We start from the raw sequence: 54,487 nt of genomic DNA on the forward strand, positions 1-54,487 counted from the left end.
GCGTTGCGCTTCTAGCCCAGACGCCCGGTCTGGGCGTCGTCGCGCGCCTTGATTGGCGCCGTTTTAACCCCATTCGCATTTGCATAAATAGCGTTAACAGGCCCTAACTTTCATTTCAGGATGAAATCCATGCAGCTCCACAAAACCGACCGCGCCCGCGCCGAGCTCAAGCCCGGCGTGAGAACGCTTGGCCAGCGCGAGCGCACCCTGCTGCTGATGGCCGACGGCAGCAAGTCCGCGCAGGATTTCCGCCCACTGTTTGACGGCGACGGCGAAGCCATTGCGCTGCGCCTTTTGCGCGAGGGCTTCCTGGAAGCGCATCCGGGCAAGGTGCCCGCCGCGGCGCCCGCCCCGACGCCAACGCCGGCCCAGTTGCAGAATTTCCCCAGCCCCGAGACCACCCAGGCCATCCAGGTCGCAGCCGACCAGTTCGAAGGCAAGCGCTCGCTCGCCACAACGCGCATGTTCCTGTTTGACATCTGCGAGCGCATGTTCGCCCGGCGCGACCCGGTCATGGCCGAACGCTTTCGCGAAGCGCTGCGCAATGCCAAGGACCGCGAGAGCATGCTCACGGCCTCGCGCGAGATGATTGAAGAGATCGAAAAAATCGCGGGCCACGAGCGCGCCGACTCCATCAGCGAGCGCATCGCCATGCTGCTGCCGCAGCACCAGGCAGCCTGATCCACCAGGCCGGCCCGGCAGCCGCTTCCGTTACACTTGCCGGGTCAGGAGAGAGTTTTCCCGAGAAAACCGCCGAAGGCGCACGTACACCCCCTTTTTTGGTGCACTGAACGCTCAGGCAAAAGGACTGGCAACCGCCCTGCGGCGCACCACGCGGCAAGGCGTTCCCTACTGGAGAGAGGCCGTCGCCAGGACGGCCCACCGAAGGAGCAAACCCGCATCGCCGGGCGAATCTCTCAGGTAAAGTGGACAGCAGGGGCAACCGATGGATTTAGAACCTGTTTGCCCCCCCGGAGAATGCCTTGTCCGATTCGTCCACCTCTTCCGCCGCTCCCGAAACCCTGCTGAAGACGCCGCTGCATGCGCTGCACCTGGAGCTGGGCGCGCGCATGGTGCCTTTCGCGGGCTATTCCATGCCGGTGCAGTACCCCGCGGGCCTGATGGCCGAGCACCTGCACACACGCCAGGCCGCCGGCCTCTTTGACGTTTCCCACATGGGCCAGTTGCGCCTGGTGGGGGCGGATGCGGCGGCGGCGCTTGAATCGCTGATTCCGGTCGATGTGATCGACCTGCCCGCCGGCAAGCAGCGCTACGGCCTGCTGCTCAATGATGAGGGCGGCATCATCGACGACCTGATGTTTTTCAACCGCGACTATGCCAACGGCGGCGACCTCTTCGTCATCGTCAACGGCGCCTGCAAGGTGGGCGACATCGCGCACATCCAGGCCAAGATCGGCTCGCGCTGCGAGGTCATCCCCATGCCCGAGATGGCGCTGCTGGCGCTGCAAGGTCCGCAGGCTGTCACGGCGCTGCAGCGCCTGGCGCCCGGCATCGAAAAGCTGGTGTTCATGACCGGTGGGCGCTTCACGGTGGCGGGCTGCGACTGCTTCCTGACGCGCAGCGGCTACACGGGCGAAGACGGGTTTGAAATTTCGGTGCACGCCTCGCAGGCCGATGCGCTGGCGCGCGCGCTGCTCGCCCAACCCGAGGTCAAACCCATAGGCCTGGGCGCGCGCAACTCGCTGCGGCTGGAAGCGGGCCTGTGCCTCTACGGCAACGACATCGACACCACCACGACGCCGGTGGAAGCCAGCCTCAACTGGGCCATGCAAAAAGTGCGGCGCACCGGCGGTGCGCGCGCGGGCGGTTTCCCGGGTGCCGACAAAATCCTGGCGCAACTGGCCGACCCCGCCCTGCTTGCCCGCAAGCGCGTGGGCCTGGTGGCGCTGGAGCGCGTTCCCGTGCGCGACCATACCGAACTGCAAAGCACCGACGGTGCAAAGATCGGCGAGGTCACCAGCGGCCTGCTGGGCCCGACCATCAACCAGCCGGTCGCCATGGGCTATGTGAAACCCGAATTTGCCGCCCTGGGCACACGCGTGAACGCCATCGTGCGCGGCAAGGCCGTGCCCATGGAAGTCGCCGCCATGCCTTTTGTCGCTACCCGTTACTACCGCGGCTGAACCCTGCTGTCCCACCCCTCAACCCCCTGGAGATTCTCATGACCGTCAAATACACCGAAGACCACGAATGGCTCAAGATTGAAGGCGACGTCGCCACCGTCGGCATCACCGTGCATGCGCAGGACGCGCTGGGCGACGTGGTGTTTGTGGACCTGCCCGCCGTGGGCACCACCTTCGCGCAAAAGGAAACCGCCGGCGTCGTCGAGTCGGTCAAGGCCGCCGCCGACGTCTACATGCCCGTGAGCGGCGAAGTGACCGCCATCAACGAAGCGCTGAAGGACGACCCGTCCCTGGCCAACAGCGACCCCATGGGCGCCGGCTGGTTCTTCAAGATCAAGCTGTCCGACCCATCGCAGCTGGACGCGCTGATGGACGAGACCCGCTACACCGCGTTCGCGGCTTAACTCCCGTTCGGGCTGAGCCTGTCGAAGCCCTGCTCTCCCCGTTCCGCCTGCCCTTCGACAAGCTCAGGGCGAACGATTTTTCCGGAAACCCGACATGTTGATGCAAACCGCCAAGCCCCTGGGCGACCTTGAAAACCCTTCCGAGTTCATCGCCCGCCATATCGGCATCGACGAGACCGACGAGGTCCACATGCTCAACGTTGTGGGCTCGGTCTCGCGCCGCGAACTGGTCGAAGGCATTGTTCCGCGCTCCATCGCGCGCCGGATGCCCATGGCCATTCCGGCCCCGGTCACGGAAGCCGCCGCGCTCAAGCAGCTCAAGGCCATCGCGGCCAAGAACCAGGTGTTCAAGAACTTCATCGGCCAGGGCTACTACGGCACCTACACGCCGGGCGTGATCCTGCGCAACATCCTGGAGAACCCCGCCTGGTACACCGCCTACACGCCTTACCAGGCCGAGATCTCGCAGGGCCGCATGGAGGCGCTGATCAACTTCCAGACCATGGTCTGCGACCTGACCGGCATGCCGATTGCCAACGCCTCCATGCTCGACGAGGCCACCGCCGCCGCCGAAGCCATGACCCTGGCCAAGCGCAGCGTCAAGAGCAAAAGCAATGTCTTCATCGTGGCGGGCGACTGCCATCCGCAGACGATCGAGGTGATACAGACCCGCGCCAAGCCGCTGGGCATCGAGATCAAGGTCAGCACGGCGGCGGTCACGGTGCCGCAGCTCATGGCTGAAGGCGACTACTTCGGCGTGCTGGTGCAATACCCCGCCACCACCGGCAGCATCCATGACCTGCGCCCGCTTGCGGGCCAGGCCCACGTCGACGGCGCGGCGCTGTGCGTCGCGGCCGACCTGCTGGCGCTCACCTTGCTGGCCCCGCCCGGCGAATGGGACGCCGACATCGTGCTGGGCAACACCCAGCGCTTCGGCATGCCCATGGGCAACGGCGGGCCGCACGCGGCCTACCTCGCCTGCCGCGACGAGTTCAAGCGCTCGCTGCCGGGCCGCCTGGTCGGCGTCAGCGTCGACAGCCACGGCAACCCGACCTACCGCCTCGCGCTGCAGACGCGCGAGCAGCACATACGCCGCGAGAAAGCCACCTCCAACATCTGCACCGCGCAGGTGCTGCCGGCCGTCATCGCCAGCATGTACGCCGTCTACCACGGCCCGCAGGGCCTCAAGCGCATCGCCGAGCGCGTGGCGGCCTACACCGCCGTCTTTGTGCGCGGCCTGCAGGAGCTGGGCTACGAAATCACGAACACCGGCGCGTTCGATTCCGTGACCATCAAAACCGGCGACGCGACCCATGCGATTGCCGAGCGCGCGCGCCAGGCCGGCGCCAACCTGCGCTATCGCCTGAACAACCACCTGGGCGTGTCGCTGGACGAAACCACCAGCCGCAAGGACATCGAGCTGCTCTGGTCCTTCTTTGCCAAACCCGGCCAGACCCTGCCCGTGGTCAGCGCCTTCGAAAAAGGCGTGGAATCGCTGATCCCCGCCGAGCTGCGCCGCACCACGCCTTTCCTTGCGCACCCGGTGTTCAACACCCACCACTCCGAAACCGGCATGCTGCGCTACATCCGCATGCTCAGCGACAAGGACCTGGCGCTGGACCGCAGCATGATCCCGCTGGGCAGCTGCACCATGAAGCTCAACGCGACCAGCGAGATGATTCCCATCACCTGGCCCGAGTTCGCCAACATCCATCCCTTCGCGCCGGCCGACCAGCTGCAAGGTTATGCCGAGCTCGACAAGCAGTTGCGCGACTGGCTGTGCCAGGCCACCGGCTATGCCGGCATCAGTCTGCAGCCCAACGCCGGCTCGCAGGGCGAGTACGCGGGCCTGCTGGCCATCAAGGCCTTCCTTGAAGCCAAGGGCCAGGGCCACCGCAACATCTGCCTGATTCCGTCCTCGGCCCACGGCACCAACCCGGCCAGCGCGCAGATGGTGGGCATGAGCGTGGTCGTGACCGCCTGCGACGCCCGCGGCAACGTCGACATGGCCGACCTGAAGGCCAAATGCGAACAGCACAGCGACAAGCTGGCCTGCGTGATGATCACCTACCCCAGCACGCATGGCGTGTTTGAGACCCAGGTGAAGGAACTCTGCGCCATGGTGCACAGCCACGGCGGCCGCGTCTACGTGGACGGCGCCAACATGAACGCGCTGGTCGGCGTGGCCGCGCCGGGCGAATTCGGCGGCGACGTGAGCCACCTGAACCTGCACAAAACCTTCTGCATCCCGCACGGCGGCGGCGGCCCGGGCGTGGGCCCGGTCTGCGTGGTGGCCGACCTGGTGCCTTACCTGCCCGGCCATGCGACGGCGGGCATTCCCGGCAACGGCGTGGGCGCCGTATCGGCGGCGCCTTTGGGCAATGCCGCGGTGCTGCCCATCAGCTGGATGTACTGCCGCATGATGGGCCCCGAGGGCCTGACGCAGGCCACCGAGGTCGCCATCCTGAGCGCCAACTACATCAGCTCGCGCCTGAAAGACCACTACCCGACCCTCTACGCCAGCGAAAACGGCCACGTGGCCCACGAATGCATCCTGGACCTGCGCCCACTGAAGGACACCAGCGGCGTCAGCGCCGAGGACGTGGCCAAGCGCCTGATGGACTACGGCTTTCACGCGCCCACACTGAGCTTTCCCGTGCCCGGCACGCTGATGGTGGAGCCCACCGAAAGTGAAACCCTGGCCGAGCTGGACCGCTTCATCGACGCGATGATCGCCATCCGCGACGAGATCCGAAAGATCGAAGCCGGCCAGTGGCCGCAGGACAACAACCCGCTCAAGCACGCACCGCACACCGCGGCCAGCCTGCTGGGCGCCGACTGGGACAGGCCCTACTCGCGCGAAACCGGCGGCTTCCCGCTGGCCTCGCTCAAGCAGGGCAAATACTGGCCGCCCGTGGGCCGGGTCGACAACGTCTACGGCGACCGCAACCTGTTCTGCAGCTGCGTGCCCGTGAGCGACTACGCCTGAGGATCTGTCAACCCTGTGGCAGGTCTTGACGCTCACATCATCCTGATCATCGCGGGCGCGGCGGCGGCGGGCTTTGTCCAGGGCCTGTCGGGCTTTGGCTTCAGCCTGGTCGCCATGTCTTTCTGGGCCTGGGCCATAGACCCGAAGCTGGCGGCGGTGATGGCGGTGTTCGGCGGGCTGACGGGGCAGGTCATGGCGGCCTTCACGGTCAGCCGCAATACCGACTGGAAGCGCCTGCTGCCATTTCTGGCCGGCGGCCTGCTGGGGCTGCCGCTGGGTTTGCTGCTGTTGCCGCGACTTGACGTCCAGCTGTTCAAGCTGTTTCTGGGCGTACTGCTGGCGCTATGGTGCCCGGCCATGCTTTTTTCGGGCAAGCTTCCGCGCATCCACCATGGAGGCCGCATCGCCGACGCCACGGCAGGCATGGCCGGCGGCTTCATGGGTGCCTTGGGCGGTTTCAGCGGCGTCATTCCGACGCTGTGGTGCACCCTGCGGGGCTACGAGAAAGCGGACCAGCGCGCCGTCATCCAGAACTTCAATCTGGCGGTACTGACCGTCACCATGGCCAGCTACGCCGCCGCAGGCCTGGTCACCCGCGAAACGCTGCCCATGCTGGCCATCGTGGCGCCCGCGGCGCTTGTTCCCGCCTGGCTGGGCGGACGGCTTTACGCGGGCATCAGCGACCTGGCCTTTCGCAGGCTGGTGCTGAGCCTGCTGACTTGCTCCGGGGTGGCCATGCTGGTTTCATCGGTACCGGAGTTGTTGCGACGCATGGGCTAGTTTCCAGAAGAACGGGAGCCGGCCCGCAGTTCCTCGATGGCCCGTATCATGGCGGGCGCCAGCACATTCCACTGCAGGGCACGCAGCGACCGGCGGTAACGCAGCCCGCTGCCCCCCACGGATGGCGACACCAGTTCCAGTGGATCACTCACCACGCACAGAAGCCGCTTGATCATCGGGTCCTGGTCGCTGGGCTTGCCGCCGAGGAAGGCGTCGTTCTTGCCGTCCCACAGAAGCTGGGCATGGATGTGGATGCCCCAGCCGCATTCCCAGCCGTTCGCTTTCAGCTGTTCGCGGGCGGCGGCCACGTATTCCGCATCGAAGATAAACGTGTCGGTGCGCACCCAACCGCCCAGCCAGAACTCCGCCAGCGGTCGCGCCGCCGGCGTGGCTCCCGGAATCAGGCCGCGCAGCATCTCGCCGCGCATCTCCATGTAGCGTATTCGCGCCGGAATGCCGGCGGAGCGCATCAGTGCGATCAGCAAGGTCACCTTGTCGTCGCCGTCGCCCCCCCGCGCCTCGAGCACGTCGCGGGCCGTCGGGTATTGCAGCTTGATTCGCTTGGTATAAGGCAGGCGCTTGACGAAGCGATAGATGGCCAGCGCCTTGTCCCGCTCGGTGCGGCACAGCTGGACCAGCGCGCGAGCCTTCAGGCGCAGCTTGGGGTCGTCCAGGTCCAGCAGCGGCGTCGTGCCGAGCCAGTCCTGCGGCCGGTCGCTGACCTTTTTGCTCAGCCGGCGGGGCGAGTCGAATTGTGCGGCAAGTGCCACCATGGAACCACCCACGAAGTGAATAGTTCACGCATGGTAACCCCGCAGGACAGATTGCGCCGCATTTGTTTACAAGGCGGCCGGCCGGCGCCGCTGGGCAAGACAGGGGGCGGGCGATAATCCGGGCCAGCTCTTTCGATTACCCACCCGCCATGAAAGCATGACCTCATGAAGACACTGACCGCCGTGATCGCCTCCTTTGCCTCCCTCGCTGTCTCCACCGCAGCCCTTGCAGCAGCCCCGGCCGAAACCCTGCCCAACGGCGTCAAGATCGTGCACACCGCCGACGGCACCGGCCCGCAGCCCAAGGCGACCGACACCGTCAAGGTGCACTACCGCGGCACCCTGGCCGACGGCAAGGAATTCGACAGCTCCTACAAGCGCGGCGCGCCTGCGACCTTTCCGCTGAACCGCGTCGTGCCCTGCTGGACCGAAGGCGTGCAAAAAATCAAGGTCGGCGGCAAGGCCACGCTCACCTGCCCGCCCGCCACGGCCTATGGCGACCGCGGCGCCGGCGGCGTGGTGCCGCCCAATGCCACCTTGACCTTCGACATCGAGCTGCTCGCGATCGAGAAATAAGCGCTAGATATCTGTTTCGAGGGCGGCAAGCAGCGCCTCATCAAACGCGCCGGCCCGCTCAAACTGCAGCCAGTGGCCGGCGCCCTCCACCAGTTTCAGGCCCCTGAAATCCATGGCGCGCGTCAACGCCGCCTGCAGCGCATCGAGCTTGCCGCGGTAGAGCGCATCCTCCCGCCCATAAATCGCCCACACAGGGCATTGCACACGGCCCAGCGACTGCGCCAGCGCATCGGTGCGCGCCAGGCTCCGGCCCTTCATGCGGTCGCGCAGCACATTGGCGATATGCAGGCGCAGCGCCAGCTCATCAATCGCCTCTTCGCGATACAGCATCAAGGCCGCGAGGTTGTGCCGGTGTATCGCGTCGCGCTCGGCCGCATCGGCAAGGTGGCGCCAGGCGCGCAGGCGTATGGCTTTTTCAGGTGCCACACCGAGGCCGGGCGCGCCCACCAGCACAACGCGCGCGGCCCGGGCGGGAAAGCGTTCCGCCAGGAAGCCGGCCACCATGCCGCCGAAAGAAAATCCCACCAGGTCGCAGGCCGCGTCGCCCACCAGCACGGCCAGTCCCTGTTCGACCGGTTCAGGCAGCGCATCGGCGTCGGTGCCGCGCAAGGGCGCCGCCGAATCACCAAAGCCGGGCAAGTCCGGGACCAGGACCCAGCGCCCTGACGCGGCCAGCGCGGGGATATTGCGCAGCCAGTGCATCCAGCTGCCGCTGCCGCCATGCAAAAGCACCAAGGGCGCAAGTTCCGGCCGGCGCGCGGCCTGCCCCCAGGTGTGCCAGACCATGGCGCCGTCGCCACAAGGGGTTTCAAAACGGCTGGCTGTGCGCAGCAATGCGAGTGCCTCGGGCGGTAATTGAATGCTCACTGAATCCGTCATGGGGGATTTATACCCTGCCCCCCGCGCGGCCATCGGGAAGCTCCTAAACTGGCCCGTCGCCCCCACAGCACGCCCATGCATCCAAGCTCAGCACCCACCCTTTACTCCCTCTCCCCTGGGAGAGGCTTGGCCTGTCCTGAGCTTGTCGAAGGAGGGTGAGGGCCTACGGCCTCCCAACACGCATGGCGCAACATCAAACACCGCAAGCCCCCATCCCTACCCCCCCTCATCGGGGGAGGGAGCCAAACCATGATTCCCTTCTCAGTCCTCGATCTCTCCCCCATCGTCAAAGGCGCAACAGCCGCCGACGCCTTTCACAACACCCTGGCCCTGGCCCGGCATGCCGAGCAACTGGGCTTCAAGCGTTTCTGGCTGGCCGAGCACCACAACAACCCCGGCATCGCGAGCGCGGCCACCGCAGTGGTCATCGGCCATGTGGCCGGCGGCACACGCACCATTCGTGTGGGATCGGGCGGCGTGATGCTGCCCAACCATTCGCCCTTGGTGATTGCCGAGCAGTTCGGCACGTTGGCATCGCTCTACCCGGGACGCATCGACCTGGGCCTGGGCCGCGCGCCCGGCACCGACCAGCTGACCGCCCGCGCGCTGCGCCGCGACCACCAGAACAATGCCGACACTTTTCCGCAGGACGTGCAGGAGCTGCGCTACTACTTTGAAGACGTCGAGCCCGGCCAGCGAATCCGCGCCGTGCCGGGTGCGGGCCTCAAGGTGCCGCTGTGGATACTGGGCTCCAGCCTCTTCGGCGCGCAGCTGGCCGCGGCGCTGGGCCTGCCCTTTGCCTTTGCCTCGCACTTCGCGCCCGACATGCTGATGCAGGCCCTCGAAACCTACCGCGACCGGTTCGAGCCTTCCGCGCAGCTCGACAAGCCTTACGCCATGGTTGCCGCCAACGTGGTGGCAGCCGACACCGATGAAGCGGCGCGCTACCAGCAGACCTCCATCCAGCAGGCCATGACCAACCTGCTGCGCGGAACGCCGGGGCCGATGCCGCCGCCGATTGACGACATCGAAAGCTACTGGTCGCCTGCCGAGCGCGTGGGTGCGCAGCGCATGCTGCGTTACGCGGTGGCCGGCGCGCCCGCGACCGTGCGGGAAGGCCTGCGGGCTTTCATCGCCGAGACGCAAGCCGACGAACTGATGGTGACCACGCATATTTTTGACCCGGCCATTGCGCGCAGGTCGCTGGAAATCACCGCCGGTGTGCGAGACAGCCTGGCGGCTTCGGGCTGAGGCTGGACTGGCGGCCGGGAATCAAACCGCGCCCACACTCCCCGTCACCGGCAGCACAATCCCGGTGATGTAGCTCGAACACACCGGCGATGCGAGGAACACATACGCCGGAGACAGCTCCTCGGGCTGCGCCGGCCGCTTCATGTCGGTCTTCTTGCCGAAGTCCTGCACCATGTCGGCCGGGGAGTCTGCCGGGTTCAGCGGCGTCCACACCGGGCCGGGCGCCACGGCGTTCACGCGTATGCCCTTGTCGACGAGGTTGCTGGCCAGCGCCTTGGTGAAGGCGTGGATCGCGCCCTTGGTGGCCGAGTAGTCGAGCAGCTTGGCGCTGCCCTCCAGCCCGGTCACGGAACCGGTGTTGATGATGCTGGAGCCTTTCTTCAGATGCGGCAGCGCAGCCTTGGCCATGTGGAAGTAGCCGTACACATTGGTGCGCAGGGTTTCGTCAAAGCGCTCCTCGGTCAGGTCTTCGAGCGACTCGGCATGCTCCTGGAAGGCGGCGTTGTTGACGAGGATATCGAGCTTGCCGAGCGACTTCACGGTTTTTTTGACCGCGTCGCGGCAGAACTGCGGGTCTTTCACATCCCCCGCGATCAGCACACAGCGCCGGCCTTCGGCTTCGATGCAGCGCCTGGTTTCTTTGGCATCCTGGTCCGAGCTCAGGTAGGCCACGGCCACGTCGGCGCCCTCGCGCGCGAACAGCACGGCAACCGCGCGGCCAATGCCCGAGTCGGCGCCGGTGACCAGCGCGGTCAGGCCTTCGAGCTTGCCGCTGCCTTTGTAGTCGGGCGCCATGAACTGCGGCTTGAGCTCCATCTCGGCCTCCAGTCCGGGCTTGCGCAGGTGTTGCCTGGGCAGCGGCGGCTCGGGATAGTCCCGCAAACCGGCTTGCACGGCTTTCTTTTCCTTGCCGGCGGAGGCTTCGCGTTCGGCCCGCTTGGCGTTGTCCTTGCTGTCCTGCTCGCGCTGGATTTTCTGCTGCTTGGCAGTGACGGCCTCACCGCGCGCCGCGGGGCGCGCGGAGGACGTCCGGCCGGAAGAGGTTTTGGTGGTGTTGGTGGTTTTGGGCATGGCGCTTCCTCGAAAAGGGTTGGGGGGAGTGGATGGAAGTGATGGGCGAAAAGCTTTATTTAGAGCGCCCGGCACCGGCCGCGGTGTAGGAAAGATTCGCGCCTTCACCCCAGCCGGGCAGCTTTGGGCCGAATCTTGCACAATCACACAAGCTTCACATCGCCGCCCTCATTGCCGCCGCCATTGCCGCCCCCATTGCCGCCCGTGCGGCGTTTCATGCAAACCCGACACTTCCTCCAGCTCATCGCGATGTCCGCCCTCTGGGGCGCATCATTTCCCCTTCTTCGCATTGCCAGCCCGGCCCTGGGCCCGTGGGTGGTGGCGGCCACCCGCTGCACTCTGGCGGCCATTGTGCTCAGCCTGCTGATGAGCACGCTGCGCGACCGCTGGCCGCCGCGCAGTGCCTGGCCGCAGCTGACGCTGGTGGGCCTGTTGTCGGTGGTGATTCCGTTTGTGCTGTTCAACTGGGCGGCGCTGATCATTCCTTMGGGTTACTCGGCGGTGCTCAATGCCACGGCGCCGCTTTTCGGCGTAATGGCGGCTGCGCTGGCTGGGGAAGAGAAGCTCACGCGGGTGCGCCTCCTGGGTTGCGCGGTCGGTTTTGCGGGCGTGGCGCTGCTGGTGCAGCTGGGGCCTGTGGCGGTAACACCCACGGTGATTCTGGCGGCGCTGGCTTGTGTGGTGGCTTCGGCCAGCTACGGTTTTGGCGCCATCCAGATGAAACGCGTGACCATGGCCTATTCGCCGCTGCCTTCGTCGGCGGTGGTACACATCACCGGGGCGCTGATCCTGATCGTGCCGGGCGGCATCGCCGCGCCTGCGGCCGTCCTGACGCCGGGCGCGGTGGCGGCCGTGACGGTGCTGGGTACGCTGACCTCGGGATTTATGTACTGGATCAGCATGCGGCTGATGCGCGAGATCCCGGCCAGCGCCACCACCTCGGCGGCCTTCATGATCCCGCTGTTCGGAGTGACCTGGGGCGGTTTGTTTCTCGGCGAGCCGGTCACGGCCAGCATGCTGCCCGGCTGCATTCTGGTGCTGTCGGCCACCGCGCTGATCACGGGGTTTAACCCGTTTCGGGCGGCACCGCCTGAGCCTTGAAGGCGAAAACAGGCATCAACACGAAGCCGTGAAGAAATCGTAGCGAGCGGTCCGAGGTCGCGTGGAGGACCGGAGCCGTACACCCGTACGGTGAGGACCGCAGATGCGAGATCGGGCCGCGCAGTAGATTTATTTGCGGCTTCGCATGATGTCGGGTGTATTCACCACGACATCCGCGTTCTGAGCCCGCTGGCGCAGTGCATGCTCCATCACCACCAGCGCCAGCAGCGCTTCGGCAATCGGTGTGGCGCGTATGCCCACGCAGGGGTCGTGGCGGCCCTTGGTCACCACTTCGGCCGGGTTGCCGGCCGTGTCTATGGACTGGCGCGGCGTGATGATGGAACTGGTCGGCTTGATCGCGATCGAGACTTCCAGGTCCTGGCCGGTGCTAATGCCGCCCAACACACCGCCGGCGTTGTTGGACAAAAAGCCTTCAGGCGTCAGCGAGTCGCCGTGCGTGGTGCCGCGCTGCGTCACGCTCGCAAACCCCGCGCCGATTTCCACCCCCTTGACCGCATTGATGCCCATCATGGCAAAGGCGATGTCGGCGTCCAGCTTGTCATACAGCGGCTCACCCAGGCCCACCGGCACACCCGAGGCCGTCACGCGTATGCGCGCACCACACGAGTCGCCCGCCTTGCGCAAGGCGTCCATATAGTTTTCCAGCTTGGACACATCGGCCACCGGCGCGAAAAAGGGGTTGTTGGGCACATGCTCCCAGGACTCGAAGGGAATGACCTCATCGCCGACCTGCGTCATGCAACCGCGAAACACCGTACCGTATTTTTCAGCCAGCCATTTTTTAGCCACGGCACCCGCCGCCACCGTAGGCGCAGTCAAGCGCGCCGAAGACCGGCCGCCGCCGCGCGGATCGCGCAGGCCGTATTTGTGAAGGTAGCTGTAGTCGGCATGGCCGGGACGGAAGCTCTCCAGGATGTTGCTGTAATCCTTGCTGCGCTGGTCGGTGTTGCGGATCAGCAGGCAGATCGGCGTGCCGGTGGTCTTGCCCTGGTAGACACCCGAGAGGATCTCGACGGCATCGGGCTCGTTGCGCTGCGTCACATGGCGGCTGGTGCCGGGGCGGCGGCGGTCCAGGTCAGCCTGGATGTCGGCCTCGCTCAAATCCATGCCCGGCGGGCAGCCGTCAATCACGCAGCCAATGGCCGGGCCGTGGGATTCACCGAAATTGGTGACTGCGAATAGGGTTCCTAGGGTATTTCCGCTCATGGGGGGATTATCCCAGAGGGGCCCTTGGGGTTGCCAATAGATTAAACCGGGCTCATGGCTGAACAATGTCTGGCAAATCCGGGGATAGGAATACAGGGTTTTCTAATGGTTGACGGACGGGACGTGTTGCGGCGGGCCGAGAGACGCACTCCCAATGGAGGGCTACGTGTCGCCGCCTTCATCTGAAATCACTTGACAAGCGGAAGTCCTTCTTTGAAATGACAGTGTCGCACCACGCATGGACTCTCGTGCCGCTCACGGTATGGCGCAGAACACCGGCTTCGGGATAACTAACGTCATGGGTGAATCCAGGGTACCTCTGGGGTTGATGACCACGATCATTGAGTAGGCTGTTCAGAATCCACTCTCCCGGCCACTCTGAATAGCGAGCCACCAGAGATCGCAATGCCTCATGCGCGCGCTCTTGGGAGATGCGATACGCCGGAACATGACTGTGGAAGACGTCATGAAATAGGCCTTCCTTGTACTCTCGGACGCAGAAGCAAACTTGTCGAACTGAAAGGTCAGGACAGAGGTGGAACTCGGTGTACAGCTGCGATGCGGCAGGTGGCCTGGACATAGAGATCATCGACTAGGACATGAATTTCTCGACGACTAATGTCGAAAATGACCAGCGGGTAGTGCGCGGGCAAAGCCCGCCGATAGAAAGTCCGTGTTGATTGATCTGTTCGCCCTCAACACCACCCTCTTTGCCAGTTGGTCTATTGTGCTCACGGCGCGTCATTCCTTGATTCAACTTCTCGCCGCGAGGACGAGATTGGAAGCAAGCCCATCTGAGGGATGGAGTTTAGGTGCTGATAAGAGAGCCACAACTGGTCGCGGACAGCTGGCGGCGTGTCCTTTGGTAGCCGCTTGATCCGATCCAATATCTCGTCCGAGGCCATTCGATTCATATCCAGGCGTCTCTCGACATCGAGACCTCTCGATAGTCGATATGCCAGCACTCCACCGCTTACACCAAGACCTGCCAGCAGAAATTCGAGTGCGAGAAGCGAGACAGGAAGGACGAAGCTGAGGGCGTACGCAGCCGTTAAACCCAGAAAACCACCAAAAACACCAAACAAGGTCGATGTATTTGCGTCGGAGAGGCGAGTCGCGGCCCTTTGCAGTTCCGCCAGAGCCTTTCTCACCTCTCTTGATGAAGCAGACAGAGCTCGAAGCGAATTCTCTGAGAAGCTCATGAGTTGCTCTCAAGATTCTCAAAGCGCTCAGCATCCCACAACGCACTTTGGTGCTGTTGCCGTATACCCTCGACACTCCCGACAAGACCGCGAAAGTCTGCGATCGTCATCAGGAGGCGATAGCTGACGAACAAAAGAATGAGAAGAATACCCGGAAGGAGAGCGGCGAGGTCGCCAAGTGGCTCTCGACCCCACCCAAGTGAAATCGAAGCAATCACGAGAGTTGCCAGCGTCGCGCAGCCTAGGAGTGCTAAGAGGAGGAGATGCAGTGTTCCTCTAGTGGCGTGAACCTCCGAGGAGAGCCGCGACTGAAGGACTCTTGCTTCGGCGAGTAGATCGGCTCGGTCAAATTCTGTGTTCATTGCTTTCCTTTGATCAAATGCGAGGTCTTCGTTAGGGCTAACGTAATGTATGCCGCAAAACCTATGGTGTAACTTGGCAATCTAATCTGGCCACCAAAAACTTCTGTAAGCCAGCTGCGCGCTGAGTTTCAAGACAAAGAGCTGCAAATTCATACAGGTATAAGCCCCACCATTTTGCAGCCCTCTTGGCCGTTTGAGCCGGGCGGCGGGGTAATTTAGCGCCAAGCCATCATCTGCAATGCATACCTTTTCAACCTGGGACTCCACGCAACTAGACCCGGTCTGGAACACTTCATGCTTGCTGCACCGCACCAATCCCGAGTTGGATGTCTTGATGGAACAGGAGTACCCCATGCTGGACCGCACCGCAACCAAGTTTTCCCACGTCAAGCCCGGCGACACGCAGTTTGTCTCAGGTGGTTTGCGCGACTTTTTCCTGTATCGCGATCTCGGCATTGCCGACGCCACCAACGGCCAGGTGATCGCGCACCTTGTCAAGGCGAACATGGCACCGGAAACGGGCACGGGCTGGCACCGCCATGAGGCGGATTTCCAGATCGTCATCATGGTCAAGGGCTGGGCCCGCTTTATGTACGAAGACAAGGAAACCCTGGTCGAGGCCGGCGACGTGGTGCACCAGCGGCCGGGCATCAAGCATTTTTTGTTCGACTACTCCCCCGACATGGAATACCTGGAAATCGTCGGGCCTGCGGATTTCAAGTCGATTGACGTCGACCCTGTCTGCGAGATCCCGCCACCAACCCCCTGGAAGTAATCCCTGGTCGCTTGAGCCGCCCCCTTTCCCGTTCGGGCTGAGCCTGTCGAAGCCCTTCGACAGGCTCAGGGCGAACGGGGGAAGCTTCAGGGTATGGGGGGGTTCCTCCGTTCGGGCTGAGGTATCGAAGCCGGTTTTACGCCAGGATTTCTAACAACATCGACACGCGAACAACCAGGGGCTTCGATACCTCAGCCCGAACGGAGGAGGGCTTGCAAAAGCGCCTCTGTGACAAGGAAGAGTCCGACTGCTGCGGGCTCAAAACTCGGCATCCAGTTCATCAATATCGTCCGGCTCCTTCTTCGCCTCAGCCACCCACTCCTTCATCGCCGGCAACTCCATGATCCGCTTGCAATAAGCCGTACAAGCCTTGTCCAGCGCCACGTCGTAAGTCAGGAACCGTGTAACGACCGGTGCGTACATGGCGTCGGCCACCGACAGCTGTTTGCCGAACAGATAGGGGCCGCCGTAGGCGCCCAGGCATTCCTTCCAGATCTCCAGAACCCGGTCTATGTCGGCCTGTGCGCGCGACCAGACCTTGAAGTTCGGGAAATGGGCCTTGAGGTTCATGGGCAGCGCGGCGCGCAGCGAGGCAAAGCCCGAATGCATTTCGCCGCAGACCGCCCGGCAGTGCGCGCGCAGCTTGACGTCCGCCGGCAGCAGCTGCGCCTTGGGCTTGATTTCGTTGAGGTATTCGGCAATCGCCAGCGTGTCCCAGACCTTGACGCCGTTGTGCTGCAGCGAGGGCACCAGCATGCTGGACGAGAGCAGCAGCATTTCGGCCTTCATGGCCGGGTCGTCAGGCGGGATCACTTTTTCGGTGAACTCCAGCCCGGCAAACTTCGCCAGCAGCCAGCCGCGCAGCGCCCAGGCGCCGTAGTTTTTGCTGCTGATCGTCAGGACTGCCTTGGCCATGAGATTGCTCCTTGAACCGCAAAGTTGATCCCCACTGCCCCGGGGCCGGCAACACTCCGCAAGGCCTGTGCCAGCGCGCGGGCCGGCGGCGGCGACTGGCCCGTAACTTGCCTGCATGCCGGCTACCTGGGCCACAAGCCCGAACCCCGCCAGGAAAACCATGCTTTACCAGGCCTACCAGCTCCAGTCCGATCTGCTGTCACCGCTTCGCCTGCTGGCGCAAGGCGGCAGCGCGGCCCTCTGGCTGGGCAAAACCGAAGGCAGCCTGCTGCGCAAGCTGTCGGCGTCCATGGAAGTGTTTTCGCGCCTGCGCCTGACGCATTCACGCCCGGCTTACGGCATCAGCTCGGTGAAGGTCGGTGAGCACGAACTTGCCGTCACCGAGGAGGCCGTGCTCAGCATGCCTTTCGGCACCTTGCTGCGCTTTAAGAAAGAGCTGCCGGCCGATCTGCCTTACCAGCCGCCGGTGCTGCTGGTGGCCCCGCTGTCGGGCCACTTCGCAACGCTGCTGCGCGAGACCGTGCGCACGCTGCTGCAGGACCACGACGTCTACATCACCGACTGGCACAACGCGCGCGACGTCGCCCTGCGCCACGGCCCCTTCGCGCTGGACGACTACATAGACCACATGATCCGCTTCACCCAGGCCATAGGCCCCGGCACGCATGTGGTGGCGGTGTGCCAGCCCTGCGTGGCGGCACTGGCGGCCACGGCGGTCATGGCCGAGGACGAAGACCCGGCCCAGCCGCGCAGCCTGACCCTGATGGCCGGGCCGGTGGACTGCCGCGTGAACCCGACCGGCGTGAACACCCTGGCCACCAGCAAGCCGATTGAGTGGTTCGAGAAAAATCTGATCAGCCACGTGCCGCTGCCGCATGCGGGTTATATGCGGCGCGTCTACCCGGGCTTTGTGCAGCTCAGCGCCTTTCTGAGCATGAACCTGGAACGCCACAAAAAATCCTTCCAGGACATGTACCAGCACCTGCTGGATGGCGACGTGGAAAAGGCCAACATCATCCGCGTGTTCTACGACGAGTACCTGGCCGTCAACGACCTGCCCGCCGAGTTCTACCTGGAGACCGTCGAAAAAGTCTTCCAGACCTACGACCTGCCGCTGGGCAAGCTCAGCTACCGCGGCCGCCTCGTGAAACCCGCCGCGATCCGGCGCACCGCGCTGATGACGGTGGAAGGCGAGCGCGACGACATCTGCTCAGTCGGGCAGACGGTGGCCGCGCAAGACCTTTGCACCGGCATACGGCCTTACATGAAGACCCACCATGTGCAGACCGGTGTGGGGCACTACGGGGTGTTCAGCGGGCGCAAGTGGAATCAGCAGATTTATCCGCGGGTGCGGGAGATGATTCATTCGAGCATGGGGTAAGGGGGTGGGGCCGGGTCTTGCTCCGGCCTTGCGCGCTCTTCCTCTTCCCCTTCCTTTTACTTCCGACTTCCTGCTTTCTCTGCTGAGTTCTGTTGGCCGGGGGTAGCCCGGCGGCAACTCACTTTTCTTTTGCTTCGCCAAAAGCAAAGTAAGCAAAAGAAAAGGCGACCCTGGTGTCTGCGTCCCTCCGCTTCGCTACGGGCAGCCTGCGGTGCTCGGTCCAGACGGGGTCAAAAACAACTCGCTTCGCTCAAACACGWTTTTGCCCTTATCCGTCTGGCCCTGCGCTCCTCGGCGCATACACAAGGGGTGGAGAAGGAATACCAATACCTGAAGAAACAAGGACTCGCCGTGGCGAGTCCTTGTTTGTATTGATTTTTCTTTGGTATTTGTCTTCTGTCCCCGCTCCCGATTGCCCCGTCCTGGCTGGGCCGAGGAGCGCAGAGACAAGCGGATCAGGGCAAAAACGTGTCTGAGCCGCAGGCGAGTTGTTTTTGACCCCGCTTGGCTCGAGCACCGCAGGTTGCCCGTAGCGAAGCGCAGGGACCCAGACTGCGGGTCGCCTTTTCTTTGCTTACGTTCTTTTGGCGAAGCAAAAGAAAGTAAGTCGCCCGCCGGGGCGAGACCCGGCCAGCTGAACTAAGAAGAGGAAAGAGGAGGATGAGGAGGAAGAGCGCGCCCAGCCGGAGCAAGACCCGGCCTCAAGCCGGCCGCTTGRCCAGCAAGGCCCACACACCGGCCGCAGACAGCAGCGAGCCCCCCGCAAAATTAAACCGCCGCTGCGCGCGCGGCGAAGCCAGCAAGCTGCGCGCAGAAGCGGCAAACACCGCATACAGCGTGGCATTGAGGCCGGCCATCACCACAAAGGTGGTGGCCAATATCCAGAGCTGGCGCGTCAGGTCGGCGCCTGGGTTGATGAACTGGGGCAAAAAGGCCACAAAAAACACAATGCCCTTGGGGTTGAGTGCGGTGACCAGGTAGGTGTTGCCGAACAGCTTCCACAAGGAGCCGGGCGCCTCAGGTGCTGCCGTCTGCATGGGCGAGATGCCGGCGCGCAACAGTTTGATGCCCAGGTAGAGCAGATACAGGCCGCCTGCCAATTTGACGGCCGTGAACCAGAACGCCGAGGCGGCGAGCAAGGCGCCCAGGCCGAACAGCGAGACCACCAATGCGGTTGAATCACCCAACGCCACTGCAGCAACCAACGGAACATTGGCCCGCTTGCCGTGCGCCATCGAATAGCTGATGACGGTCAATATGGTGGGACCGGGAATGATGAGCAGGACGGCGGTTGCGGCAACGAATGCGAGCCAGAGCTGGAGGGACATGACGGGTGTTTCCGAAGTGGCGGGTCAATGAAGGGATTGGATTTCATGATACCGCCGGCTACCCATCTCTGCCTAAAATCGCCCATGCCTTCCGCCACCCCACCCAAGCCCTCCCCGGCTGCCGCATCGCCCGCCGCGGGCCTTTTCACCGACGACAGCCGCACCACGCGCTGCGCCTGGTGCCAGGCCACGCCGCTCTACCGCAACTACCACGACAGCGAATGGGGTTTCCCGGTGGACGACGAGCGCCGCCTGTTTGAAAAAATCTGTCTCGAAGGCTTTCAGGCCGGCCTGAGCTGGCTGACAATTTTGAACAAGCGCGAAGCCTTTCGTAGCGCGTTTGCGAATTTTGATGCCGAGCAGGTGGCACGCTTCGGCGCACGTGACATCAAGCGCCTGGTGGGCGATGCCGGCATAGTCCGCCACGCGGGCAAGATCGCCTCGACCATCAACAATGCCCAGCGCGTGATCGAATTGCGAAAAGAGTTCGGCTCGCTGGGCGCTTTTGTCTGGCGGCTGGAGCCAGAAGCCAAAAGCCGGCCCGCGCGCATCACGCATGAGGCCGTCAAGGCCATGCCGACCTCGCCGGCTTCCACCGCCCTGTCCAAGGACCTCAAAAAACGCGGATGGACTTTTGTGGGGCCGACCACCATGTACGCCTTTATGCAGGCCATGGGACTGGTCAACGATCACCTGGAGGGATGCGCCAGCCGCAAGGCCGCGCTGGCGGCGCGCAAGGCTTTTACACCACCCAGCGTGCCATAAGCCCTACAGCCATTTGGCGCGCCTGAAGCGCCAATACAGCAGCGAACACGCCACCACAATCATGCTGAGGGCCATGATGTAACCGTACCGCCATTTGAGTTCGGGCATGGCTTCGAAATTCATGCCCCAGATGCCGGCAAAGGCCGTGCAGACCGCAAAGATACTGGCCCAGGCCGCGAGCTTCTTGGTCACCTCGCTCTCCTCGATGGTGACCATGGCCAGGTTCACCTGGATGGCGGTGCCAATCGTGTCGCGCATGTTTTCGATCAGCGAATTGATGCGCGACAGATGGTCGACGACGTCGCGGAAGTAATCCTGCACACCGCTGCAGATCTGCGGCACCCGGCCGCCGTGGAGCTTGCTGGCACCTTCGAGCAGCGGCGCGACTGCGTGCTTGAGAATCATCACGCTGCCCTTGAGTTCGTAGAGCCGCTCGATGTTCTTGCGCGCGGCACCGGGCGTGAAGATTTCTTTCTCGATCAACTCCAGCTCGGTCTCGAGGTCGTCGAGGATGGGGAAGTAGCGGTCGACCACCGCATCCATCAAGGCATACAGCACAAAACCCGAGCCGTGGCGCAGCAGCTCGGGCTCGCGCTCGCAGCGTTCGCGCACGCCGAGGAAACCCTTGTTGCTGCGGTTGCGCACCGAGAGCACGTAGTTTTTGCCGGTGAACACGTCGACCTCGCCAACGTGAAGCTCGCCCGGCTTGTCGGTGGATTGCTCGATCAAGTGCAGCACTGAAAACAGCGAAGCACCGTACTCTTCTATCTTGGGACGCTGGTGGCCGTGCCTGGCATCTTCGACCGCCAGTTCATGCAGGCCGAACTCGTGCCGCATTTCCTCGAGTTCTTCGGGCGTGGCGTCCTGCAGCGCCACCCAGACAAAGGCGTCGGGCCGGCAGATATAGTCGCTGATCTCGCTGACCGGGATATCGGCGAGCTTGGTGCCGTTCTGGTAAACCACGCAGTTGATGAGCATCTTGTATGTCCCGCAATTTGGCCTTTTTTGGGGCCCTTTGCGTGGATTCTGGCACACCGAACGGCGGAAACAAGCCCCCGGCTCAAGCAGTCTTGCGCGGCACCACCAGCTTGTAGGTTGACTGCTGCAGCACGTCGCCGTGCTGGTTGCGCGTTTCGCTGCGCACCACCACCATGCCGCGATCCGGCCGCGAGCGCGAGGGCGTGACGCTGACGACTTCGCTCTCCACATGCAACACGTCGCCGGGCCGTGTCGGCTTGGGCCAGCTAATTTCACCGCCAGCCCCTATGATGCCGCCGGCCAGCGGCAGGCCCTGGCCTACCAGCAGGCGCATGGTGATGGCCGCCGTGTGCCAGCCGCTGGCAGCCAGGCCACCGAACAGCGTGGCCTTGGCCGCTTCATGGTCCAGGTGGAAAGGCTGGGGATCGAACTGCGCGGCAAAGGCAGTGATCTGTGCCGCATCGAGCGGGTACTCGCCGCTCATAAAACGGTCGCCGGGCTGCAGGTCGTCGAGGTAACGCGGCGCGGCGGCGCCGGTTTCAGGCCTTGTGCTCATCTTTTTGCTTTCCTGGGTTCAAAAACCACTGGCTCAGGCGGCGGCCTTGGCGGTGCCGGCCCGCGGCGGCAGCAAGGCCTCGCGTATCGGCAGGTTCACCAGCGCGGCGCCCGCGGCCAGCACGATGTCCATGTACCAGACCCAATCGTAGCTGCCTGTGGCCTGGAACACATAACCTCCCAGGTAAGCCCCCAGGAATCCGCCCACCTGGTGCGACAGCATGACCACGCCGAACAGCATGGCCATATTGGTGGTGCCGAACATCTTGGCGACCAGGCCCACCGTGGGCGGCACCGTCGAGAGAAAGGTCACGCCCATCACGGCCGCGAATATCAGCATCACGGCCGGCGTCTTGGGCGCCAGCAAAAATACCAGCACCGCGAGGCCGCGCGTTGCATACAGCAGGGCCAGCAGCGACTTCATGCGCCAGCGGCCCACGGCCCAGCCCATGCCCAGGCTGCCGACGATGTTGAAAAGGCCGATCATCGCAAGCGACCAGCCGCCGACTTCCGGCGGCAAGCCGCAAGCTGCCACCACACCGGGCAGGTGCGTGGCCAGGAAGGCGACGTGAAAACCGCAGACCAGGAAACCCGCGGCCAGGTAGCGGTAGCTGGGTGTGGCCAGCGCCTCGCTGATGGCCTGGCGCGCGCTCAGCGCTTTCACGCCCGATGACGCCGCGGCTTGAGCTGCCAGCGCGTTCGAATTGCCTTTGAGAACCAGCACCGCCGGCACCGCCAGCAACACCAGCGCGCCCAGCCACTGCATCGCACTCGCCCAGCCGACAGCGGCGGTGAGGCCGATGGCAATCGGCGCCATCGCGAACTGGCCGAAAGAGCCGCCTGCATTCACGATACCGGTCGCCAGGCCTCGCTTTTCCGGCGGCACCAGCCGCGTGCTGGCAGCCATCAGCACCGAGGGGCCGGCCATGCCGGCGCCGCCGGCCGCAAGCACGCCTATGGCAAAGATCAGCCCGGCCGTGCTGGTCATCAGCGGCGTGATGATGGTGCCAATCGCCACCAACACCACACCCAGAAAGATCACGCGGCCCGTGCCAATACGGTCGGCTACCGCGCCGGCAAAGGGCTGCGTCAGCCCCCACCAGAGCTGGCCGAAGGCAAAGGCCAGGCTGATGCTGCCTATGCCGAGTGACGTGGAAGTGTTGAGCGCCGAGAGGAACAGGCCCATGGTCTGGCGCACGCCCATGGTGAGAGCAAAGGTGCCGCCTGCAGCCAGCAGCACCAGCCACATCGCGATACGGCGGGCCGGCTGTGCGGTGGAAGAGGCGGCGGGATGGGAAGGCTCGGGATTACTCATCATCAGCTCCGGATTCAATGGGGGACAAAAGTTCCAGGGACTCATTGACCAGTGTGTGCAGGGCCAGCACGCGTTCGACGCCCAGCAGCGCATTGAGCTGCACCTGCGCGGCTTTCCAGTGCACGCGTGCCTCATCGCGCTTGGCGCGGCCCGCGGCGGTCAGCACCACGGTGCGGCTACGAGCATCGGTGCCCGCGGTGAGCTCAATCCATCCGGCGTCTATCAGCGGTTTGAGGTTGCGCGTCAGCGTGGAAGCACTCATCTTCATGTCGCGCGCCAGTTCACCGGGCCGCATGGGCCCCTTGAGCGCATAGCTCAGCAGTGAATACTGCGTGGTCTTGAGCCCTGCCTTGGCCATTTCAAGGTCATAGTGGTGCGCAACGCGGCGCATCAGCTGGCGCAGCTTGAGGTTGGTGCAGCCCTGCACCTTGAGCTCGGCCTGGGTTGACAGGCGGGTTTTCTCGTTCATAATTTGATTGTAGCTACAACTATTGCGTATGCAACAATTATGAACAACAAAACCCCACAAGACACATTGACTCAGTGGATGGAGCAAAGCGCCGCGGTGCGCGCTCGCATGGAAAGCGGCGGCGGCAGGCCAGGCCTGGCACGGCCCGAAGACGTGGCCGGCAAAACCGGCATGGAAGTCATGACCGCCATGCTGGCCGGCAAACTGCCCTACCCCCACATCGCCGACACGCTGGACTTCGCGCTGATCGAGGTCGAACCCGGCAAGGCCGTGTTCCAGGGCACGCCGCAGCTCAAGCACTACAACCCGCTGGGCACGGTGCACGGCGGCTGGTACGCCACGATGCTGGACTCCGCCGTGGGCTGCGCCGTGCACACCATGATGCCGGCGGGCCGGGCTTACACCACGGCGGAACTGAGCATCAACATCGTGCGCGCCGCTTCACACAAGACCGGGCCGCTGCGCGCCATAGGCACGGTGATCCACTGCGGCCGCCAGCTGGCCACCGCCGAAGGCCGCATCGTGGGACCGGACGGCAAGCTGTATGCGCATGCGACCACGACCTGCCTGGTGTTTGAGGTGGCACCGAAATAGCATCGACTCAATACGCGCCAGGCCAGGCGGATTGAATGAAGGGGTGATATCCGGTGCGTTTTCAGTCACGGCCCGGCCTCAGGCAGGCAATGGCCGCGCATGACAGAAGAAGTGCGCAGACACCGTAGATCCATTCAGCCGGCGCGACCGGCAACAGCAGGCCGGCGAGCACAGGACCCATGCCCGCGCCCATGTCCCGCCAGACCGAACGCGTGGCGAGGGCTTGTATGCGTCCGGGTCCCGGTGTACGAAGAGCCACCAGGGCCGGCAACAGCGGCAGCAGCAAGGCACGCAAAATCACGATAACCAGTGCACACGTCCACAGCCAGCCGAAGCCAAAACCCACAAGGGCCGCGGAGGTCAGCACGGAAAGCGCCACCAGCAGAACCTCGATGCCGTATTTCTCGGCCATGCGGCCGCCGGCAGAACCCAGCAGAATTTCCGCCAGGTAGCGCACCGACAGCAGAAGGCYTGCCACGATGACCGGATTGCCCGGCAACAAATCACGGCCCAGATAAGACAAACCGATGATGAACAGGCCGTCCAGCACCAGGCCTTCAATGAACGACCAGGTGTCGAGGCTGCCCGGGAGCCTGGCCTTTTTTGTTGCCGGCGGCTCGCCATGGGGGATAGTCGGGAGCTGCTGCGTGACCAGCAGCCCGACCACCGCGACAGCCGCGAACACAAAAAATATGACTCTTGGGCCGAACCAGAGCGCGCACGCACCGCCCAAAGGCAATGCAAGCATGGGCCCCAAGGCCGTAAACGCACGGGATCGCCCCGCCCGGCGCGCGGCACCCGCCGGTTCGGCGGTGGCCAAGGCCTGCGTGGCCAGGTTAAGCGCCGCAAAAGCCAGGCCCCACAGGAGCCGCAGGAGCAGCAAAGCGACAAATCCCGTGAATGTGGCGTAACCCAGCGCGCATACCGCGGCCGCCATCACCGCCAGGGAGCAGGTGAGCCTCTCGCCGTTACGGGCATAAAACTTCGCCACCATCCCGTAACCGGCAATGCGCACGAGGCGGTTCGCGGCCAGGAGAACGCCCGCTTCGGGCAAGGTGACGCCAAACGCGGGCGCGAACATCGGCAACAGCAGGTAGAGCACGGTGTCTCCCGGAAGTGACAGCCCGAGCGCCATGGCGGCATGGCGTGAGTTGCGGTCCGGGTCAGAAGCAATGGGTTGTTTCATGGGCCGCATGGTGCGCGATGCCACCGCTCCCGACAAACGATATTCGTGCGCAACACGTGTGAGAAAATGACACGCATGTCGCCCCGCTTACCTCCGTTGAATGCGGTCCGTGCTTTCGCGGCAGCGGCGCGACATCTGAGCTTCACCCGCGCGGCCCTTGAATTGCACGTCACACACGGCGCCATCAGCCGCCAGATCAAGACGCTGGAAGCTTTTCTTGGCGTGGACTTGTTCGAGCGGAAAACCCGGCAAGTGCTCCTCACGGCGGCCGGCCATCAGTTCCATGCGCAGGCCGGCCCCGCACTCGATCAAATAGGCGAGGCGGCTCAATCGCTCAGGGCCCGGACGCCATCGCGCGCGGTCAGGGTCAACGTCAGGCCCACTTTCGCCGTGCGCTGGCTGATCCCACGGCTACCCGGGTTCGTGGCAAAGCACCCGGACATCGAACTGCAGATGATGACCAGCACGCTGGCACCGGATCAAGCGCCTGAGGAATTCGATCTTGCCATCCGGCGGAGTACCAAGGGATGGCCGCAGGCGATGCAGATTCGCCCATTCCTGGAGGACGAGGTTCTTGTCGTTGGATCTCCCGCATTGTTCGCCCATCGCCCGGTCACCGATCCGCAATCTCTGGCTTCCCACGTCTTGCTGTTGTCGAAATCGCGCGGCAATGATTGGGGCAACTGGAAAAAGCATGTGAATGCGCCTGGGCTGGAACCCGCCAGCTGCCTGCAGTTCGAGCACCTGCATTTTGTCCTTCAGGCAGCCGTCGACGGGCTGGGTTTCGCGCTGGCGCCGACCACCTTGATCGCCCACGACATCGCTTCGGGACGGCTGACCTGCCCTTTGCCTGAATTGCGGATGGCGCTGAGCCGCCACTACTTTGGCCTCGCAGCGGATGCGACACCCGAGACACAGTGCTTTGTGCAATGGCTCATGGAAGAGATGAAAACCGCACGATAGGCCCAGGAAGCCCGCCGTTTGTTTCCTGCTTCCTTGACCTCAGGTTGCACGCGCGCCTTATCATTGCCGCGAGGATTTTTTCCTGACGCGGCCCATTGCGGGAGCAAAGCAGGCCAAGCCTCACCATGCGGCAAAAGGTGCTGACGGCCAATTCTCAAGAGTCGGAGCGCCACGACATTCCCATGGCGCAGATCTGCTGGCTGATGAAGATCGAACTGAGGAAAATGCTGGGCGAGACGGAGGTCCCCAGCCTGCTCCAGCCCAAGAACAACACCTTATGAATACACCTGCATTGAACGCCGCAATCTATGTTCGCCACCCCGCCCTCGCCGATGAGCGCGCATTTCTTTCCGCGGTACGCGCAAGCCGCAGGCTTCATCACCCATGGACAGCCCCGCCGGACACACCGGCCCTGTTTCGCGCCTACATCGAGCGCATGAGCCTGCCTGCCAGCTGCGCTTTTCTCGTCTGCCGCCGCGACACGCACGCTTTGGTAGGTGTCATCAACGTCACAAATATCGTGATGGGCTTGTTTCGCAGCGGCTACCTTGGTTACTACGCCTTCGCGGGGCATGAACGGCAAGGCCTCATGCGCCAGGGACTGCGGGCCGCCGTGGGCCATGCGTTCAGGTCACTCAAGCTCCACCGCCTGGAAGCGAATATCCAGCCGGCGAACGCAGCCTCAATCGCCTTGGTCGCTTCCTGCGGGTTCACGCAGGAAGGGTATTCACCACGGTACCTGAAGATCGGCGGCCGCTGGCGAGACCACGAGCGCTGGGCCATCCTGGCCTCGTAGCGCAATGCCCAGATGAGGCTCCCGTTCTCCGTCCAGGTGTTTCTTGTTGCCAGGCAGGGATCAGCCTGGTCAGTTCTCCTGCTTCAACGCAACGCGCGGCCGGAACTCGGCTTACCGGACTTCTGGCAGGGCATTTCCGGCGCACTGGAACTGGGGGAGTCCTACGAGGCAGCGGCGATTCGCGAAGTGCTTGAAGAAACCGCCATCAAACTCTCGTCCGCAAGCGACACCGGTTTCGAGCAGGTTTTCCCCATCAGGCCGGAATGGCGTGAAACCTACGGACCGGAGCCGGCGCAGGTGCGGGAAAAGGTTTTCTACGCGATAGTTCCGGAACAAATCCAGCCCGAGCTCTCGCATGAGCACAAGGCATCTTGTTGGTGCAGCGAGGCGCAAGCCTTCGCGCTGCTCACCTTTGCCAACAACGCGCAATGTGCCCAGGCTGCTTTTCGGGCGCTCAATGATGCGAAAGCGTAAGCCCTTCCTTCAATCACCCGGCGCCCACAATTACACCCTGACGATCACGGATCGTTGAACGGATTTTCCGCAGCCCCTTCTGTAGCTGAGAAAGCGTGGCTGCGCGTTTCCTCTTTCGTCCATCACCGTGCTGCAAATGGTGCACGCGTTGACATCCGAGAACGCGCCGAACCCACACGCCTGCAACTGCCACCCTATCAATGACGGAAGATTCAGTTTCCGATGGGTAGGTTCAATCATGTGCCTGGGCAAGGGAAATCTGGCGACAAATCTTTCGACCAATTCCACAGACACTTCATAACAACAAGGGTGCGCGCCTGGCCCAAGTGCCGCGACCCAGTTTCTAGGGTGATCCCCGCTCCTGGATATCAGGTCCGCGGCCTCCTTCACGATGCCACCCAAGGCCCCTCGCCAGCCAACATGAATTGCCATGACGGCCGAGCCATCCGAGCGCGCCAGCAAGACCGGAAAGCAATCCGCGTTGGCAAGCGTCAGCAATAAATTGGCCGTTGCCGTAAAAAGCCCGTCGGCTTCCCCTGCTTCGCTTCTCTTTTCGTGGACGGTGCAAATCCGCACACCGTGGACTTGCGTCTTGACAGGGCGGTCATTCCAGTACGGAGCCGCGAATTGCGGCAAGGGCTCTGCCATGTTGCCGAAGCCGTGACGGATATTTTGGATTTTTGACAGTAGAGGGCTGACGAGCAATTTGGCGCTCCAATCTGGAAGTACATAGCATCCTGCAATCGCGGCATTCACGGTTTTCGATGACTGATGAATTGGATCCGAGCCACAAGCCAGTAGTTACTGGAGTTACTGGAGTTACTGTATCAATACCGGGCCAGCGAGGAAAAGCCAAAGACCACTGGCTATCCCCACTAGGGGAGTTTGTCCTAACAAACCACAATGACGATGTGGGCCGGACGCTTCTGCGCGAACCGATGCGATCTCGCTCTGGTATCCGCCGAAGAACAAAAGCGTACCAGCGCATCGATGAGGTACTAGACAACTCCCAACGCATTGACCGGAATCTTGAGATAGCTGACACCGTTTCCTTCAGGCGGTGGCAAGTCGCCCGCGCGGATATTGACCTGGATGGAGGGAAGAATCAGCGTGGGCATGCCAAGCGTGGCATCCCTTGCCGCGCGCATGGTCGCAAAAGCATCCTCAGAAATACCGTCACGCACGTGGATATTGGCCTTGCGCTGCTCGCCCACGGTGCTTTCCCATTGCGGCATGCGCTCGCCGGGCGGGTAATCGTGGCAGACGAAGATACGGGTTTGCGCCGGCAACTGCAGCAGCTTGCGAATGGAGCGGTACAACTGGCGGGCATCGCCACCCGGGAAGTCCGCGCGCGCTGTTCCCACGTCAGGCATGAAGAGCGTGTCGCCCACAAACACCGCGTCACCCGCCAGGTAGGCCATGTCCGCGGGCGTGTGGCCGGGCACGTGCAGCGCGGTCATCTCCACTTCGCCTAGCGCGAATGTCTCGCCGTCCTTGAACAGGTGGTCGAACTGGCTGCCGTCCGGTATGAATAGAGGCTCCAGGTTGAAGATTTTCTTGAACGTGGACTGTACGGCGCGTATGTGTTCGCCAATGGCAATCTTGCCGCCGGTGCGCGCCTTCAGGTAGTGGGCCGCCGACAGATGGTCGGCATGTGCATGGGTTTCCAGAATCCAGTCGACCTGAAGACCTTGCTCCGCCACATGGGACAAAACCTTGTCAGCCAGCTCCGTGCTGGTGCGCCCCGACTTGAAGTCATAGCCCAGCACCGGGTCGATGATGGCCGCCCGTCCTGTTCCGCGATCCGCCACGACATAGGTGACGGTCCCGGTCACGGGATCAAAAAAGGCCTGGGGATTGAGCGGGGTTTGCATGGACCGGGTTCTTTCATTCAAGGCGCGCACCTCTACATTATATATTTTTATATAATATTGAGAACATCTCTGCGCATGGCCATGAAATCATCCCCTCCCGTTTTAGACACCGGGCAACTTCGCAACGCTGCCGCGCAAGCCGTGGGCGCGCTGAAGGCGCTGGCCAATGAAGACCGCCTGTTGCTGCTCTGCCAGCTCTCGCAGGGTGAGCGCTGCGTGAGCGAACTGGAGCAGGACCTGGGCATACGCCAACCCACGCTGTCCCAGCAACTCGGCGTGCTGCGCAATGAAGGCATGATCACCCCGCGCCGTGAAGGCAAAAACATCTACTACAGCGTAACCGAACCCGAGACGCTGGAAATCCTGGCGCTGCTCTACCGGCTCTACTGTCCCCAAGGAGGCAAGCCATGACCCTGGACTGGAACGCCTTCACGCCCTGGCCCGCGCTGGCGGGCGGCCTGCTCATAGGCCTGGCCGCGGCGATGTTCGTGCTGCTCAACGGGCGCATTGCCGGCATCAGTGGAATCCTGGGCGGATTGCTCAAACCGGTGCGCGGCGACGCCGGCTGGCGCGTGGCTTTTGTCGCCGGGCTCATAGGCGCGCCATGGGCCTACGCCGCGTTCTCGGCCCTGCCGCGTGTGCAGGTGGATGCCGGCTATGGCGTGCTGGTCGCTGCCGGATTACTGGTGGGCATAGGCACGCGTTATGGCGCGGGTTGCACCAGCGGCCACGGTGTGTGCGGGCTTTCAAGGTTGTCGCTCCGCTCGCTGGCGGCCACAGTGACTTTCATGACTGCCGGTTTTGTGGTGCTGCTCCTGGCGCGCCATCTGTTCAAGTTTTAGGAGAGAGAGGCCATGCTGATGCTGTCTTCCCTGCTGGCCGGCCTGGTGTTTGGCCTGGGCCTGATCGTCTCGGGCATGGCCAATCCCGCCAAGGTGCTCGGCTTTCTGGACCTTGCCGGCCCGTGGGACCCTTCGCTGGCTTTTGTCATGGCCGGCGCCATCGCCGTGGGTTTCTTCGCTTTCCTTTTGGCCAAAAAACGGCGCCTGTCCTTGCTGGGCGCAGAGATGAAACTGCCGGCCGCGGGCCGCATCGACCGCAGGCTGGTCGCCGGCAGCCTGCTTTTCGGTGTGGGCTGGGGGTTGGCCGGATTCTGCCCAGGCCCGGGCCTGGTAGCCCTGGGAATGGGTGAACCCAAAGCCGCGGTGTTTGTGCTGGCCACGCTGGCCGGCATGGCGATCTTCGAGCTGCTCGAAAAGCGGCGGCCGTAGCCCGCGGGGGCGCAGGCACACCGCCCACATCAACCAGGCACCCCGATTTACTGTCCGCATACGGACAATTTAGCTTTTTATTTTTTGACTCGAACCCTTATTCAGGCGAAATAGGCGGGGTCCCCTGTCATATCTGGCAGGGTAAAGCTTGATTCAAGCTTGCACGCCGCATAGACTGCGCGAACATCAAAAAAAGAAGTGATGCAATGACGACCTCCATGAACCACCACGCACCGGCCGCCTTTCAAGCTCTGCGCCCGCCCCTGGATGCTCCGGAAGCCATTTTTCCCCACGGGGGATACCCCTTTGTTTCGCCCCGGCAGGAAAATTTCATCGAAGAAATTACGCTGTCCCATCTGGACACCGCATCCAAACTGGAGAAAGTGCAGGGCCTTCGCGACCACATCAAGCTGCCGTCCGGATGCCGTCACGAGCGGTTCCTTGAGCAAGAAAAAAAAGAGACGAATCGGGCTTGGTGTTTGCGTTCGAGATCCATCGGGCCGTAATCGGCACTTTAAGACTGGTTCCCATGCACAAGGGACTGACATCACTTGAAGAGCTGCTGGAGCAGAGACAATTGATCGACCCGGCAACCTGCCAAAGCAGCTGGGAAATCGGGCGCCTTGTATTGAATCCCGACTACAGGAGCGGACCCGATCTCGTGAAGCGATGCGTATTTCTCGGCGTTTCGTATTTCGCCCAGCATACCGATGGGCAAAACCTCTTTGCCTCTTGCTCGCCCGTGCTGAGCCGTTTGTACAGGCGTTTTGGACTTTCCACCATCGTCAATAATTTGCGGGTGGATGGAACGGACGGGTCGTATGTTCTGATGCGCGGACGGGTCTCGGACGTCCTGAAAGCATCGGCATGCTGATACGCGAGCTCCGGGGACTGCTGTTATAGCGGACCGCGCCCTTTCGCATGGCACCAAAAAAACGGCACCTGACTCAAAGAGCCTTGTGCACCTGGGGAGTTAAAAAAAATGACTTGGTTCAAAAAGCTCTTTGGCTACTACGAGGCCTACCATGCGCACGGCAGGCCGCTGCTTAAGTACATCGGCATCATCGGTGCGCTGACCTATGTGGTGTTTTACCTGATACGGTTCACGAAACCGAATCCCCGCCCTTACGACGATCTTGCAATTCGGCTACCGGTTGTTGTCCTGTTCACCGTACTGGCCTTGAGAAGCCATTGGCCCGAACAACTTAAAAAATACTACTTTGCCTACTCTTACTGGGCGCTGATTTTTTGCCTGCCGTTTGCCAATGTGTTTCTGTCGCTGATGCGGCACGGAGGCATCCCGTCGATCTCCAATTGTTTTATCGCGCTGAGTTTCCTGGTCATGCTGACCGACTGGCGCAATACGATTGTCATGCTCTTGATCGGGGGAGGCGCGGCAACGCTGCTTTACACCACCATCACGCCTCATCCGGCGATACCCATGGACATGGTGGCTCAACTTCCCGCGTACCTGCTGATTCTTATCGGCGGCGCGGCGTTCAAGCTCTCGGAGAGGCAGATCGATGCAGAAAAGCTGCGTATCGCGAACTCTCTGGCCGGCTCGATTGCCCACGAAATGCGCAATCCGCTGGGGCAAGCCAGGATGAGCCTGGAAAGCATCGGGAAAATACTGCCTGCCGCGGACACCGCAATCCCCGCCGAGCATGTTTCCCGAATGCGCCAGTACGTCAACATGGGGGAAATTGCGGTGCACAGGGGCCACCAGGTGATTGACCTGATTCTTGGATCACTCAAATCCAGCACGGTGGACCGCAGCAAGTTTGAATACCTGTCCGCCGCGAAGGCGACGCAAAGGGCGGTAGATGAATACAGTTTTATCGAACGAAACGTCCGCGATGACTTCGGCAATCTGCGCGACAGAGTCACGGTGCGTGTCGTCAAGGATTTCGTTTTTTATGGCGATGAGACGCCCTACGTTTTTGTGCTCTTCAATCTGATCAAAAACGCTCTGTATTACCTCGAGCAAAGGCCTGACGGGGTCATCGTGCTGACGGTGGCCGATCACAAGGTGATCGTCAGGGACACGGGGCCCGGCATCTCCAAGGAGGTTCTGGCCCACCTGTTCGAATCCTTCATGACTTCGGGAAAAGCCGGAGGGACAGGCCTTGGGCTCTCCTATTGCAAACGGACCATGCAAAGCTTTGGGGGTGACATCCATTGCGAATCCGTGCAGGGTGAATTCACACAATTCACGCTGACCTTCCCGGTGGCGCCGCAAACCGGGATAAGCAAGGCGCCCGAGACCGTGCAGCCGCCAATGCCGCCTGCCGCCAAACCGGTCATCTCCGGCGATGTGCTGGAAGGCAAAACCGTGATACTGGCCGAGGACGACGAACTGAACCGCTTGATGGTGGGCGATTGCCTGAAAGACTGGGGCTTGACAGTGCTGGAGGCCGAAGGAGGACGCCAGGTCCTGGCCCATTTGAACAACACGCCGGGTGTCGACCTGATCCTGATGGACATGAATATGCCCGGCTTGAATGGCGTGCAAACGACACAAGCGATCCGTTCGCGAGACTGGGAGCATCAGGGCATTTTTATCCTTGCACTCAGCGGCAACTCCAATGAGCTTGATGTCAGGAACGCTCTCAGTGCGGGCATGAATGGCTACATCCTGAAAAACGGCGACATGAAGTCGCTGCGGGGAAAAATGCAGGAAGCGCTGGCCGCCACGCAGTAAGCCGCGAAATATTTCGATACGGCAAAGCTCCTTTCAGCGAGATGCCCGAGGTATACGTCGCCGCAACCTTTGCCCCCGGGAGCCGCCTGCAAGGGAATCCAAGATTGGCGACAATGGGTAAACCACGAATCACCGGCCCATCTTCCTATGCGACTCCTACACACCATGCTGCGCGTTGGCAATCTCCAGCGCTCCATTGATTTTTACACCCAGGTGCTCGGCATGAAGCTGCTGCGCACCTCGGAAAACCCCGAGTACAAATACAGCCTGGCTTTTGTCGGCTACGGCAACAACCCCGAGCATGCCGAGATCGAGCTGACCTACAACTGGGGCACCGACAGCTACGACATGGGCACGGCCTTCGGCCATATCGCGCTGGGCGTGCCGGACGCCTATGCGGCCTGCGAAAAAATCAAGGCCGCGGGCGGCAATGTCACGCGTGAAGCCGGCCCAGTGAAGGGCGGCACCACGGTGATCGCTTTTGTGACCGACCCGGACGGCTACAAGATTGAGCTGATTCAGCGCGCCGAAAACGCCGCGGGCGCTGGTCTGCGCTAAGAGCCGGCGCCAACCCTTACTCGCCCCTACTCGCGCGACAAACGGCAAGCCTGCTGCGCCAGCGCCGTCACCTGCGCCCAGTCGCCGCGCGCCAGCACATCGGCTGGCGTGAGCCAGGAACCGCCCACGCAGACCACATTGGGCAGGCTCAAAAATTCCGCGGCATTAGCCGTCGAGACACCGCCCGTGGGACAAAAGCGCACGTCGCCGAAGGGGCCGCTCCAGGCCTTGAGCATGGCCGGGCCGCCCGCCTGCATGGCCGGGAAAAACTTCAGCTCGGTCAGGCCGTCTTCCTGGGCCATCATGATTTCGCTGCCGGTGGCAACGCCGGGCAACAAGGGCAGGCCGGCATCGCGGCAGGCCTGGCCCACGGCATGGGTGTAACCCGGGCTCACGGCAAAACGCGCGCCGGCCATGGCGCAGGCCTGGGCGTCGGCTGCGCTGCGCACCGTGCCCGCGCCGGTGACGGCCTCGGGCACGTCGCGCGCGATGGCTTCGATGCAGGCGAGGGCCTGCGGCGTGCGCAGCGTGACTTCCAGCATGCGTATGCCGCCGGCCACCAGCGCGCGCGCCAGCAACACCGCCTGTTTCACGTCGGTCAGCACGATGACGGGTATCACCGGCGCATCCTGCATCACCTGCAGGGCGGTCAGCTTGTCGCCGGGTTTGATGTTCACATCCACGATAAGGCTCCTTCTTCAGCCGTCAGCGCGTGGCGGCGCATGCCGGTAAACAATTCACGGCCCATGCCGACGGCGTTGCCCGCGCGCAGGTCGGCGGGCATGGTCTCTAACGGCCTTGCCGCCCATTCAGCCTCCGCGACCAGCACCTTGAGTTCGCCGGTGACGGCATCCACGCGGATCACGTCGCCGTCGCGTACCCTCGCGAGCGGACCGCCGCCGGCGGCTTCGGGCGAGACATGGATGGCGGCCGGTACTTTACCCGAGGCGCCGCTCATGCGGCCGTCGGTGACCAGCGCAACCTTGAAGCCCTTGCCCTGCAGCACGGCCAGTGGCGGCGTGAGCTTGTGCAGCTCGGGCATGCCGTTGGCCTGCGGGCCCTGCCAGCGCACCACGCAAACCACGTCGCGGTCGAGTTCGCCGGCGTTGAAAGCCGCGTGCAGCGCTTCCTGCGAATCAAACACCCGGGCCGGCGCCTCGATGAGGTGTCGGTCATCGGGTACGGCGGAGACCTTGATCACGCTGCGGCCCAGGTTGCCCGTCAGCAGCTTGAGGCCGCCCGTGGCGCTGAAAGGTCCGGCGGCAGGCCGCACGATGGACTCGTCTTTGGAGTTGCCGACGTCATGCCACGCCAGCGCCGCACCGGCCATCGCGGGTTCGCGCGTGTATTCGCGAATGCCACCTTCCCGCACTGTGAGTACATCCTCATGCATGAAGCCCGCGTCCAGCAGTTCACGAATGATGTAGCCGGGGCCGCCCGCGGCCTGGAACTGGTTCACGTCGGCGCTGCCGTTGGGATAGACGTGTGCCAGCGTGGGCACCACGTCGGAAAGGTCGGAGAAATCGTTCCAGTCGATCACGATGCCGGCCGAATGCGCCACGGCCACCCAGTGGATCAAATGGTTGGTGGAGCCGCCGGTGGCGAGCAGCGCAACCATCGCATTGACGATGGCCTTTTCATCCACGATGAGGCCGATGGGCGCAAAGCGCTTTGCCTTGATGATGCCGAGCACGGTGCGCGCCGCCTCACGCGTGAGCTCTTCGCGCAGGGCATTGCCGGGGTTCACAAAAGCGGTGCCGGGCACATGCAGGCCCATGGCTTCAAGCAACAACTGGTTGCTGTTGGCCGTGCCGTAGAAAGTGCAGGTGCCAGGGCTGTGGTAGGACTTGAACTCGGAATCCAGCAAGGCATCGCGGCCGACCAGGCCCTGCGCGGCCTGCTCGCGCACATGGGCTTTTTCCTTGTTGGGGATGCCAGAGGTCATGGGCCCGGCCGGCACAAAGACCGTGGGCAGATGGCCGAAGTGCAGCGCGCCTATCAGCAGGCCGGGCACGATCTTGTCGCACACGCCCAGCATCAGCGCTGCGTCGAACATGTCGTGCGAAAGCGCTACCGCCGTACCCATGGCGATCACGTCCCGGCTGAACAGGCTGAGCTCCATGCCGCTGGTCCCTTGGGTCACACCGTCGCACATCGCGGGCACGCCACCGGCCACCTGGGCCGTGGCGCCCAGCTTGCGGGCTTCGTCCTTGATAAAGGCCGGGTAAGCCTGCAGCGGCGTGTGCGCCGACAGCATGTCGTTGTAGGCGGTGACGATGCCGATGTTGGGCCTGCGCTCGGTCACCACCTTGAAGCGATCGTCCAGCGGCATGCCCGCGAAGGCGTGCGCAACATTGGCACAGCCCATGCGGTCCAGGCCAGGGTCACGTCTGGAGGCTGCCTGCAGCTGGGCGAGATACGCCTCGCGCGTCGGACGGCTGCGCGCCGCGATGCGGGCCGTGATGTCTGAGACTTTGGGATGAAGAGCCATGGTGGAGCTTTAGGAAGTCTGTAGGGTGGGCGCCGGGTCGATGTAACTTTATTACTGACCCTATGGTAACGGGTTACCGATGCATTTGTTGCGCTCGTGGTTACGGTACGGTTACCAAACGCAGTCTGCACGCATGGCGGTGGCTGCGCCGTCGGCGCCCCGCCCTTGCACTTGTCAGCGGCCCACCATGCCGCCCCGCTGCTGGCGCTTTTACTGCAGCGAGATTTCGACGCGGCGCGCCTCGGCGTCGTTGCCGCCGGCCAGTTGTTCCGGTTTCTTCAACTCGATCTGCCGCTCGGGGACGCCCGCAGCCTTGAGCGCATCACGCACGGCCACCGCACGCTGTTTGGCCAGGGCCGCGTTTTTCGCGGCGTCGCCCGTCGCGTCATGAAAACCGGAGATCACCAGCGTGCGCCCGCCCTTGGCCGCCTTGACCAGGTCGGTCATGGCATCGACCGCGCCGGCCGCAAGGTCGGCACTGCCCGACGCGAAATAAAAACGCACCACGCCCTGCTCGACCTTCACGCTGGCGGCATCGGCCGCGGCTTGCGAAGCCTGGGAGGCCTGTATGGCCTGGCTGACCTCGGGAAGGATGGATGCCGGCGCTGCAGACGCAGGTGCTGAAGCAGCCGGCGCGGGGACTGCCGCGGCAACGGCCATTGCGGGAACAGACTGCGGGCCCGAAGGCGGGGCACGGTGCAAGCGATGCAGGCTGATGCCAATGACCAACGTGATGACAAAAGCAATCAGGCCCAGAACGAGCGCCAACACCAAGCCCTGCTGGCCTTCATCGTCCTGAGAAAACATTACCGACTCCCGTCACAAAAACTCAGCCCATTGTAAAGTGCGGCTGTGGAAAATTCAGCCAAGCAAGCGGCCCCAAGCGCCATTTCCGTTTCACGCAACCCGGATCACATGCTGGAAACCGTCATGCGCGAATGGGGCGGCAAGAGTGACCTGTGGATATTCGCTTACGCCTCCCTGATCTGGCGGCCGGAGTTTGAGCATGCGGAAGAGCGCTTCGCCACCATCCACGGCTACCACCGCGCGCTCAAGATGTGGAGCCGCGTGAACCGCGGCACGCCGGAATGCCCGGGCCTGGTCTTCGGCCTGCTGCACGGCGGCAGTTGCAAGGGCATGGCTTTTCGCATCCCGCGCGCGCAGGTGGCCGGCGCCCTGCCCGCCCTGTGGGCGCGCGAGATGCCCAACGGCGTGTACGACCCCAAATGGTTGCAATGCCAGACCGCGCAAGGCGATGTGCGCGCCCTGGCCTTCACGCTGTCCAAACGCAGCCCCAGCCACACCGGCGTGCTCAGCGAAGACGTGTACCGGCGGATTTTTTCGGATTCCTGCGGACGCTACGGCACCACGCGCGAATACGCGCAACTGACGTATGACAAGCTGAAAACCCTGGGTATTCACGACCATGCGCTGGGCAAGCTGCTGGCGCTGGTTAACGGCTAGGAACGGTTTCGTCCTTGCCAGCGCGGGCCATGCGGCCTACAGTTGGCCTCTTTCATTACCGACCAACGCTTGAGGAGACCACACCATGAACTACCGTCTGGCACCGCTTGCCGCCGCCCTTGTGCTCAGCGCCTGCGCATCCACCATGAGCGGCCCGCGCGCCGTGGCCCAGCTGCAAAGCACCACCGGCAACAACGCCACCGGCACGGTCAACTTCACACAAAGCGGCGACAAGGTGCTGGTCTCGGGCGAGATCCGCGGCCTCAAGCCCAATGCCGAGCACGGCTTTCATGTGCATGAAAAAGGCGATTGCTCCAGCGGCGACGGCATGAGCGCCGGCGGCCACTTCAACCCCGGCGGCCAGCCGCACGGCAGCCACTCGGACATGGTCCACCACAGCGGCGACCTGCCCAGCCTCAAGGCCGACGCATCCGGCGTCGCGAAATTCAGCTTTGAATCCAAAACCATTGCCATCGGCAGCGGCATGAACAACATCGTGGGCAAGGGCCTGATCGTGCACCGCGACCCGGACGACTTCAAAACCCAGCCCACCGGCAATTCCGGCCCGCGGCTGGCCTGCGCGGTGATCGCGCTGGTCTAAAAGACTCAGCGTTGCGCGAGTAGCGCTTCGGCGCGCTGCAGATCCTGCAGCGTGTCGATGTCGGTGACCGCGCCCTCATCGAGAACGTCGATAAAGCCGACGGCATTCAGCGCGGCCTGCGCCTGTACCACCGGGGACGCACCCCGGCTTCCCGTCAACGCCTGCAGCGCATCGCGGCAAGCGGCCGAAAACCCGACCGGATGGCCACGCACGCCCTTGAACATGGGCACCGCCACCACATGCCGGGCTAACGCATCGGCCACAGCCAACAGCGTGGCGGCCTGCACCAGCGGCAAATCCCCCGGCAATACCAGCCAGCCCGAGGCGTCAGGCGTGGCGCGCACGGCGGCCGCGATGCTGTCGCCCATGCCGGGGTGTCCCGCATCTTCAAGGTGCCAGGGCAGGCCGCTGGCGGCCACGGCCTCCAGCGTGCGCCCCAGCACCGGCTTGCCGGCCAGCAAGGCCTGCAGCTTGTGCGTGCCGCCGCCGGAGGCGGCAAAGCGCTCGCCCCGCCCCGAGGCCAGCACCAGCACCGTGGGCGCGCCCTTACCCATCACGCCAGCTTGAAGGGCAGCTCGCGCGGTGCCGGTTTGCCCGTGAGCTTGGCGATGGCGTTGGCAAAAGCCGGCGCCAGCGGCGGCAGGCCGGGCTCGCCCAGGCCGGTGGGCGCATCGGCACTGGGCACGATGAACACGGCCACCGTGGGCATGTCGGTGATGCGCGGCACCGGGAAGTCACCAAAGTTGCTTTGCTCCACCACACCGTCTTTCAGCGTGATGGCCGCACCCGGCAGGCACATGGACAAGCCCATAAGCGCCGCGCCCTGCACCTGCGCTTCGATGCTGGTCGGGTTGATCGCAAGGTTGCAGTGCACGCCCGTGGTGATGCCGTGCAGCACCGGCGTGTTGTCCTTGACCGAGGCTTCGACCACATAGGCCACCACGGTATTGAAGGACTCGTGCACCGCCACGCCCCAGGCGCGGCCTGGGACCAGTGTGCGTTTGCCGTAGCCGGACTTGTCGACCGCCAGTTGCAGCGCTGCCGCATGGCGCGGGTGCTTGCTGCCGAACTGCTTCATGCGGTAGGCCACCGGGTCCTGCCCACTGCCGCGTGCAACCTCGTCGATCAGGGTTTCCATGACGTAGGCGGTGTGCGTGGAGCCCACGCTGCGCCACCAGAGCACCGGCACATTGAGCTTGGGATGGTGTACCGACAGGCGCATCGGAATGTCGTAAGGCTCTTTCATGCCTTCAACCATGGTGCCGTCCACGCCGTCCTTGACCATGAAGGCTTCAAACGGCGAGCCGGCGAGAATGGACTGGCCGACGATGACGTGGTCCCAGCCCAGGATTTCGCCCTTTTCGTCAAAGCCGATTTCGGCGCGGTGCACATGCATGGGACGGTAGTAGCCGCCCTTGATGTCGTCCTCGCGGCTCCACAGCGTGCGCACCGCGGCCGTCAACCCGGCGCCGCGCGCGGCCTTTGCGACATTGCAGGCCTCGACCACGTAATCGCTGGTCGGAATCGCACGGCGGCCGAAACCGCCGCCGGCCATCTGCACATTCATCTTGACGTTTTGCGGCGCCACGCCCAGGGCCTTGGACGCGGCCATCGTGTCCAGGCCCGGCATCTGCGTGCCCAGCCAGAGTTCGGCTTTCGCGTCCGAGCCCTGGCCGCTGAGCTGCACGGTGCAATTGAGCGGCTCCATGGGTGCGTGGGCCAGGTAGGGAAACACAAACTCGGCGCTGATCTTCTTGGGAGCCGTTGCCAGCTTGCCGATGTCGTCCTTGTACTTGAGCGCGCCGGTCTTCTGCGCCAGCGCGCGGTAGCTCGCCAGTTGCTGCGCGCTGTCGACTTTCTCGACACCGCTGGTGTCCCACTCGGCCTTGAGCGCATCGCGGCCTTGCTTGGCGGCCCAGTAACCCTCAGCCACCACGGCCACACCCTCGCCGCCGCGGTCCAGCGGCACGCGCAGCACAGCCTTCACGCCGGGCACCGCTTTGGCCGCCGTGTCGTCCAGCGACTTGAGCTTGCCGGCAAACACCGGCGGATGCGCCACCACCGCCGTCAGCATGCCGGGCAGGCGCACGTCGATGCCATAGCTTTGGCCGCCGCTGGATTTGGCGCGTGCATCGAGCCGGCCCGTGGGCTTGCCGATGATGCGGAACTGTTTCGGGTCCTTGAGCGTGACCGCCTCGGGCACCGGCTGCCTCATCGCCGCCTCGGCGAGTTCGCCATACGTCAGGCGCTTGCCGCCGGGGCCGATGACCACGCCTTGCTGGGTGCGCAGGCTGCCCGCGTCCACGCCCCATTGCGCGGCGGCGGCGGACACCAGCATGGCGCGGGTGCGCGCGCCCAATTCGCGGTACTGCGTGTAGGAGTTCTTGATCGAGCCCGAACCGCCCGTAAGGTGCATGCCGAAAGCCGGGTCCACATAGGCTGGGTCGGCATTGCCGTGCTGGCTTTTGACCAGGGCCCAGTCGGCGTCCAGCTCCTCGGCCAGGATCATGGGCAGGCCGGTCTGCACGCCCTGGCCGAAGTCCAGGCGATTGATGGTGACGGTCACCGTGCCGTCCTTGTCGATGCGCACAAAGGCCGAGGGCTGCTGGGTTGGCTTGAGGCTGGACGCGGCGGGCGCGCCGGCCGTCGCCATGGTTTGCGCCTGCGAGAGCAACGGAAAGGCGCCCATCGCAAAGCCGCTGGCGGTCGCGACCTTGAGGAAGTTGCGTCGCTGCAGGGCCGCGTCGGCGATGCCTTGCGCGGCGTCCTGCGCCTTGTGCATCAGGGCCTGCAGGCCTTTGGGGAGCTGGCTGGCGATGCTGGGGGTGTCTGTGGAATTCGAATACATGATGTTCTCCTTCAAGCCAGGGTTTGGGCTGCGTCTTTGATGGCGGCGCGTATGCGCACGTACGTACCGCAGCGGCAGATGTTGCCTGCCATGGCGCCGTCGATGTCGGCGTCGCTGGGTTTGGCGTTGGACTTGAGCAAGGCGGTGGCGCTCATCACCTGGCCGCTCTGGCAATAGCCACACTGCGCCACGTCGTGTTTGACCCAGGCGTCCTGCACCGCCTTCCCGACGCGGTCGGTGGCCACGGCTTCAATGGTGGTGATTTTCTGGCCGGCGGCGGCCGAAATCGGCGTGATGCACGAGCGTATGGGCGCGCCGTTGAGGTGCACGGTGCAGGCGCCGCACAGCGCCGCGCCGCAGCCGAACTTGGTGCCGGTCATGCCCAGCGTGTCGCGCAGGGCCCAGAGGATGGGGGTGGACTCATCGGCGTTGACGGCGGTGTCCTTGCCGTTGATGTTGAGGGTGGGCATCGTGGAACTCCTTGAGGTTGTTGTTAGTGGGCAAAAAGCGGTGAAGAGAAGCAGGAAAGCAGTCAGCGGAGAAATGAGAAAACTACTTATCGAATATATATTCGCTTAAAGAAGGGTTTTTTATCAAAATAACTTGGCCTACTGATATCAGGGGGTATTGCCTTTTCGGGGCGATTCAGCGATCAGGCCTTGATGGCGTCCCAGCACAGGCTGAAGGCCGCCTGGTGCACGGCCTCGTCGTCGGGCAGCACCTGGGTGCGTATCAGGTTGGCGGTTTCCCGCACCGAACCCACCACGCTGGCCGTCAGCAGCGGCAGCGGCACGGGTTTAAAAATCTCCTGCTGCTGGCCCTCTTCCATCAGCGCCAGGAAGCTCGCCGCCAGGCGGGTCGACAGCTCGCGGTTGCCCTGCGTGAACCAGGGGGAGTTGTAGTACTGCTCCTGGAACACCACCTCGGCGTAGCGCTCCAGCCGGTGCCGCAGCAGGTTGCCCCAGATGCGGCGCACCCGGCTGCGCAAGGGGGTGCCGGGGACCACGCCGTCCATCAGGCGCAGCATGGTCGCGGTCTTGGCCTCTTCATAGAGCTGGCTGATCAGTTCGTCCTTGGACGGGTAATAGACGTACAGCGTGCTGGTGGCGATGCCGGCCGTGCGGGCGATGTCGGCCATGGTCAGGCCGCTCAGGCCGGTCTGGGCCACCAGGTTGAAGGTGGCTTCGGCGATCGCACGCTGCTTTTCGTCGTCTTTGGGCTTCATGGGAAGCTGGAAATATAAGCGAATATTAATTCGGCAGCAAGCGCACCCTCGACAACGCAGCATTCACGCGCGGCAAGGGCCGGCTGCCGGCAAGGGCATGGCGCCAGCGGGCACAATCAAGGGCATGAGCCAGCCCACCTCCTCCATCGCCGATCTGCGCAAAAGCTACGAGCGCGCCGAACTCAACGAAGACGCCTCRCAGGCGGACCCGCTCAAACAATTCGAGCAATGGCTGCAGGAAGCCATCGCCGCCGAGGTGCCCGAGCCCAATGCCATGACCCTGGCCACCGTGGCCAGCAACCTGCGCCCCTCCACCCGCATCGTGCTGATCAAGGGCTATGACGAGCGCGGCATCACCTGGTTCACCAACTATGACAGCCGCAAGGGCAAGGAACTGGCCGGCAACCCCTACGCCGCGCTGCAGTTCCACTGGGTGGAGCTTGAGCGCGTGGTGCGCATAGAGGGCGTGGTCGAAAAAGTCTCCGCCGAGGAAAGCGACGCCTACTTCAACACCCGGCCGCTGGATTCCCGCATAGGCGCCTGGGCCAGCCCGCAAAGCGAGGTAATTGCAGGACGCGGCATGCTGGTGGCCAACGCGGCCAAATACGGCGCGAAGTTTTTGCTGCAGCCTCCGCGCCCACCGCATTGGGGCGGCTACCGCCTCAAGCCCGACAACTGGCAGTTCTGGCAGGGGCGCAAAAGCCGGTTGCATGACCGGTTGCGGTACACGCTGCAGGATGGCGGCGGGTGGCTGCGGGAGCGGCTGGCTCCCTAGCCGACGCCTGCTTCACGGCTGAACATCACTCACTTGCCATTGCCGTGTGGCGGCTCCTGGCAAGGCCGAACCTCCACAGCCCGGCACACGAATTGATGACCTTGATCGCGAGCCGCCTCGGTGACAGCCGCCGCAATGGCCTCAGCCCTGTCCAATCCGGCTGTCGGCACCAAAGCGCCACCATTCTTGTGAATCTCCAACATCAAGATGATCGCTTTTTCCCGGTCCAGCTGCAGTTGCTGCATGAGGGTCGTGACGACGAATTCCATAGGTGTCTTGCTGTCATTCAGTATCTCGACACCCGTGGTAAAGCCAGGCGTCGAAAAATCATCCAACGCCAACAAGCTTGTTTCTGCGGGAAAGACACGGGTTGCCGCAATGGGATCTGGGAACGGGTGAGGCGTGCCTTTTGTGGCATGGAGAATCACCTTCCAAATGATATTTCCATCGGTCGAAAGGCCGCTAAAAGTTTTGCCGGGAATCAGATTCAGCACAAACAGGAAAACGTTGTAGGTGGTGAATGTATAGACCACGCACTTGCCAAACGCGCTGGTGGGCCAACCAAAAATTGCGGTGTACAGCAATGTCAGCAGAAACAAGGCGCATTGAGCCAGCAGGCCCGCTGAGAACACCAACAGAGTGTCCCGAATTCCGCGTGGGGCCTGAACATTGCATTGACCACCCAAGCCAGAAATATCAACAGAGAACACTTTGAGGCCAAGCAATCGCGCGGCGGCAAAATGACCTAGCTCGTGAATTGAAATGAGAGCCAAGAATGCGAGGCAGTAGTAGAACCACTCGGTCAGCCTGAACCCTGAAAAGATTGAAAGCATCAAACCACCCACCGGCAAAGACCAATGAATGCGTAACGGGGCACCTTGCACTGTCGCAATCTTCAAGGACCAGGAGTTCATGCCCACTGCACTCGATAGGGTTGCTTTGTCCACCGCCCAGGTACCTCGTGCTGTTCGCACACCGATCAGTGCCGAGGCCAACCCAAAAAGTACCGCGAAGACAGCGACGCCAAGACCCTCATACCGTTTCTCAGAAACGAGCATGAACGCTAGCAGGGAGCCCATAGCCATCAACAGAATTGCGATCACCCACCACGCAACAGGATGCAGCAACGATTGATACCTGTTTGGTCGATTGAGCAACAGGCGCCAGCCGACAGACAGCAAGAATGCTGCTATCAATGCTGGTACAGCCAGCACCGCCAGGACAAAAACAGGCTCAGCCAAAATCCTTGAGCTCAATCTGACCACAGCAATACCGGCCAAGGCGACGAATGGCATGCCACCCACCAGTGCAAGCGCGCCAATTCCGCGTAGCAACCATAGGTTCATTCCGCGTTTGAGCGAATCGTTGATTGAATCTGCCATGGCTGATGAATCGTGAATCTGTCGAGCACGCTACAGACCTGAAAGCTTCTCAATCCGCTGATCTTTAACTGCTTCCAGTTGCAAATCGCTGACCAGGCCAGGCTCAATTTCAACAAGCGGTACCAGCACAAAAGCGCGCTCCCACATGCGTGGATGCGGCACCATCAGGCGCGCTGACTCGATGCTGGCACTGCCGTACAGCAGCAAATCCAGATCCAATGTGCGCGGTGCGTTTGGGTAAGGCCTTTCGCGGCCCGCGGCTTGCTCTATGTGTTGCAGGCTTTGCAGCAATGCGGGAGCGCTTAAGCCGGTTTCAACTTTCACCACCGCGTTGAGGTAGTCGCCAAGCTGGGCCGGGTCAATCGTGGGAGCTTGGCCACCTCCCGACACGAGCGGCGCGGTTTTGTAGATGCTCGAAGCCTTTACCAACTGGGTCTGCGGCAACTGTGCAATCGCTTTGACAGCATGCCGCAAGGCAGCTGCCGCATCTCCCAAATTAGCACCCAGCGCAATATAAGCGCTGACGGTCGCCATGGCTCAGGACTGTGCGTCGCCGCCGGGGGCGCCACCATCGGCGGCCGCGGCCCCGGCACCGCCCGCACGGGGCTTGCGGCGGCGGCGGCGCTTTTTGGCGGGGGGCATGTCGCCCTGCACGTCTGTGCCCGTGCGCTCATCATCATCCGCGCCTTGGTCATCCGGATCGCGGCCTTCCTGGTTGCGGGAGGCAAGAGGGGCCGGGGCATCCGGGCGTTTCACGCGCACCCGCGGCGCCTGCGGCTTGCTCTGCAACTCGCGGCGCGCTTCCTCGATCATCGCGTGGCGTTCGTCGTCATAGGCGGTGCTGAATTTTTCCCACCACTCGGCCAGTTCCATGTCGATCTCGCCGGTCTGCGCGCGCAGGCGCAGGAAGTCGAAGCCGGCGCGGAAACGCGGCTGGTCCAGCAGCGAATAGGGGGCACTGCCCGTGCGCTTTTCAAAGCGCGGCTGCATGGTCCAGATCTCGCGCATGTCGGTGCCCAGCTTGCCGCGGCCCGAGACGTCGCCGATCTTGGCGTTGAAGGCATCGTCAATCGCATCCTGCAGCGCGGGCATGAGGTGCTCGCCGCGCTTCTTGCGCTGCTCCCAGCCTTCGCGCACGTCGGACCACAGCACGCAGGACAGCAAAAAGCTGGGCGCTACCGGCTTGCCTTCTCCTACGCGGCGGTCGGTATCTTGCAAGGCGAGTTTGAGGAAAGGCTCGTCGGCGTTTTCGACCACCACGTCGAGCAGCGGATAAATGCCGGTGCCCAGGCCCAGGAACTTGAGCTGCGCGATGCTGGCCAGCGCATGGCCGGTCTGCAGCAGCTTGAGCATTTCGTCGAACAGGCGCGACTGCGGCACGTCGGCCAGCAGGCCTTTCATCTCGCGCAGCGGGGCCACGGTCTTGTCTTCGAACTTGAAGCCCAGCGCGCTGAGCTTGGCCGCAAAGCGCACGGCGCGGATGATGCGCACCGGGTCTTCGCGGTAGCGCACGGCCGGGCTGCCTATCATGCGGATGATTTTCTTCTTGGCGTCCTTGATGCCGTTGTGATAGTCGACCACCACCTGCGTTTCGGGGTCGTAGTACATCGCGTTGATGGTGAAGTCGCGGCGCGCGGCATCCTGCTCGATGGGGCCCCAGACGTTGTCGCGCAGCACCCGGCCTGAGGCGTCCACCGCGTGCTTCATGCCGGCGAGCTCGCTCTTGCTGGTGCGCTCGTTGCCGCCAACCTGCTCGGCCAGGCTGCTGTCAAGGTGGGCGCGGAAGGTCGAGACTTCGATGACTTCATGCTCGCGCCCGCGGCCGTAGATGACGTGCACGATGCGAAAGCGCCGGCCAATGATGAAAGCGCGGCGGAACAGGGACTTGACCTGCTCGGGCGTGGCGTCGGTGGCGACGTCGAAATCCTTGGGGCGCAGGCCCACCAGCRGGTCGCGCACCGCGCCGCCGACGATGTAGGCCTCATAACCGGCATCCTTGAGCGTGTGCACCACGTCCATGGCGCGGTCGTCCACCAACTTGACGTCGATGCCGTGTTCCTTGACGCCTACGTCCTGGCGCTGCCCGAAGGGGGATTTTTTGACCCGCTTGACGCCGGGTTCCGTGCTGTCGGACTTGCCGAACAGTTTGTCGATGAATTTTTTGATCATGAAATACTAGATAAACAGCTCAAGTATGCGCCATCCGCGCTCCGCCGCGAGCCCCCGCAGGCGCTCGTCCGGGTTGGTCGCGACGGGGTGCGTCGCCTTCTCCATCAGGGCCAGGTCGTTGAGGGAATCGGTATAAAACGTGGTTTCCACATCGCCCCAGGCCAAGCCGCGGGCCGTCAGCCATTGTTCCACGCGCGTGACCTTGCCTTCGCGGGCCGAAGGCGTGCCCTTGATCTCGCCGGTCACCCAGCCTTGCGCGTCGCGTTCAAGCTCGACCGCAATCAGCTCCTTCACATCAAAAGCGTCGGCGATGGGCCGCGTGACGAATTCGTTGGTGGCGGTGACGATGACCAGTTCATCGCCTGCCGCGCGGTGCCTGTCCACCAGCGCCTGCGCCTGGGGGGTGATGGCTTTTTGCACCACCTCACGCATGAAGCGGGCATGGGCGGCGGCCGAATTGGCAGCCCCCTGCTCACGGATGGCCTGGGTAGCGAAGCGCACGTAGTCGTGGATGTCCAGCGTGCCTGCGCGATAGTGCTCGAAGAATTCGGCATTGCGCCGCTTGAACTCGGTGCTGTCGCACCAGCCAAGCGCAATCGTGAATTCGCCCCACTCGTAATCCGAATCGATGGGGATCAAGGTGTGATCCAGGTCGAACAACGCAATCTTTTTCTTGACCGTCATTCACTCTCCAGCATGGACTTGATCAGGGGGATGGTGATGGCGCGCTTGGTTTGCAGGGCGTAGCCGTCGAGCTGGTCCAGCAGTTGCATGAGGCTGCCGAGGTCGCGCGAAAAGCGGGTCAGCATGAAATCCATGGCCTCGTCGCTCAGGAACACGCCGCGCGCATCGGCCTCGCGCCGCAGCACGGCGCGCCGCTCGGGTTCGGTCAGGGCCTGCAGGGCAAACACATGGCCCCAGCCCAGGCGGGTGCGCAAATCCTCGCGCAGCGCCAGGTCGGCGGGCGGCACGTTGCCGGCGGCCAGCACCCAGCGCGGCCGGCCGTCGGGCGCGCTGAGCGCGTTGACAAACCAGTTGAAGGCCGCCTGCTGCTGCACCGCGGTGTAGAGATGGCAGTCGTCGAGGATGACGGCCGCCCAGGCTTCGTTGAACTCGGGCGGCTCCAGCAGGGACGCGTCCATCCAGCCGCTGGAGGCGCCCTGCTCGCGCAGCGCCTCGCGCACGGCTTTGAGCAAATGCGTCTTGCCGCTGGCGGCCTCACCCCAGAGGTAGGTGGGCACCGGCGAGCGCAGCGTGTTGCCGGCCCACAGCTCCAGGTGCTTGAGCGCGGCCTCATTCGGCCCGCCGAAAAAATTGGCGAACGAGGGGGCCGAAGCCAGCCCGATGTCCAGCGCAATCTGTTTCATACCCGCCATGCGTCTATCCCGGCCCAGCCTTGTAAAGCCGGCTGGACATATAACTGGCCTTGATGCGGCGTATACCCACCAGCAGCACGGCGCTGGCCGGCAAGGCTATCAGCACGCCGACAAACCCGAACACCTGGCCGAAAGCCAGCAGGGCAAAAATCACCGCCAGCGGGTGCAGGCCTATGCGCTCGCCGACCAGGCGTGGCGTGAAGTACAGGCTTTCCACCAGCTGGCCTATGCCGTAGACCACGGCCACCATGACCAGCGCCTTGAGCGAGGCAAATTCGAGCAGGCCGGCCAGCACGGCAAGTATCAGGCCCAGGCCGAAGCCGAGGTAAGGGATGAACATCGCCAGGCCGGTGAAAACGCCGATCGGCACGGCCAGATCCAGGCCGAACAGGGCCAGGCCCACGGCATAAAACACCGCCATGATCAGCATGACCAGCAACTGGCCGCGCAAATACTGGCCCAGCACCGCGTCGGCCTCTTCGGTGAAGCTGTCGAAGCCGCCGCGCAGATGGGGAGGCACCAGTTCGAGCACGCGGGCGACAAACTTGTCCCAGTCCATCAGCAGGTAAAACAGCGCCACCGGAATCAGCACGGCATTGCCGACAACGGCCAGCGCCACGCTGCCGCCCAGCTTGAGCGAGGACATCAGCGAACCGAACAGGTCCTCGAAGTTGGCGTTGAGGTACTTGAGCACAAAGGCCTTGATGCTGCCCACGTCCAGCGCCACATGGATGCCGAACTGCGCGAGCCAGGGCGCCAGGCTGGTGTTGAGCCGGTCCGCCAGCAGCGGCACCTGTTCGCGCAGCACCGGCAGTTCCTTGGCCATGATGGGCACGATCAGCAAGAACAGGCTCAGCAGCACCACGATGAAGAGAAATTCGACGATGATCACCGCCACCACGCGCGGCATGCGGCCCTTGCCCATGGCGTCCAGCCGGTTGACCAGCGGCGTCAGCGCATAGGCCAGCACGGCGGCCACCACAAAGGGCGTGAGCACCGGCCCGAGCAGCCACAGCGCGAGGACGACCAGTCCAGCGATCAGGCACCAGGCGGCGGCGCGTTTTTGGGCGGTGGTGAATTGCATAAAGCCTTGGGTTGAGCTGGCCGGAGGAAGCCCGGGAAGGGCCTGAGAACCTGTTCTAAGCGGCCGGATGGGTAGCCTTTAGAATCTCAGGCTGAATTCTATCGGGCTTGCAGGCCCTTCCAGCGTCGCAAACCCGGCTTCCAGCCCCTCATTCGCCCCCCTACCGCCCTTACCGCCCCTACCCGTAGCAAAGCCGACACCATGACCACCTCCTCCCCTTCCCCCCTGAGCTACAAAGACGCGGGCGTCGACATCGACGCGGGCGACGCACTGGTCGAGCGCATCAAGCCCCTGGCCAAAAAAACCATGCGCGAAGGCGTGCTGGCCGGCATAGGCGGCTTCGGCGCGCTGTTCGAAGTGCCCAAACGCTACAAGGAGCCCGTGCTGGTCAGCGGCACCGACGGCGTGGGCACCAAGCTCAAGCTGGCCTTTGAGTGGAATATGCACGACACCGTGGGCATAGACCTGGTGGCCATGAGCGTCAACGACGTGCTGGTGCAAGGCGCCGAGCCGCTGTTTTTCCTCGACTACTTCGCCTGCGGCAAGCTCGACGTCGACACGGCGGCAAGCGTGGTTGGCGGCATCGCCAAGGGCTGCGAACTCAGCGGCTGCGCATTGATAGGCGGCGAAACCGCCGAAATGCCCGGCATGTACCCCGCCGGCGAATACGACCTGGCCGGCTTTGCCGTGGGCGCGGTCGAAAAATCGAAAATCCTGACCGGCAAGGACGTCAAAGCCGGCGACGTGGTGCTGGGCCTGGCCAGCAGCGGCGTGCACTCCAACGGTTTCAGCCTGGTGCGCAAGTGCATAGAGCGCGCTGCCGGCAAGGCACCCGCCACGCTGGACGGCAAACCCTTCAAGCAGGCCCTGATGGAGCCCACCCGCCTTTACGTCAAGAACGTGCTGGCCGCCCTGGCCGCCCACCCGATCAAGGCGCTGGCCCACATCACCGGCGGCGGCCTGCTGGAGAACATTCCCCGCGTGCTGCCCGAAGGCACGGCCGCCCACCTCAAAAAGGGCAGCTGGCCGCAAACCGAGCTGTTTGCCTGGCTGCAAAAAACCGCCGGCATTGACGACTTCGAGATGAACCGCACCTTCAACAACGGCATCGGCATGGTGGTGGTGGTGGACGCCGCCAACGCGCAAGCCACGGCCAAGACCCTGCGCGACGCAGGCGAGCAGGTGTATGAGATCGGCGTGATCGCCGCCAAGGGCGAGGGCGCCGCCGTCACCGTCGGCTAAATACCTCGGCGCGGCAAGCCAGACACCCATGCCGCAACCTGCCCCGCCCCCCGCAAGCCCTCCCCGCCGCCTTCCCGCGGCCATCTGGGCACTGGGCTTTGTCAGCCTGCTGATGGACATCTCCTCCGAGATGATCCACAGCCTGCTGCCCGTCTTCATGGTCACGGTGCTGGGCACCAGCCTGTGGGCCGTCGGCCTCATCGAGGGCCTGGCCGAGGCCACGGCCCTCATCGTCAAGGTGTTCTCGGGTGTGCTCAGCGACTACTGGGGCAAACGCAAACCGCTGGCGCTGCTGGGTTACGGCCTGGGGGCGGCCTCCAAACCGCTGTTCGCGCTGGCCGCGACCACAGGGCTGGTGCTCGGCGCCCGCCTGCTGGATCGCGTAGGCAAGGGCCTGCGCGGCGCGCCGCGCGACGCCATGGTGGCTGACCTTGCCCCGCCCGGCATGCGCGGTGCGGCCTTCGGGCTGCGCCAGTCGCTGGACACCGTGGGTGCCTTTGTCGGGCCGCTGCTGGCCATGGGCCTGATGCTGCTGTGGGCCAACGACTTCCGCGCGGTGTTCTGGGTCGCCGTCATTCCTGGTTTCCTGGCGGTGGCGCTGCTGCTGTTCGGCGTACGAGAGCCAGAGCGCGAACGCGCCCCGGGCGCCCCGCGCCTGAATCCCATCAGCCGCGCCAACCTCAAGCGCCTGGGTGCGCCCTACTGGCGCGTGGCGGTGCTGGGCGCGGTCTTCATGCTGGCGCGTTTCAGCGAGGCCTTTTTGCTGCTGCGCGCCATGCAGGGCGGCCTGCCGGTAGCCTACGCGCCGCTGGTGCTGGTGCTGGTGGCCATGAACGCGGTCTATTCCCTGGGTGCCTACCCTTTCGGCAAGCTGGCCGACCGCATGAGCCACAGCGCCTTGCTGGCCTGGGGCCTCGGGGTGCTGGTGGCGGCCGACCTGCTGCTGGCCGCCGGCAGCCACTGGGGCACTGCGGGCGTGGGCATCGCGCTGTGGGGCCTTCACATGGCCATGACCCAAGGCCTGCTCGCCACCATGGTGGCCGAAACGGCACCGGCCGACCTGCGTGGGACGGCTTTCGGTTTCTTCAACCTGGCCAGCGGCCTGGCGCTACTGGCGGCCAGCACCCTGGCCGGCGTGCTCTGGGACCAGTTGGGCGCGCCGGCCACCTTTGCCGCGGGCGCCGTGTTCAGCCTGGCGGCGCTGGCGCTGCTGGGCATCTGGCGCAAGTCACTGCGGCTACCTGTGGCCGCCTGATCCCCGCCGGATCAAGCCAGCGCCAGTCCCGCCACACCCAGCAGCATCAGCGCCGCGCCCAGCACCTGCGAAGGCTTGAGGGATTCCTTGAGCAGCCGGGCACCCACCAGCGTGCCTATCAGCATGGACATCTCGCGCACCGGGGCCACGTAGCTGAGCGGCGCGGACTGCACGGCGAACAACACCAGGCAATAAGCCAACGGTGAGAGCAGGCCGATCAACAAGATGGCCGTGCGGTACTGCCGCCATTGCGCGGCCAGCAAGGCGCGCCGCGGCAACACCCAGGGCGCGAGCAGCACCGTGCGAAAACCAAGGCCTGCGGCATAAAACAGCACCGGCGCCATGCCCAGGGACTTCACCGCCCAGCCGTCGACCACGGTGTAGCCGGCAATGCACAGGCCGGTCAGCCCGCCCCAGAGCACCCCGCGCCGCCGCCGCGCATCCCCGCTGCCGGCGATGCCCGCCGCGCCACCGGAGGTCATGAAGACGCCCGCCAGCACCAGGGCCACGCCCAGCCAGCCCAGTACGCTGGGCAGCTCGCCGAGCAAGGCCACAGCCCCCAGCACCGCGAGCAGCGGCCCGGTGCCCCTGGCCATGGGATAGACCACGGCGAAATCGGCCACGCGGTAGCCTTTTTGCAGCGCCAGCGAATACACCAGGTGCAGCAGTGCGCTGGTCAGGGCCGCCAGCCACATCCAGCCGTCAAAGGCCTGGGGGTGTTGGTGCCATGCGAGCAAGGCCACCGGCGCCGCCGCCACCATGCTGACGCAGCCGAACAGCCATATAAAGAGCAGGCCGCCGGCCGCGCGCTTGGCCACGATATTCCAGAGCGCGTGGCACACCGCTCCCGCGAGCACCAGCGCCAGCGTCTGCGCGCTCATGCCGATGCGCCGGCACCGGTCTCGGGCAGGCGGAATCGGCTATCCAGCAGGATTTGGACGCGCCCGGCCACGGCCTCGCATTCCGCTGCGGTGAGCGGCTCGAATCCCGACGCCCAGGCCGCCATGTCCTCCCAGCGCGGGAATTTGGGCGACTCGCCCCAGCGCCAGTCGGGATGCGCCGACCGCCGGTTGCGCCCCAGCACATGCAGATGCACGCGGCGATGCGCCTGCACGTTCTTGGGCCCGGCGGGCGGGGCCTGGTCGTTGAGCGCCCAGTTGCCCGCCTCCCAGTAGTTGAGGCAGCCTTCATGCAGGGTAGGCAGCACGTCCAGCATGGCGCGCCCCGTGGCAGCCACCAGGCAGGACCAGTGGGCCAGCTCCAGCGGCGTCAGTTCGCTGCGCTCCCAGACCGACCGCGGCGGGTTGACGACCAGGTGGCCGCCGTCGCGGCGGTCGCACAAAAGAGCATCGGGCAGAAGCAGGGTGCCACCGGGGCAGCTATGCAAAACAAGGGGCATGGAGGGTACAACCTTTGGCGGCAAATAATGAGTAAATATGATCAGTCGATGAACTGGCCAACCGTCATAATCCTTGATTCTCCTCATCGAAAAACTCAAAACCATGAGGAAAGTGGGCACCAATGATGAGCAAAACAGATGACTCGAGTCTCCAGGCACTGCCGCTCAACGCGGTGCGGGTGTTTGTGGAAGCCGCGCGCCAGCTCAATTTCAGCCGCGCTGGCCGCGTGTTGGGCATGAGCCAGGGCGGCGTCAGCCGCCATGTCGCCACGCTGGAGCGCTACTTCGGGCAGCCCCTGTTCACGCGCAGCGGCACTTCGGTCCGCCTGACCGATGCGGGGCGCCTGTACTTCGATACGGTGCAGGAAGCCCTGTCGACCATAGAGCTGGCCACGCGCCAGCTGGCGCAAGGTCAGGCCGGCGCCCGCCTCATCGTGCGTACCTCGCTGCCCACTTTTGCGATGACCACGCTGATTCCCGCCCTGCCCGGCTTCCAGCCCGAGGCCCCGGTGGCGGTGGACCTGGTGACCTCGCTCTCGCCGCCGGACGCGGGCGACAGCTACGACGTGCTGGTCACGCGCGACCTGGCCATTGCCGGCGCCGAGCACTGGCTGCTGGCCGCCGAAAACATCGTGTGCGTGGCTTCCCCCGCGCGCTGCCGCGAGTTCGCGCAGCAGCCCATCAGCCAGTGGCAGTTTCTGGCGGCGCAGTCGCGGCCCGATGTGCTGGCCGCCTGGTCCGCGCAGCTGGGCGTTCAGGCGGCCGGCATCCATGTCAGCGCCAGCTTCGACCACTACTTCCTGGCGATAGCCGCAGCGACGGGCGGCATGGGCCACCTGGTGGTGCCCGAACTGCTGGTGGCCGAACCGCTGCGCCGCGGTCACCTGCTGCGGGCATCCCCTGTGGTGGTTCGCGGCGACGCCAGCTATTCGGCGTATATCAACCCACGCAGCACATCTCCCGAAACCGGCCGGGTGTTCTGCCGCTGGCTCAAGGGCTGGCTCAGGGAGGCGCCTGAGCCCTCCTCAGCTGCGCTACAAAAACCCTAGCTGCGGGGACCGATGCCAATTGGCTTGCGCTGGACTTTTTGTTATTTCTGTATCAAACTGTTCCTCTGGTCCGTCTTTGGAGCATGCATGCCGGTCATCGCAGTCGTCAACCGCAAGGGAGGCAGTGGCAAAAGCACACTGGCCGCGCACATCGCCGCGTGGTGCGCACGCAATGGCAGCTCGGTCATGCTGGGCGACGTGGACCGCCAGCAGTCGGCGCGCAGCTGGCTCAAGCGCCGCGCCGCCGAACTGCCCGCCATCGCCCCCTGGGCGGTGGACCAGAAAAACATGCTGCGCGTACCCACGGGCATCACGCACGTGGTGCTCGACACGCCGGGCGGCATGCACGGTTTCGAACTCGCGCGCGTCGTGATGTTTGCCGACGCCATCATCATGCCGGTGTGCAATTCCATGTTCGACCGCGAATCGGCGGCGCAGTGCCATGCCGACCTGATGGCGCTGCCGCGCGT

The 54,487-nt window shown here is 63.8% G+C and carries 59 protein-coding genes and 2 riboswitches (1 of these 61 cut by a window edge); of the genes, 30 read left to right on the top strand and 29 right to left on the bottom strand.

Annotated features, from left to right (window positions below):
• The first annotated feature begins 129 nt into the window (after positions 1-129).
• The 5 genes from AC1DXS_RS12575 to AC1DXS_RS12595 all read left to right on the top strand — a co-directional run bounded on the left by AC1DXS_RS12575 (position 130) and on the right by AC1DXS_RS12595 (position 6,317).
• Positions 130-681 carry a hypothetical protein gene (locus AC1DXS_RS12575; RefSeq protein ID WP_477737823.1) on the top strand — a complete coding sequence of 184 codons (552 nt, stop codon included), beginning with the start codon at positions 130-132 and terminating at the stop codon, positions 679-681.
• 35 nt (positions 682-716) lie between these two features.
• A riboswitch (glycine riboswitch) is annotated at positions 717-823 on the top strand.
• 19 nt (positions 824-842) lie between these two features.
• Positions 843-944: riboswitch (glycine riboswitch) on the top strand.
• 39 nt (positions 945-983) lie between these two features.
• The gene (gcvT, locus tag AC1DXS_RS12580; protein ID WP_477737824.1) at positions 984-2,144 is read left to right on the top strand and encodes a glycine cleavage system aminomethyltransferase GcvT; all 1,161 of its coding nucleotides are present in this window, start codon (positions 984-986) and stop codon (positions 2,142-2,144) included.
• Between the two features lie 38 nt (positions 2,145-2,182).
• Positions 2,183-2,548, top strand: coding sequence for a glycine cleavage system protein GcvH (gene gcvH, locus AC1DXS_RS12585; protein ID WP_477737825.1), 366 nt, complete (start codon positions 2,183-2,185; stop codon positions 2,546-2,548).
• Between the two features lie 94 nt (positions 2,549-2,642).
• Entirely contained in the window at positions 2,643-5,537 is a 2,895-nt protein-coding gene (gene gcvP, locus AC1DXS_RS12590) for an aminomethyl-transferring glycine dehydrogenase (RefSeq protein WP_477737826.1), read from the top strand.
• 15 nt (positions 5,538-5,552) lie between these two features.
• Complete coding sequence (locus tag AC1DXS_RS12595; protein WP_477737827.1) at positions 5,553-6,317, top strand: sulfite exporter TauE/SafE family protein; 765 nt, start codon at positions 5,553-5,555, stop codon at positions 6,315-6,317.
• Here AC1DXS_RS12595 and AC1DXS_RS12600 read toward each other — a convergent pair.
• A complete protein-coding gene (locus AC1DXS_RS12600) occupies positions 6,314-7,102 on the bottom strand; it encodes a transglutaminase-like domain-containing protein (RefSeq protein WP_477737828.1) in 789 nt (262 codons plus the stop codon). The two genes, AC1DXS_RS12595 and AC1DXS_RS12600, sit on opposite strands and share 4 nt — an antisense overlap.
• A gap of 153 nt (positions 7,103-7,255) precedes the next feature.
• On the opposite strand from AC1DXS_RS12600, the gene AC1DXS_RS12605 reads away from it, so the two are divergent.
• The gene (locus AC1DXS_RS12605; protein ID WP_477737829.1) at positions 7,256-7,666 is read left to right on the top strand and encodes an FKBP-type peptidyl-prolyl cis-trans isomerase; all 411 of its coding nucleotides are present in this window, start codon (positions 7,256-7,258) and stop codon (positions 7,664-7,666) included.
• A 3-nt stretch (positions 7,667-7,669) separates the two neighbouring features.
• On the opposite strand, the gene AC1DXS_RS12610 is transcribed toward AC1DXS_RS12605, so the two are convergent.
• On the bottom strand, positions 7,670-8,545 hold the full coding sequence (locus AC1DXS_RS12610) for an alpha/beta fold hydrolase (RefSeq protein WP_477737830.1): 876 nt from the start codon (positions 8,543-8,545) through the stop codon (positions 7,670-7,672).
• Positions 8,546-8,794: 249 nt separating this feature from the next.
• Here AC1DXS_RS12610 and AC1DXS_RS12615 point away from each other — a divergent pair, with 249 nt between their 5' ends.
• Entirely contained in the window at positions 8,795-9,796 is a 1,002-nt protein-coding gene (locus tag AC1DXS_RS12615) for an LLM class flavin-dependent oxidoreductase (RefSeq protein WP_477737831.1), read from the top strand.
• Positions 9,797-9,817: 21 nt separating this feature from the next.
• Here AC1DXS_RS12615 and AC1DXS_RS12620 read toward each other — a convergent pair whose 3' ends face one another.
• On the bottom strand, positions 9,818-10,867 hold the full coding sequence (locus tag AC1DXS_RS12620) for an SDR family oxidoreductase (protein ID WP_477737832.1): 1,050 nt from the start codon (positions 10,865-10,867) through the stop codon (positions 9,818-9,820).
• 216 nt (positions 10,868-11,083) lie between these two features.
• Here AC1DXS_RS12620 and AC1DXS_RS12625 point away from each other — a divergent pair, with 216 nt between their 5' ends.
• Positions 11,084-11,968, top strand: a complete 885-nt coding sequence (locus AC1DXS_RS12625) for a DMT family transporter (RefSeq protein ID WP_477737833.1) — start codon at positions 11,084-11,086, stop codon at positions 11,966-11,968.
• Between the two features lie 129 nt (positions 11,969-12,097).
• Here the strand turns inward: AC1DXS_RS12625 and aroC are convergent, their stop codons facing one another.
• Complete coding sequence (gene aroC, locus AC1DXS_RS12630; RefSeq protein WP_477737834.1) at positions 12,098-13,195, bottom strand: chorismate synthase; 1,098 nt, start codon at positions 13,193-13,195, stop codon at positions 12,098-12,100.
• A gap of 731 nt (positions 13,196-13,926) precedes the next feature.
• Positions 13,927-14,397 (bottom strand): hypothetical protein, encoded by a 471-nt coding sequence (locus tag AC1DXS_RS12635; protein WP_477737835.1) that lies wholly within the window; start codon positions 14,395-14,397, stop codon positions 13,927-13,929.
• A gap of 714 nt (positions 14,398-15,111) precedes the next feature.
• Between AC1DXS_RS12635 and AC1DXS_RS12640 the strand changes: the two genes are divergently transcribed.
• Positions 15,112-15,534, top strand: a complete 423-nt coding sequence (locus tag AC1DXS_RS12640) for a cupin domain-containing protein (protein WP_477737918.1) — start codon at positions 15,112-15,114, stop codon at positions 15,532-15,534.
• 258 nt (positions 15,535-15,792) lie between these two features.
• On the opposite strand, the gene AC1DXS_RS12645 is transcribed toward AC1DXS_RS12640, so the two are convergent.
• Positions 15,793-16,449 (bottom strand): glutathione S-transferase, encoded by a 657-nt coding sequence (locus AC1DXS_RS12645; RefSeq protein ID WP_477737836.1) that lies wholly within the window; start codon positions 16,447-16,449, stop codon positions 15,793-15,795.
• A gap of 160 nt (positions 16,450-16,609) precedes the next feature.
• Here AC1DXS_RS12645 and AC1DXS_RS12650 point away from each other — a divergent pair, with 160 nt between their 5' ends.
• On the top strand, positions 16,610-17,830 hold the full coding sequence (locus AC1DXS_RS12650) for a polyhydroxyalkanoate depolymerase (RefSeq protein WP_477737837.1): 1,221 nt from the start codon (positions 16,610-16,612) through the stop codon (positions 17,828-17,830).
• Positions 17,831-18,531: 701 nt separating this feature from the next.
• Here the strand turns inward: AC1DXS_RS12650 and AC1DXS_RS12655 are convergent.
• The gene (locus tag AC1DXS_RS12655; protein WP_477737838.1) at positions 18,532-19,158 is read right to left on the bottom strand and encodes a LysE family translocator; all 627 of its coding nucleotides are present in this window, start codon (positions 19,156-19,158) and stop codon (positions 18,532-18,534) included.
• An 84-nt stretch (positions 19,159-19,242) separates the two neighbouring features.
• On the opposite strand from AC1DXS_RS12655, the gene AC1DXS_RS12660 reads away from it, so the two are divergent.
• A complete protein-coding gene (locus AC1DXS_RS12660; RefSeq protein ID WP_477737839.1) occupies positions 19,243-19,923 on the top strand; it encodes a DNA-3-methyladenine glycosylase I in 681 nt (226 codons plus the stop codon).
• A gap of 3 nt (positions 19,924-19,926) precedes the next feature.
• On the opposite strand, the gene AC1DXS_RS12665 is transcribed toward AC1DXS_RS12660, so the two are convergent.
• The 4 genes from AC1DXS_RS12665 to AC1DXS_RS12680 all read right to left on the bottom strand — a co-directional run bounded on the left by AC1DXS_RS12665 (position 19,927) and on the right by AC1DXS_RS12680 (position 23,240).
• Complete coding sequence (locus AC1DXS_RS12665) at positions 19,927-20,901, bottom strand: magnesium and cobalt transport protein CorA (protein ID WP_477737840.1); 975 nt, start codon at positions 20,899-20,901, stop codon at positions 19,927-19,929.
• Between the two features lie 82 nt (positions 20,902-20,983).
• The gene (locus AC1DXS_RS12670) at positions 20,984-21,457 is read right to left on the bottom strand and encodes a MaoC family dehydratase (protein ID WP_477737841.1); all 474 of its coding nucleotides are present in this window, start codon (positions 21,455-21,457) and stop codon (positions 20,984-20,986) included.
• A gap of 33 nt (positions 21,458-21,490) precedes the next feature.
• A complete protein-coding gene (locus AC1DXS_RS12675; protein ID WP_477737842.1) occupies positions 21,491-22,774 on the bottom strand; it encodes an MFS transporter in 1,284 nt (427 codons plus the stop codon).
• Positions 22,764-23,240 carry a MarR family winged helix-turn-helix transcriptional regulator gene (locus AC1DXS_RS12680; protein ID WP_413326025.1) on the bottom strand — a complete coding sequence of 159 codons (477 nt, stop codon included), beginning with the start codon at positions 23,238-23,240 and terminating at the stop codon, positions 22,764-22,766. Before AC1DXS_RS12680 ends, AC1DXS_RS12675 begins: the two co-directional genes overlap by 11 nt.
• 39 nt (positions 23,241-23,279) lie before the next feature.
• On the opposite strand from AC1DXS_RS12680, the gene AC1DXS_RS12685 reads away from it, so the two are divergent.
• Complete coding sequence (locus tag AC1DXS_RS12685) at positions 23,280-23,834, top strand: PaaI family thioesterase (protein WP_477737843.1); 555 nt, start codon at positions 23,280-23,282, stop codon at positions 23,832-23,834.
• Positions 23,835-23,895: 61 nt separating this feature from the next.
• Here AC1DXS_RS12685 and AC1DXS_RS12690 read toward each other — a convergent pair whose 3' ends face one another.
• A complete protein-coding gene (locus AC1DXS_RS12690; RefSeq protein ID WP_477737844.1) occupies positions 23,896-25,029 on the bottom strand; it encodes an MFS transporter in 1,134 nt (377 codons plus the stop codon).
• A gap of 66 nt (positions 25,030-25,095) precedes the next feature.
• Here AC1DXS_RS12690 and gcvA point away from each other — a divergent pair, with 66 nt between their 5' ends.
• The 4 genes from gcvA (at position 25,096) to AC1DXS_RS12710 (ending at position 27,253) form a co-directional block, all read left to right on the top strand.
• Positions 25,096-25,983, top strand: a complete 888-nt coding sequence (gene gcvA, locus AC1DXS_RS12695) for a transcriptional regulator GcvA (RefSeq protein ID WP_477737845.1) — start codon at positions 25,096-25,098, stop codon at positions 25,981-25,983.
• A 125-nt stretch (positions 25,984-26,108) separates the two neighbouring features.
• Positions 26,109-26,264 carry a hypothetical protein gene (locus AC1DXS_RS12700; RefSeq protein WP_477737846.1) on the top strand — a complete coding sequence of 52 codons (156 nt, stop codon included), beginning with the start codon at positions 26,109-26,111 and terminating at the stop codon, positions 26,262-26,264.
• On the top strand, positions 26,261-26,779 hold the full coding sequence (locus AC1DXS_RS12705; protein WP_477737847.1) for a GNAT family N-acetyltransferase: 519 nt from the start codon (positions 26,261-26,263) through the stop codon (positions 26,777-26,779). Before AC1DXS_RS12700 ends, AC1DXS_RS12705 begins: the two co-directional genes overlap by 4 nt.
• A gap of 36 nt (positions 26,780-26,815) precedes the next feature.
• On the top strand, positions 26,816-27,253 hold the full coding sequence (locus tag AC1DXS_RS12710; RefSeq protein WP_477737848.1) for an NUDIX domain-containing protein: 438 nt from the start codon (positions 26,816-26,818) through the stop codon (positions 27,251-27,253).
• A gap of 30 nt (positions 27,254-27,283) precedes the next feature.
• Here the strand turns inward: AC1DXS_RS12710 and AC1DXS_RS12715 are convergent, their stop codons facing one another.
• Entirely contained in the window at positions 27,284-28,009 is a 726-nt protein-coding gene (locus AC1DXS_RS12715) for a purine nucleoside phosphorylase YfiH/LACC1 family protein (RefSeq protein ID WP_477737849.1), read from the bottom strand.
• Positions 28,010-28,251: 242 nt separating this feature from the next.
• Positions 28,252-29,127, bottom strand: a complete 876-nt coding sequence (locus tag AC1DXS_RS12720) for an MBL fold metallo-hydrolase (protein ID WP_477737850.1) — start codon at positions 29,125-29,127, stop codon at positions 28,252-28,254.
• A gap of 81 nt (positions 29,128-29,208) precedes the next feature.
• On the opposite strand from AC1DXS_RS12720, the gene AC1DXS_RS12725 reads away from it, so the two are divergent.
• The 7 genes from AC1DXS_RS12725 to gloA all read left to right on the top strand — a co-directional run bounded on the left by AC1DXS_RS12725 (position 29,209) and on the right by gloA (position 33,657).
• Positions 29,209-29,538 carry an ArsR/SmtB family transcription factor gene (locus AC1DXS_RS12725; protein ID WP_477737851.1) on the top strand — a complete coding sequence of 110 codons (330 nt, stop codon included), beginning with the start codon at positions 29,209-29,211 and terminating at the stop codon, positions 29,536-29,538.
• The gene (locus AC1DXS_RS12730) at positions 29,535-29,969 is read left to right on the top strand and encodes a YeeE/YedE family protein (protein ID WP_477737852.1); all 435 of its coding nucleotides are present in this window, start codon (positions 29,535-29,537) and stop codon (positions 29,967-29,969) included. Before AC1DXS_RS12725 ends, AC1DXS_RS12730 begins: the two co-directional genes overlap by 4 nt.
• A 12-nt stretch (positions 29,970-29,981) precedes the next feature.
• Positions 29,982-30,398: a DUF6691 family protein gene (locus AC1DXS_RS12735; RefSeq protein ID WP_477737853.1), complete on the top strand. Its 417-nt coding sequence runs from the start codon at positions 29,982-29,984 to the stop codon at positions 30,396-30,398.
• A gap of 206 nt (positions 30,399-30,604) precedes the next feature.
• Positions 30,605-30,904: a hypothetical protein gene (locus tag AC1DXS_RS12740; protein ID WP_477737854.1), complete on the top strand. Its 300-nt coding sequence runs from the start codon at positions 30,605-30,607 to the stop codon at positions 30,902-30,904.
• Entirely contained in the window at positions 30,874-31,272 is a 399-nt protein-coding gene (locus AC1DXS_RS12745; RefSeq protein WP_477737855.1) for an N-acyl amino acid synthase FeeM domain-containing protein, read from the top strand. Before AC1DXS_RS12740 ends, AC1DXS_RS12745 begins: the two co-directional genes overlap by 31 nt.
• Before the next feature lie 108 nt (positions 31,273-31,380).
• Positions 31,381-33,099 (top strand): hybrid sensor histidine kinase/response regulator, encoded by a 1,719-nt coding sequence (locus AC1DXS_RS12750; RefSeq protein ID WP_477737856.1) that lies wholly within the window; start codon positions 31,381-31,383, stop codon positions 33,097-33,099.
• Positions 33,100-33,246: 147 nt separating this feature from the next.
• Positions 33,247-33,657 carry a lactoylglutathione lyase gene (gloA, locus tag AC1DXS_RS12755; protein WP_477737857.1) on the top strand — a complete coding sequence of 137 codons (411 nt, stop codon included), beginning with the start codon at positions 33,247-33,249 and terminating at the stop codon, positions 33,655-33,657.
• Positions 33,658-33,683: 26 nt separating this feature from the next.
• On the opposite strand, the gene eda is transcribed toward gloA, so the two are convergent.
• The 3 genes from eda to AC1DXS_RS12770 form a co-directional block, all read right to left on the bottom strand.
• Complete coding sequence (gene eda, locus AC1DXS_RS12760; protein ID WP_477737858.1) at positions 33,684-34,340, bottom strand: bifunctional 4-hydroxy-2-oxoglutarate aldolase/2-dehydro-3-deoxy-phosphogluconate aldolase; 657 nt, start codon at positions 34,338-34,340, stop codon at positions 33,684-33,686.
• Positions 34,331-36,148, bottom strand: a complete 1,818-nt coding sequence (gene edd, locus AC1DXS_RS12765) for a phosphogluconate dehydratase (protein ID WP_477737859.1) — start codon at positions 36,146-36,148, stop codon at positions 34,331-34,333. Before edd ends, eda begins: the two co-directional genes overlap by 10 nt.
• A gap of 210 nt (positions 36,149-36,358) precedes the next feature.
• Positions 36,359-36,955, bottom strand: coding sequence for an OmpA family protein (locus AC1DXS_RS12770; protein WP_477737860.1), 597 nt, complete (start codon positions 36,953-36,955; stop codon positions 36,359-36,361).
• A 108-nt stretch (positions 36,956-37,063) separates the two neighbouring features.
• Here AC1DXS_RS12770 and AC1DXS_RS12775 point away from each other — a divergent pair, with 108 nt between their 5' ends.
• Together AC1DXS_RS12775 and AC1DXS_RS12780 are read left to right on the top strand one after the other, a co-directional pair.
• Positions 37,064-37,612: a gamma-glutamylcyclotransferase gene (locus AC1DXS_RS12775; RefSeq protein ID WP_477737861.1), complete on the top strand. Its 549-nt coding sequence runs from the start codon at positions 37,064-37,066 to the stop codon at positions 37,610-37,612.
• Between the two features lie 85 nt (positions 37,613-37,697).
• Positions 37,698-38,213, top strand: coding sequence for a superoxide dismutase family protein (locus AC1DXS_RS12780; protein ID WP_477737862.1), 516 nt, complete (start codon positions 37,698-37,700; stop codon positions 38,211-38,213).
• A gap of 5 nt (positions 38,214-38,218) precedes the next feature.
• Here AC1DXS_RS12780 and AC1DXS_RS12785 read toward each other — a convergent pair whose 3' ends face one another.
• The 4 genes from AC1DXS_RS12785 to AC1DXS_RS12800 form a co-directional block, all read right to left on the bottom strand.
• Positions 38,219-38,767 carry a nucleotidyltransferase family protein gene (locus AC1DXS_RS12785; RefSeq protein ID WP_477737863.1) on the bottom strand — a complete coding sequence of 183 codons (549 nt, stop codon included), beginning with the start codon at positions 38,765-38,767 and terminating at the stop codon, positions 38,219-38,221.
• A complete protein-coding gene (locus tag AC1DXS_RS12790) occupies positions 38,767-41,061 on the bottom strand; it encodes a xanthine dehydrogenase family protein molybdopterin-binding subunit (protein WP_477737864.1) in 2,295 nt (764 codons plus the stop codon). Before AC1DXS_RS12790 ends, AC1DXS_RS12785 begins: the two co-directional genes overlap by 1 nt.
• An 11-nt stretch (positions 41,062-41,072) precedes the next feature.
• Positions 41,073-41,531 (bottom strand): (2Fe-2S)-binding protein, encoded by a 459-nt coding sequence (locus AC1DXS_RS12795; protein ID WP_477737865.1) that lies wholly within the window; start codon positions 41,529-41,531, stop codon positions 41,073-41,075.
• A 182-nt stretch (positions 41,532-41,713) separates the two neighbouring features.
• Positions 41,714-42,286, bottom strand: a complete 573-nt coding sequence (locus AC1DXS_RS12800; protein WP_413325987.1) for a TetR/AcrR family transcriptional regulator — start codon at positions 42,284-42,286, stop codon at positions 41,714-41,716.
• A gap of 124 nt (positions 42,287-42,410) precedes the next feature.
• Between AC1DXS_RS12800 and pdxH the strand changes: the two genes are divergently transcribed.
• A complete protein-coding gene (gene pdxH / locus AC1DXS_RS12805; RefSeq protein ID WP_477737866.1) occupies positions 42,411-43,061 on the top strand; it encodes a pyridoxamine 5'-phosphate oxidase in 651 nt (216 codons plus the stop codon).
• Between the two features lie 29 nt (positions 43,062-43,090).
• On the opposite strand, the gene AC1DXS_RS12810 is transcribed toward pdxH, so the two are convergent.
• Genes AC1DXS_RS12810 through AC1DXS_RS12835 form a run of 6 tightly spaced genes read right to left on the bottom strand, consistent with a single transcriptional unit; the run spans position 43,091 to position 49,072 of the window.
• A complete protein-coding gene (locus AC1DXS_RS12810) occupies positions 43,091-44,443 on the bottom strand; it encodes an ATP-dependent Clp protease adaptor ClpS (protein ID WP_477737867.1) in 1,353 nt (450 codons plus the stop codon).
• Between the two features lie 30 nt (positions 44,444-44,473).
• Complete coding sequence (gene folK, locus AC1DXS_RS12815; RefSeq protein WP_477737868.1) at positions 44,474-44,977, bottom strand: 2-amino-4-hydroxy-6-hydroxymethyldihydropteridine diphosphokinase; 504 nt, start codon at positions 44,975-44,977, stop codon at positions 44,474-44,476.
• Positions 44,978-44,980: 3 nt separating this feature from the next.
• A complete protein-coding gene (gene pcnB / locus AC1DXS_RS12820) occupies positions 44,981-46,612 on the bottom strand; it encodes a polynucleotide adenylyltransferase PcnB (RefSeq protein WP_477737869.1) in 1,632 nt (543 codons plus the stop codon).
• Between the two features lie 6 nt (positions 46,613-46,618).
• Positions 46,619-47,296: an HAD family hydrolase gene (locus AC1DXS_RS12825; protein WP_477737870.1), complete on the bottom strand. Its 678-nt coding sequence runs from the start codon at positions 47,294-47,296 to the stop codon at positions 46,619-46,621.
• The gene (gene hda / locus AC1DXS_RS12830; protein WP_477737871.1) at positions 47,293-47,979 is read right to left on the bottom strand and encodes a DnaA regulatory inactivator Hda; all 687 of its coding nucleotides are present in this window, start codon (positions 47,977-47,979) and stop codon (positions 47,293-47,295) included. Before hda ends, AC1DXS_RS12825 begins: the two co-directional genes overlap by 4 nt.
• Positions 47,980-47,992: 13 nt before the next feature.
• Positions 47,993-49,072 (bottom strand): AI-2E family transporter, encoded by a 1,080-nt coding sequence (locus AC1DXS_RS12835; RefSeq protein ID WP_477737872.1) that lies wholly within the window; start codon positions 49,070-49,072, stop codon positions 47,993-47,995.
• A 201-nt stretch (positions 49,073-49,273) separates the two neighbouring features.
• Between AC1DXS_RS12835 and purM the strand changes: the two genes are divergently transcribed.
• Complete coding sequence (purM, locus tag AC1DXS_RS12840) at positions 49,274-50,314, top strand: phosphoribosylformylglycinamidine cyclo-ligase (protein ID WP_477737873.1); 1,041 nt, start codon at positions 49,274-49,276, stop codon at positions 50,312-50,314.
• Between the two features lie 28 nt (positions 50,315-50,342).
• Positions 50,343-51,569: an MFS transporter gene (locus AC1DXS_RS12845; protein ID WP_477737874.1), complete on the top strand. Its 1,227-nt coding sequence runs from the start codon at positions 50,343-50,345 to the stop codon at positions 51,567-51,569.
• A gap of 11 nt (positions 51,570-51,580) precedes the next feature.
• Here AC1DXS_RS12845 and AC1DXS_RS12850 read toward each other — a convergent pair whose 3' ends face one another.
• Positions 51,581-52,450, bottom strand: a complete 870-nt coding sequence (locus tag AC1DXS_RS12850; protein WP_477737875.1) for a DMT family transporter — start codon at positions 52,448-52,450, stop codon at positions 51,581-51,583.
• Positions 52,447-52,968 carry a hypothetical protein gene (locus AC1DXS_RS12855; protein WP_477737876.1) on the bottom strand — a complete coding sequence of 174 codons (522 nt, stop codon included), beginning with the start codon at positions 52,966-52,968 and terminating at the stop codon, positions 52,447-52,449. The genes AC1DXS_RS12850 and AC1DXS_RS12855 overlap by 4 nt, the downstream gene beginning before the upstream one ends.
• Positions 52,969-53,093: 125 nt before the next feature.
• Between AC1DXS_RS12855 and AC1DXS_RS12860 the strand changes: the two genes are divergently transcribed.
• Both AC1DXS_RS12860 and AC1DXS_RS12865 read left to right on the top strand, forming a co-directional pair.
• Positions 53,094-54,017, top strand: a complete 924-nt coding sequence (locus AC1DXS_RS12860; RefSeq protein ID WP_477737877.1) for a LysR family transcriptional regulator — start codon at positions 53,094-53,096, stop codon at positions 54,015-54,017.
• An 87-nt stretch (positions 54,018-54,104) separates the two neighbouring features.
• A protein-coding gene (locus AC1DXS_RS12865; protein ID WP_477737878.1) for a ParA family protein crosses the window boundary here: on the top strand, positions 54,105-54,487 show its start. Its footprint extends 601 nt past the window's final position; only the first 383 of its 984 coding nucleotides appear in the window; it begins with the start codon at positions 54,105-54,107; the stop codon falls past the right edge of the window.

The organism is Polaromonas sp. P3_B1, from assembly GCF_056402935.1.

Excerpts from the sequence above, each read along its gene's own strand:
- AC1DXS_RS12575 (WP_477737823.1), top strand. The coding sequence starts at position 130 with ATGCAGCTCCACAAAACCGACCGCGCCCGCGCCGAGCTCAAGCCCGGC.
- gcvH (WP_477737825.1), top strand. The coding sequence starts at position 2,183 with ATGACCGTCAAATACACCGAAGACCACGAATGGCTCAAGATTGAAGGC.
- gcvP (WP_477737826.1), top strand. The coding sequence starts at position 2,643 with ATGTTGATGCAAACCGCCAAGCCCCTGGGCGACCTTGAAAACCCTTCC.
- AC1DXS_RS12605 (WP_477737829.1), top strand. The coding sequence starts at position 7,256 with ATGAAGACACTGACCGCCGTGATCGCCTCCTTTGCCTCCCTCGCTGTC.
- AC1DXS_RS12610 (WP_477737830.1), bottom strand. The coding sequence starts at position 8,545 with ATGACGGATTCAGTGAGCATTCAATTACCGCCCGAGGCACTCGCATTG.
- AC1DXS_RS12615 (WP_477737831.1), top strand. The coding sequence starts at position 8,795 with ATGATTCCCTTCTCAGTCCTCGATCTCTCCCCCATCGTCAAAGGCGCA.
- AC1DXS_RS12620 (WP_477737832.1), bottom strand. The coding sequence starts at position 10,867 with ATGCCCAAAACCACCAACACCACCAAAACCTCTTCCGGCCGGACGTCC.
- aroC (WP_477737834.1), bottom strand. The coding sequence starts at position 13,195 with ATGAGCGGAAATACCCTAGGAACCCTATTCGCAGTCACCAATTTCGGT.
- AC1DXS_RS12635 (WP_477737835.1), bottom strand. The coding sequence starts at position 14,397 with ATGAGCTTCTCAGAGAATTCGCTTCGAGCTCTGTCTGCTTCATCAAGA.
- AC1DXS_RS12640 (WP_477737918.1), top strand. The coding sequence starts at position 15,112 with ATGCTGGACCGCACCGCAACCAAGTTTTCCCACGTCAAGCCCGGCGAC.
- AC1DXS_RS12645 (WP_477737836.1), bottom strand. The coding sequence starts at position 16,449 with ATGGCCAAGGCAGTCCTGACGATCAGCAGCAAAAACTACGGCGCCTGG.
- AC1DXS_RS12650 (WP_477737837.1), top strand. The coding sequence starts at position 16,610 with ATGCTTTACCAGGCCTACCAGCTCCAGTCCGATCTGCTGTCACCGCTT.
- AC1DXS_RS12660 (WP_477737839.1), top strand. The coding sequence starts at position 19,243 with ATGCCTTCCGCCACCCCACCCAAGCCCTCCCCGGCTGCCGCATCGCCC.
- AC1DXS_RS12665 (WP_477737840.1), bottom strand. The coding sequence starts at position 20,901 with ATGCTCATCAACTGCGTGGTTTACCAGAACGGCACCAAGCTCGCCGAT.
- AC1DXS_RS12670 (WP_477737841.1), bottom strand. The coding sequence starts at position 21,457 with ATGAGCACAAGGCCTGAAACCGGCGCCGCCGCGCCGCGTTACCTCGAC.
- AC1DXS_RS12675 (WP_477737842.1), bottom strand. The coding sequence starts at position 22,774 with ATGATGAGTAATCCCGAGCCTTCCCATCCCGCCGCCTCTTCCACCGCA.
- AC1DXS_RS12680 (WP_413326025.1), bottom strand. The coding sequence starts at position 23,240 with ATGAACGAGAAAACCCGCCTGTCAACCCAGGCCGAGCTCAAGGTGCAG.
- AC1DXS_RS12685 (WP_477737843.1), top strand. The coding sequence starts at position 23,280 with ATGAACAACAAAACCCCACAAGACACATTGACTCAGTGGATGGAGCAA.
- gcvA (WP_477737845.1), top strand. The coding sequence starts at position 25,096 with ATGTCGCCCCGCTTACCTCCGTTGAATGCGGTCCGTGCTTTCGCGGCA.
- AC1DXS_RS12700 (WP_477737846.1), top strand. The coding sequence starts at position 26,109 with ATGCGGCAAAAGGTGCTGACGGCCAATTCTCAAGAGTCGGAGCGCCAC.
- AC1DXS_RS12705 (WP_477737847.1), top strand. The coding sequence starts at position 26,261 with ATGAATACACCTGCATTGAACGCCGCAATCTATGTTCGCCACCCCGCC.
- AC1DXS_RS12720 (WP_477737850.1), bottom strand. The coding sequence starts at position 29,127 with ATGCAAACCCCGCTCAATCCCCAGGCCTTTTTTGATCCCGTGACCGGG.
- AC1DXS_RS12725 (WP_477737851.1), top strand. The coding sequence starts at position 29,209 with ATGAAATCATCCCCTCCCGTTTTAGACACCGGGCAACTTCGCAACGCT.
- AC1DXS_RS12730 (WP_477737852.1), top strand. The coding sequence starts at position 29,535 with ATGACCCTGGACTGGAACGCCTTCACGCCCTGGCCCGCGCTGGCGGGC.
- AC1DXS_RS12735 (WP_477737853.1), top strand. The coding sequence starts at position 29,982 with ATGCTGATGCTGTCTTCCCTGCTGGCCGGCCTGGTGTTTGGCCTGGGC.
- AC1DXS_RS12740 (WP_477737854.1), top strand. The coding sequence starts at position 30,605 with ATGACGACCTCCATGAACCACCACGCACCGGCCGCCTTTCAAGCTCTG.
- AC1DXS_RS12750 (WP_477737856.1), top strand. The coding sequence starts at position 31,381 with ATGACTTGGTTCAAAAAGCTCTTTGGCTACTACGAGGCCTACCATGCG.
- gloA (WP_477737857.1), top strand. The coding sequence starts at position 33,247 with ATGCGACTCCTACACACCATGCTGCGCGTTGGCAATCTCCAGCGCTCC.
- edd (WP_477737859.1), bottom strand. The coding sequence starts at position 36,148 with ATGGCTCTTCATCCCAAAGTCTCAGACATCACGGCCCGCATCGCGGCG.
- AC1DXS_RS12770 (WP_477737860.1), bottom strand. The coding sequence starts at position 36,955 with ATGTTTTCTCAGGACGATGAAGGCCAGCAGGGCTTGGTGTTGGCGCTC.
- AC1DXS_RS12775 (WP_477737861.1), top strand. The coding sequence starts at position 37,064 with ATGCTGGAAACCGTCATGCGCGAATGGGGCGGCAAGAGTGACCTGTGG.
- AC1DXS_RS12780 (WP_477737862.1), top strand. The coding sequence starts at position 37,698 with ATGAACTACCGTCTGGCACCGCTTGCCGCCGCCCTTGTGCTCAGCGCC.
- AC1DXS_RS12785 (WP_477737863.1), bottom strand. The coding sequence starts at position 38,767 with ATGGGTAAGGGCGCGCCCACGGTGCTGGTGCTGGCCTCGGGGCGGGGC.
- AC1DXS_RS12790 (WP_477737864.1), bottom strand. The coding sequence starts at position 41,061 with ATGTATTCGAATTCCACAGACACCCCCAGCATCGCCAGCCAGCTCCCC.
- AC1DXS_RS12795 (WP_477737865.1), bottom strand. The coding sequence starts at position 41,531 with ATGCCCACCCTCAACATCAACGGCAAGGACACCGCCGTCAACGCCGAT.
- AC1DXS_RS12800 (WP_413325987.1), bottom strand. The coding sequence starts at position 42,286 with ATGAAGCCCAAAGACGACGAAAAGCAGCGTGCGATCGCCGAAGCCACC.
- AC1DXS_RS12810 (WP_477737867.1), bottom strand. The coding sequence starts at position 44,443 with ATGGCAGATTCAATCAACGATTCGCTCAAACGCGGAATGAACCTATGG.
- folK (WP_477737868.1), bottom strand. The coding sequence starts at position 44,977 with ATGGCGACCGTCAGCGCTTATATTGCGCTGGGTGCTAATTTGGGAGAT.
- AC1DXS_RS12825 (WP_477737870.1), bottom strand. The coding sequence starts at position 47,296 with ATGACGGTCAAGAAAAAGATTGCGTTGTTCGACCTGGATCACACCTTG.
- hda (WP_477737871.1), bottom strand. The coding sequence starts at position 47,979 with ATGAAACAGATTGCGCTGGACATCGGGCTGGCTTCGGCCCCCTCGTTC.
- AC1DXS_RS12835 (WP_477737872.1), bottom strand. The coding sequence starts at position 49,072 with ATGCAATTCACCACCGCCCAAAAACGCGCCGCCGCCTGGTGCCTGATC.
- purM (WP_477737873.1), top strand. The coding sequence starts at position 49,274 with ATGACCACCTCCTCCCCTTCCCCCCTGAGCTACAAAGACGCGGGCGTC.
- AC1DXS_RS12845 (WP_477737874.1), top strand. The coding sequence starts at position 50,343 with ATGCCGCAACCTGCCCCGCCCCCCGCAAGCCCTCCCCGCCGCCTTCCC.
- AC1DXS_RS12850 (WP_477737875.1), bottom strand. The coding sequence starts at position 52,450 with ATGAGCGCGCAGACGCTGGCGCTGGTGCTCGCGGGAGCGGTGTGCCAC.
- AC1DXS_RS12855 (WP_477737876.1), bottom strand. The coding sequence starts at position 52,968 with ATGCCCCTTGTTTTGCATAGCTGCCCCGGTGGCACCCTGCTTCTGCCC.
- AC1DXS_RS12860 (WP_477737877.1), top strand. The coding sequence starts at position 53,094 with ATGAGCAAAACAGATGACTCGAGTCTCCAGGCACTGCCGCTCAACGCG.